The 55,459-nt window shown below is 56.8% G+C and carries 61 protein-coding genes, 1 tRNA gene and 2 pseudogenes (1 of these 64 cut by a window edge); 39 read left to right on the top strand and 25 right to left on the bottom strand.

From position 1 onward, the window contains the following. The 14 genes and pseudogenes from cls to DWV16_RS13890 all read right to left on the bottom strand — a co-directional run. A protein-coding gene (cls, locus tag DWV16_RS13955; RefSeq protein ID WP_118479819.1) for a cardiolipin synthase crosses the window boundary here: on the bottom strand, positions 1–49 show its 5' portion. 1,499 nt of this gene lie to the left of the window's left edge; the window shows 49 of its 1,548 coding nt (coding positions 1–49); its start codon is at positions 47–49; the stop codon falls past the left edge of the window. 169 nt (positions 50–218) lie between these two features. Further along, entirely contained in the window at positions 219–1,226 is a 1,008-nt protein-coding gene (galE, locus tag DWV16_RS13950) for a UDP-glucose 4-epimerase GalE (protein ID WP_066453873.1), read from the bottom strand. A gap of 160 nt (positions 1,227–1,386) precedes the next feature. Continuing rightward, positions 1,387–2,319, bottom strand: coding sequence for a ComEC/Rec2 family competence protein (locus tag DWV16_RS13945; RefSeq protein ID WP_158572897.1), 933 nt, complete (start codon positions 2,317–2,319; stop codon positions 1,387–1,389). Continuing rightward, on the bottom strand, positions 2,319–2,537 hold the full coding sequence (locus DWV16_RS13940; protein ID WP_066453878.1) for a helix-turn-helix transcriptional regulator: 219 nt from the start codon (positions 2,535–2,537) through the stop codon (positions 2,319–2,321). The genes DWV16_RS13945 and DWV16_RS13940 overlap by 1 nt, the downstream gene beginning before the upstream one ends. A gap of 24 nt (positions 2,538–2,561) precedes the next feature. Next, positions 2,562–2,780: a helix-turn-helix transcriptional regulator gene (locus DWV16_RS13935; RefSeq protein WP_066453881.1), complete on the bottom strand. Its 219-nt coding sequence runs from the start codon at positions 2,778–2,780 to the stop codon at positions 2,562–2,564. Between the two features lie 199 nt (positions 2,781–2,979). After that, positions 2,980–3,183: a helix-turn-helix transcriptional regulator gene (locus DWV16_RS13930; RefSeq protein ID WP_118479815.1), complete on the bottom strand. Its 204-nt coding sequence runs from the start codon at positions 3,181–3,183 to the stop codon at positions 2,980–2,982. A gap of 15 nt (positions 3,184–3,198) precedes the next feature. Then, on the bottom strand, positions 3,199–5,154 hold the full coding sequence (locus DWV16_RS13925; protein ID WP_118479813.1) for a YgiQ family radical SAM protein: 1,956 nt from the start codon (positions 5,152–5,154) through the stop codon (positions 3,199–3,201). 844 nt (positions 5,155–5,998) lie between these two features. Continuing rightward, a pseudogene (locus DWV16_RS19880) lies at positions 5,999–7,414 on the bottom strand (DNA translocase FtsK); the annotation flags it as partial. Positions 7,415–8,155: 741 nt separating this feature from the next. Then, a pseudogene (locus DWV16_RS19875) lies at positions 8,156–8,605 on the bottom strand (DNA translocase FtsK 4TM domain-containing protein); the annotation flags it as partial. Between the two features lie 135 nt (positions 8,606–8,740). After that, complete coding sequence (locus DWV16_RS13910; RefSeq protein ID WP_118479807.1) at positions 8,741–9,616, bottom strand: undecaprenyl-diphosphate phosphatase; 876 nt, start codon at positions 9,614–9,616, stop codon at positions 8,741–8,743. A gap of 23 nt (positions 9,617–9,639) precedes the next feature. Further along, positions 9,640–9,837 (bottom strand): YlzJ-like family protein, encoded by a 198-nt coding sequence (locus tag DWV16_RS13905; RefSeq protein ID WP_066453891.1) that lies wholly within the window; start codon positions 9,835–9,837, stop codon positions 9,640–9,642. Position 9,838: 1 nt separating this feature from the next. Beyond that, the gene (locus DWV16_RS13900) at positions 9,839–10,573 is read right to left on the bottom strand and encodes a ClpP family protease (RefSeq protein ID WP_079988087.1); all 735 of its coding nucleotides are present in this window, start codon (positions 10,571–10,573) and stop codon (positions 9,839–9,841) included. 205 nt (positions 10,574–10,778) lie between these two features. Next, the gene (locus DWV16_RS13895) at positions 10,779–11,834 is read right to left on the bottom strand and encodes an FAD-binding protein (RefSeq protein ID WP_278276512.1); all 1,056 of its coding nucleotides are present in this window, start codon (positions 11,832–11,834) and stop codon (positions 10,779–10,781) included. Positions 11,835–11,862: 28 nt separating this feature from the next. Then, the gene (locus DWV16_RS13890) at positions 11,863–12,354 is read right to left on the bottom strand and encodes a dCMP deaminase family protein (protein ID WP_066453902.1); all 492 of its coding nucleotides are present in this window, start codon (positions 12,352–12,354) and stop codon (positions 11,863–11,865) included. 131 nt (positions 12,355–12,485) lie between these two features. Between DWV16_RS13890 and rsmA the strand changes: the two genes are divergently transcribed. Continuing rightward, on the top strand, positions 12,486–13,349 hold the full coding sequence (rsmA, locus tag DWV16_RS13885) for a 16S rRNA (adenine(1518)-N(6)/adenine(1519)-N(6))-dimethyltransferase RsmA (protein ID WP_118479828.1): 864 nt from the start codon (positions 12,486–12,488) through the stop codon (positions 13,347–13,349). Further along, the gene (locus DWV16_RS13880) at positions 13,346–14,044 is read left to right on the top strand and encodes a hypothetical protein (protein ID WP_118479805.1); all 699 of its coding nucleotides are present in this window, start codon (positions 13,346–13,348) and stop codon (positions 14,042–14,044) included. The genes rsmA and DWV16_RS13880 overlap by 4 nt, the downstream gene beginning before the upstream one ends. 45 nt (positions 14,045–14,089) lie before the next feature. Here the strand turns inward: DWV16_RS13880 and DWV16_RS13875 are convergent, their stop codons facing one another. From DWV16_RS13875 to DWV16_RS13845, 7 genes are all read right to left on the bottom strand, one after another. Further along, positions 14,090–14,740, bottom strand: a complete 651-nt coding sequence (locus tag DWV16_RS13875; protein WP_066453912.1) for a redox-sensing transcriptional repressor Rex — start codon at positions 14,738–14,740, stop codon at positions 14,090–14,092. 47 nt (positions 14,741–14,787) lie between these two features. Beyond that, a complete protein-coding gene (locus DWV16_RS13870; RefSeq protein WP_118479803.1) occupies positions 14,788–15,948 on the bottom strand; it encodes an isocitrate/isopropylmalate family dehydrogenase in 1,161 nt (386 codons plus the stop codon). A 138-nt stretch (positions 15,949–16,086) separates the two neighbouring features. Continuing rightward, positions 16,087–16,371: an RNA polymerase sigma factor gene (locus tag DWV16_RS19775; RefSeq protein ID WP_207734321.1), complete on the bottom strand. Its 285-nt coding sequence runs from the start codon at positions 16,369–16,371 to the stop codon at positions 16,087–16,089. Positions 16,372–16,423: 52 nt separating this feature from the next. Beyond that, complete coding sequence (locus DWV16_RS13860) at positions 16,424–16,621, bottom strand: hypothetical protein (protein ID WP_118479799.1); 198 nt, start codon at positions 16,619–16,621, stop codon at positions 16,424–16,426. A 340-nt stretch (positions 16,622–16,961) separates the two neighbouring features. After that, the gene (locus tag DWV16_RS13855) at positions 16,962–17,504 is read right to left on the bottom strand and encodes a hypothetical protein (protein WP_118479797.1); all 543 of its coding nucleotides are present in this window, start codon (positions 17,502–17,504) and stop codon (positions 16,962–16,964) included. Continuing rightward, positions 17,504–18,601 carry a redox-regulated ATPase YchF gene (gene ychF, locus DWV16_RS13850; RefSeq protein WP_066453930.1) on the bottom strand — a complete coding sequence of 366 codons (1,098 nt, stop codon included), beginning with the start codon at positions 18,599–18,601 and terminating at the stop codon, positions 17,504–17,506. The genes DWV16_RS13855 and ychF overlap by 1 nt, the downstream gene beginning before the upstream one ends. 89 nt (positions 18,602–18,690) lie before the next feature. Continuing rightward, on the bottom strand, positions 18,691–18,948 hold the full coding sequence (locus tag DWV16_RS13845; RefSeq protein WP_066453935.1) for a helix-turn-helix domain-containing protein: 258 nt from the start codon (positions 18,946–18,948) through the stop codon (positions 18,691–18,693). Between the two features lie 111 nt (positions 18,949–19,059). Here DWV16_RS13845 and DWV16_RS13840 point away from each other — a divergent pair, with 111 nt between their 5' ends. The 7 genes from DWV16_RS13840 to DWV16_RS13810 all read left to right on the top strand — a co-directional run bounded on the left by DWV16_RS13840 (position 19,060) and on the right by DWV16_RS13810 (position 25,818). Beyond that, on the top strand, positions 19,060–19,281 hold the full coding sequence (locus DWV16_RS13840; protein ID WP_066453939.1) for a hypothetical protein: 222 nt from the start codon (positions 19,060–19,062) through the stop codon (positions 19,279–19,281). Positions 19,282–19,426: 145 nt separating this feature from the next. Further along, positions 19,427–20,122, top strand: coding sequence for a response regulator transcription factor (locus DWV16_RS13835; RefSeq protein WP_066453942.1), 696 nt, complete (start codon positions 19,427–19,429; stop codon positions 20,120–20,122). A gap of 81 nt (positions 20,123–20,203) precedes the next feature. Next, the gene (locus tag DWV16_RS13830; protein ID WP_066453945.1) at positions 20,204–21,658 is read left to right on the top strand and encodes a HAMP domain-containing sensor histidine kinase; all 1,455 of its coding nucleotides are present in this window, start codon (positions 20,204–20,206) and stop codon (positions 21,656–21,658) included. 144 nt (positions 21,659–21,802) lie between these two features. Further along, positions 21,803–23,452: a S1C family serine protease gene (locus DWV16_RS13825; RefSeq protein WP_066453948.1), complete on the top strand. Its 1,650-nt coding sequence runs from the start codon at positions 21,803–21,805 to the stop codon at positions 23,450–23,452. Positions 23,453–23,680: 228 nt separating this feature from the next. Further along, positions 23,681–24,139 (top strand): hypothetical protein, encoded by a 459-nt coding sequence (locus DWV16_RS13820; protein WP_066453950.1) that lies wholly within the window; start codon positions 23,681–23,683, stop codon positions 24,137–24,139. Between the two features lie 44 nt (positions 24,140–24,183). Further along, the gene (locus DWV16_RS13815) at positions 24,184–25,167 is read left to right on the top strand and encodes an alpha/beta fold hydrolase (RefSeq protein ID WP_066453954.1); all 984 of its coding nucleotides are present in this window, start codon (positions 24,184–24,186) and stop codon (positions 25,165–25,167) included. A 24-nt stretch (positions 25,168–25,191) separates the two neighbouring features. Then, positions 25,192–25,818, top strand: a complete 627-nt coding sequence (locus DWV16_RS13810) for a hypothetical protein (protein ID WP_118479795.1) — start codon at positions 25,192–25,194, stop codon at positions 25,816–25,818. 54 nt (positions 25,819–25,872) lie between these two features. Here the strand turns inward: DWV16_RS13810 and cysK are convergent, their stop codons facing one another. Further along, complete coding sequence (cysK, locus tag DWV16_RS13805; RefSeq protein WP_118479826.1) at positions 25,873–26,799, bottom strand: cysteine synthase A; 927 nt, start codon at positions 26,797–26,799, stop codon at positions 25,873–25,875. A gap of 206 nt (positions 26,800–27,005) precedes the next feature. Here cysK and ylxM point away from each other — a divergent pair, with 206 nt between their 5' ends. From ylxM to DWV16_RS13765, 8 genes are all read left to right on the top strand, one after another. Then, positions 27,006–27,368, top strand: a complete 363-nt coding sequence (gene ylxM, locus DWV16_RS13800) for a YlxM family DNA-binding protein (protein WP_079988038.1) — start codon at positions 27,006–27,008, stop codon at positions 27,366–27,368. Positions 27,369–27,417: 49 nt separating this feature from the next. Beyond that, positions 27,418–28,809 carry a signal recognition particle protein gene (gene ffh, locus DWV16_RS13795; protein ID WP_118479793.1) on the top strand — a complete coding sequence of 464 codons (1,392 nt, stop codon included), beginning with the start codon at positions 27,418–27,420 and terminating at the stop codon, positions 28,807–28,809. Positions 28,810–28,883: 74 nt separating this feature from the next. Continuing rightward, entirely contained in the window at positions 28,884–29,126 is a 243-nt protein-coding gene (gene rpsP, locus DWV16_RS13790) for a 30S ribosomal protein S16 (protein ID WP_066453967.1), read from the top strand. A 22-nt stretch (positions 29,127–29,148) separates the two neighbouring features. Next, positions 29,149–29,382, top strand: a complete 234-nt coding sequence (locus DWV16_RS13785) for a KH domain-containing protein (protein ID WP_066453972.1) — start codon at positions 29,149–29,151, stop codon at positions 29,380–29,382. A gap of 76 nt (positions 29,383–29,458) precedes the next feature. After that, complete coding sequence (rimM, locus tag DWV16_RS13780; protein ID WP_118479791.1) at positions 29,459–29,968, top strand: ribosome maturation factor RimM; 510 nt, start codon at positions 29,459–29,461, stop codon at positions 29,966–29,968. Beyond that, positions 29,961–30,716, top strand: coding sequence for a tRNA (guanosine(37)-N1)-methyltransferase TrmD (trmD, locus tag DWV16_RS13775; RefSeq protein WP_079988039.1), 756 nt, complete (start codon positions 29,961–29,963; stop codon positions 30,714–30,716). Before rimM ends, trmD begins: the two co-directional genes overlap by 8 nt. Positions 30,717–30,724: 8 nt before the next feature. After that, positions 30,725–31,468, top strand: coding sequence for a DUF554 domain-containing protein (locus tag DWV16_RS13770; protein ID WP_066453981.1), 744 nt, complete (start codon positions 30,725–30,727; stop codon positions 31,466–31,468). Positions 31,469–31,697: 229 nt separating this feature from the next. Continuing rightward, complete coding sequence (locus DWV16_RS13765) at positions 31,698–31,961, top strand: HPr family phosphocarrier protein (RefSeq protein WP_066453989.1); 264 nt, start codon at positions 31,698–31,700, stop codon at positions 31,959–31,961. A 52-nt stretch (positions 31,962–32,013) separates the two neighbouring features. On the opposite strand, the gene DWV16_RS13760 is transcribed toward DWV16_RS13765, so the two are convergent. Together DWV16_RS13760 and DWV16_RS13755 are read right to left on the bottom strand one after the other, a co-directional pair. Next, positions 32,014–32,304 carry a hypothetical protein gene (locus tag DWV16_RS13760; RefSeq protein ID WP_066453992.1) on the bottom strand — a complete coding sequence of 97 codons (291 nt, stop codon included), beginning with the start codon at positions 32,302–32,304 and terminating at the stop codon, positions 32,014–32,016. A 145-nt stretch (positions 32,305–32,449) separates the two neighbouring features. After that, positions 32,450–32,629: a hypothetical protein gene (locus DWV16_RS13755; RefSeq protein WP_118479789.1), complete on the bottom strand. Its 180-nt coding sequence runs from the start codon at positions 32,627–32,629 to the stop codon at positions 32,450–32,452. An 815-nt stretch (positions 32,630–33,444) separates the two neighbouring features. Here DWV16_RS13755 and uvrC point away from each other — a divergent pair. The 11 genes from uvrC to cysS all read left to right on the top strand — a co-directional run bounded on the left by uvrC (position 33,445) and on the right by cysS (position 44,265). After that, on the top strand, positions 33,445–35,289 hold the full coding sequence (gene uvrC / locus DWV16_RS13745) for an excinuclease ABC subunit UvrC (RefSeq protein ID WP_066454000.1): 1,845 nt from the start codon (positions 33,445–33,447) through the stop codon (positions 35,287–35,289). Positions 35,290–35,338: 49 nt separating this feature from the next. Further along, positions 35,339–35,971, top strand: coding sequence for a 16S rRNA (guanine(966)-N(2))-methyltransferase RsmD (gene rsmD, locus DWV16_RS13740; protein WP_279323650.1), 633 nt, complete (start codon positions 35,339–35,341; stop codon positions 35,969–35,971). A gap of 6 nt (positions 35,972–35,977) precedes the next feature. Next, entirely contained in the window at positions 35,978–36,496 is a 519-nt protein-coding gene (gene coaD, locus DWV16_RS13735; RefSeq protein WP_066454006.1) for a pantetheine-phosphate adenylyltransferase, read from the top strand. Between the two features lie 6 nt (positions 36,497–36,502). Next, positions 36,503–36,958, top strand: a complete 456-nt coding sequence (locus DWV16_RS13730; protein WP_066454009.1) for an ATPase — start codon at positions 36,503–36,505, stop codon at positions 36,956–36,958. Between the two features lie 154 nt (positions 36,959–37,112). Continuing rightward, a complete protein-coding gene (gene recA, locus DWV16_RS13725; protein WP_079988041.1) occupies positions 37,113–38,276 on the top strand; it encodes a recombinase RecA in 1,164 nt (387 codons plus the stop codon). Between the two features lie 20 nt (positions 38,277–38,296). Continuing rightward, on the top strand, positions 38,297–38,884 hold the full coding sequence (locus DWV16_RS13720) for a regulatory protein RecX (protein ID WP_158572895.1): 588 nt from the start codon (positions 38,297–38,299) through the stop codon (positions 38,882–38,884). A 13-nt stretch (positions 38,885–38,897) separates the two neighbouring features. Beyond that, positions 38,898–39,068: a hypothetical protein gene (locus DWV16_RS19110; protein WP_154018813.1), complete on the top strand. Its 171-nt coding sequence runs from the start codon at positions 38,898–38,900 to the stop codon at positions 39,066–39,068. A gap of 10 nt (positions 39,069–39,078) precedes the next feature. Continuing rightward, complete coding sequence (gene rimO, locus DWV16_RS13715) at positions 39,079–40,401, top strand: 30S ribosomal protein S12 methylthiotransferase RimO (RefSeq protein WP_066454013.1); 1,323 nt, start codon at positions 39,079–39,081, stop codon at positions 40,399–40,401. A gap of 2 nt (positions 40,402–40,403) precedes the next feature. Continuing rightward, entirely contained in the window at positions 40,404–40,982 is a 579-nt protein-coding gene (gene pgsA, locus DWV16_RS13710; protein WP_118479783.1) for a CDP-diacylglycerol--glycerol-3-phosphate 3-phosphatidyltransferase, read from the top strand. Positions 40,983–42,089: 1,107 nt separating this feature from the next. Then, on the top strand, positions 42,090–42,776 hold the full coding sequence (gene epsC / locus DWV16_RS13705; RefSeq protein WP_118479781.1) for a serine O-acetyltransferase EpsC: 687 nt from the start codon (positions 42,090–42,092) through the stop codon (positions 42,774–42,776). Between the two features lie 94 nt (positions 42,777–42,870). Then, the gene (cysS, locus tag DWV16_RS13700) at positions 42,871–44,265 is read left to right on the top strand and encodes a cysteine--tRNA ligase (RefSeq protein WP_118479779.1); all 1,395 of its coding nucleotides are present in this window, start codon (positions 42,871–42,873) and stop codon (positions 44,263–44,265) included. A 90-nt stretch (positions 44,266–44,355) separates the two neighbouring features. Here cysS and uraA read toward each other — a convergent pair whose 3' ends face one another. After that, positions 44,356–45,636, bottom strand: coding sequence for a uracil permease (uraA, locus tag DWV16_RS13695; protein WP_066454025.1), 1,281 nt, complete (start codon positions 45,634–45,636; stop codon positions 44,356–44,358). A 268-nt stretch (positions 45,637–45,904) separates the two neighbouring features. On the opposite strand from uraA, the gene malQ reads away from it, so the two are divergent. The 11 genes from malQ to DWV16_RS13645 all read left to right on the top strand — a co-directional run bounded on the left by malQ (position 45,905) and on the right by DWV16_RS13645 (position 55,322). Continuing rightward, the gene (gene malQ / locus DWV16_RS13690; RefSeq protein ID WP_118479777.1) at positions 45,905–47,389 is read left to right on the top strand and encodes a 4-alpha-glucanotransferase; all 1,485 of its coding nucleotides are present in this window, start codon (positions 45,905–45,907) and stop codon (positions 47,387–47,389) included. 117 nt (positions 47,390–47,506) lie between these two features. Further along, the gene (locus DWV16_RS19365) at positions 47,507–47,680 is read left to right on the top strand and encodes a hypothetical protein (protein ID WP_187116816.1); all 174 of its coding nucleotides are present in this window, start codon (positions 47,507–47,509) and stop codon (positions 47,678–47,680) included. After that, complete coding sequence (locus DWV16_RS13685) at positions 47,677–49,713, top strand: ComEC/Rec2 family competence protein (RefSeq protein WP_066454032.1); 2,037 nt, start codon at positions 47,677–47,679, stop codon at positions 49,711–49,713. Before DWV16_RS19365 ends, DWV16_RS13685 begins: the two co-directional genes overlap by 4 nt. Before the next feature lie 4 nt (positions 49,714–49,717). Continuing rightward, positions 49,718–50,752: a DNA polymerase III subunit delta gene (gene holA, locus DWV16_RS13680; RefSeq protein ID WP_066454036.1), complete on the top strand. Its 1,035-nt coding sequence runs from the start codon at positions 49,718–49,720 to the stop codon at positions 50,750–50,752. Further along, the gene (locus DWV16_RS13675) at positions 50,752–51,339 is read left to right on the top strand and encodes a toprim domain-containing protein (protein ID WP_066454040.1); all 588 of its coding nucleotides are present in this window, start codon (positions 50,752–50,754) and stop codon (positions 51,337–51,339) included. The genes holA and DWV16_RS13675 overlap by 1 nt, the downstream gene beginning before the upstream one ends. A 21-nt stretch (positions 51,340–51,360) precedes the next feature. Then, positions 51,361–52,692 carry an MBOAT family O-acyltransferase gene (locus DWV16_RS13670; RefSeq protein ID WP_118479775.1) on the top strand — a complete coding sequence of 444 codons (1,332 nt, stop codon included), beginning with the start codon at positions 51,361–51,363 and terminating at the stop codon, positions 52,690–52,692. Positions 52,693–52,743: 51 nt separating this feature from the next. Then, entirely contained in the window at positions 52,744–53,871 is a 1,128-nt protein-coding gene (locus DWV16_RS13665) for a DHHW family protein (protein ID WP_066454054.1), read from the top strand. A gap of 59 nt (positions 53,872–53,930) precedes the next feature. Next, a tRNA-Leu gene (locus tag DWV16_RS13660) sits at positions 53,931–54,017 on the top strand. 128 nt (positions 54,018–54,145) lie between these two features. Beyond that, positions 54,146–54,328, top strand: a complete 183-nt coding sequence (locus DWV16_RS13655; RefSeq protein ID WP_118479773.1) for a hypothetical protein — start codon at positions 54,146–54,148, stop codon at positions 54,326–54,328. 172 nt (positions 54,329–54,500) lie between these two features. Then, a complete protein-coding gene (locus DWV16_RS13650; protein WP_199719792.1) occupies positions 54,501–54,737 on the top strand; it encodes a helix-turn-helix transcriptional regulator in 237 nt (78 codons plus the stop codon). A 228-nt stretch (positions 54,738–54,965) separates the two neighbouring features. Continuing rightward, positions 54,966–55,322 carry a helix-turn-helix domain-containing protein gene (locus tag DWV16_RS13645; RefSeq protein ID WP_066454060.1) on the top strand — a complete coding sequence of 119 codons (357 nt, stop codon included), beginning with the start codon at positions 54,966–54,968 and terminating at the stop codon, positions 55,320–55,322. Positions 55,323–55,459 lie beyond the last annotated feature (137 nt).

Here is a 55,459-nt window from a genome sequence, read left to right as displayed (position 1 = left end):
ATAGAAAGCTGAACACCGATTTAATATGCAGCTTTTTTTTATTCTTCATGGGAAGTACCCCCCTTTTTTTACCTGGATGCAACCCCTTTATTTTATCTATTATAACAGCTTTCTATCAAGATTCAAGGACGTATAAAAAGGATGGACCGGCCGCAAACCGGCGGCCGGTCCATGGACAATATTGGGAGATGTGGAGGGCGGTTGAAAAAGGCGGCCGGTTAGAGCCCGTTGGGGTTCTGCTTCGAGAAGCGCCAGCTGTCGGCGCACATGTCGTCGATGGTGCGCTGGGCCGTCCATCCGAGCAGCTCCTTGGCACGGGTGCAGTCGGCATAGGAGGTGGCGATGTCGCCGGGCCGGCGCGGGGCGATGTGATGTTTAATGGGGAAGCCGCAGGCCTTTTCAAAGGCGTGTACGACATCGAGAACCGAATAGCCGTGGCCGGTGCCGAGATTGATCGCTTCAACGACGTTTTTGTCCGCGATGTAGTCGAGCGCTTTCAGATGCCCAACCGCGAGGTCGACAACGTGGATATAGTCACGCACGCCGGTGCCGTCCGGGGTGTCGTAATCGTTGCCGTAAACAGCCAGATCATCGAGCTTTCCGGTCGCGACCTGGGAGATGTATGGCAGAAGGTTATTGGGGATGCCGTTCGGGTCTTCACCCAAAAGGCCGCTCTCATGCGCGCCAATGGGATTGAAGTACCGCAGCAGCGCCACGCTCCAGGTGGGATCGGCTTCGTGCAGGTCGGTGAGGATCTTTTCAATGAACAGTTTGGTGGTGCCGTACGGATTGGTGGTTGAAAGAGGCATATCCTCCTTGAACGGGACGGGATTGTGCATGCCGTAGACGGTGGCGGAGGAGGAAAAGACGAATTTTTTGCAGCCGAATTTCTCCATCACCTGGCAGAGCACCAGCGTGCCGGTCAGATTGTTGTGATAATATTTGAGCGGAATCTTGCAGCTTTCGCCCACCGCCTTGAGGCCCGCGAAATGAATGACCGCGTCAATCTGATTCTGCGCAAAAACGCGTTCGACGCCTTCGCGGTCGAGCAGGTCGACTTCATAGGATTTGAAGCTCTTGCCGGTGATCTTTTCGATGCGGCGCAGCGCCTCCGGTTTCGAGTTTGAGAAATTGTCGAGCACGACGATGTCGCGCCCCGCCTTAAGCAGCTCCACACAGGTGTGGGAACCGATATATCCGGCTCCGCCGGTGACTAAAATAGACATAGGAAAGCCTCCTTATCATAAACGGGTGAAACACTTTGCTTTCTGTGATTTCAGTATAGTTTCCGCCTTTGCCAATGTCAATGGATTCGAGCAATCATGCAACAAATGTCCATAAACACGCAACATTTGCGCGGAAACCGCAATCGGGTTTTTCACAGCCTTATTTTTCAGTCAGGACTTCAAGGCTTACGCCGTCCGAACAGAAAACCACCGTACCGTCCCGGTCAGTGCGGTAAAGCATGATCCCAAACGAATCGAGCCGCCGCAGAATTTCGGCATGCGGGTGCCCGTAGGAATTTTCATAGCCGCAGCTCGCGACGGCGGCGGAAGGGTTGACAGCCCGCAGAAATTTTGCCTGGCTGGAGGTACTGGACCCGTGATGACCCAGCTTGAGCACGTCGGCCCGCAGTTCCCCGGCATCGTAGGCTTCCAGCAGGCTGTTTTCGCTCTCCTTTTCCGCGTCGCCGGTGAACAGGAAGGTCGTTTCGCCATAGTCGAGCCGGAAAACCAGAGACGTGTCGTTGAGCTCCTCCTGATCGTGCTCCACAGGGCCCAGCAGAGTGAGCACCGCGCCGTCCCCAAGAGCATACTGCATCCCGGTTTTTGCGCGGGTGATCCGCAGGCCTTTGTCAGCGATCGTGTCGAGCAGGATTTCATAAGTCCTGGTTGTCGGCAGGATCTCCCCGGGCACCTCCGAAAAAAGCACCTTGTCCACAGGAAATTCGCGCAGCACATCGGCCATACCGCCGATGTGATCGGCGTGCGGGTGGGTTGCGGCCAGCAGATCAATCCGCTTTACGCCCTGGCTGAAAAGATAATCGACGACTGTTTCGGCGTGGTCGGGGTCGCCTGCGTCGATCAGGACGTTCTGCCCGGCGGTCTGGATCAGGATGCTGTCCCCCTGGCCGACATCGATGAAATGCACCGACAGCCGCGCGTCGATCGGGGCGGGCGTGCCGGAAAGCCCGACAGCCTGATAGAGCCGGTCGATGGCAGACCCGGCGTCCGGGCCGTAGGACAGGACAATCCCCATGCTGATGAGCACGAGCGTCAAAATTATAAGCAGGGTGATGGTTGACTGCTTGCGGCGCATCAGTCGTGCTCCGGCTGGTCGGGCTCGATGACGAACAGATCGTTCGGGGTGCATTCGAGAATCTGACAGAGCGCCTCGATGGTTGAATAACGGATCGAACGGGTCTCGTTATAAAGCAGGCGGTTTGCGTTCTGGCCGCTGATGCCCAGCTGTTTATAAAGCCAGTATTTACTCTTTCCCTTTTTCTTTAAAATTTCCAAAGCGTTCATGTGAATCATAAAGAATCCTCCATTTACAGTGCATCAGGCATGTTCCTGTTGGTCGGGTTCGATAACGAAAAGATCGTTCGGGGTGCATTCGAGGATCTGACAGAGCGCCTCGATGGTCGAATAACGGATCGAACGGGTTTCGTTATAAAGGATCTTATTGAGATTTTGACCACTGGTGCCAAGATGTTTTGCGAGCCAATATTTCGTCTTTCCCTTTTTCTGAAGGATTTCCAACGCATTCAATCGGATCATATAAAATCTCCCCATAGCATATTTATCAATATGATATTAATAAATACACCATTTAAACATGTAGTCCGAAAAAATATAGTAATCAATAGATTGCATAATGTTTAAATTCATGTTATACTGTAGTCGATCCACGTCGTCTCCCTAAAACGGCTGGAGCAAACGAAGGGGGCCCCACACGCCGCGCGCGTGGGGCCCCCTTCTATTCGTCGTCGATGCAAAACAGATCATTCGGCGTGCATTCAAGCACCTGGCACAGTGCTTCGATGGTCTCGAAATGGATACCTTTTGTTTTTCCATAGAGGATTTTGTTCAGGTTCTGACCGCCCATCCCCAACTGCTTGCCCAGCCAGGATTTGCTTTTTCCCTTTTGTGCAAGCAATTCCAGAATGTTAATACGTACCATATCGAAACCTTCCCATTACCGCCCGCCGCGGTTGACCTTCGCGTAGCGGCTGTTCTTTCCGGTTTTCGCCTTTCCGACCGAGCGGTCGTTGCGTTCGCGGCTGCGCCCGCGGACACGTCCGTCCTGCCGCTGCTTGAGGGCTTTTTCCGTTTCGCGGCGGCGCTCGGCGTTTTTCTGCCGTTCAAGCGTTTCGCGGTCCGGCGCGATGAGGCAGTTCGGCCCGGTCCCGATGAGATCCTCACGGCCGGCCTTTTTGAGCGCCGTCATCACCGCGCGGCGGTTTTCCGGCTTGAAGTATTGGAGCAGCGAACGCTGCAGCCATTTGTCCTCCTGCGAGGAAGGGACATAGACCGGCCGCAGGGTGTACGGGTCAAGGCCGGTATAGAACATGCAGGTCGAAACGGTGCCGGGCGTGGGATAGAAGTCCTGCACCTGCTCCGGGCGGATGCGGTTGCGTTTGAGGAACAGCGCGAGGTTGACCGCGTCCTTCAAAGTTGAACCGGGGTGGGAGGAAATCAGGTAGGGGACAAGGTACTGCTCCTTTCCAACCTGTTTGGTGAGCTTATAAAAACGCTCGGCAAACCGTTCGTACACCTCAATGTGGGGCTTTCCCATACAGTCGAGCACATTCGGGCTGCAATGCTCCGGCGCGACCTTGAGCTGGCCGCTCACATGGTGCGCGAGCAGCTCACGCATAAAGCGGTCGTCGCGTTCGAGCATCATGTAGTCGTAGCGAAGCCCGGATCGGACAAATACATGCTTGACGCCGGGCAGTTCCCGCAAATCGCGCAGGATGTCGAGATATTCGCTGTGGTCGACCTCCAGCGCCGGGCATGGCGTGGGCGCCAGACATTTGCGTTCGGCACACAGGCCTTTGGAGAGCTGCTTTTTGCAGGAGGGGTGCCGAAAGTTGGCCGACGGGCCGCCCACGTCGCTGATAATCCCCTTGAAACGGGGGTTGCGGGTGAAACTTTCGGCCTCGGCAAGGATGGATTGTTTGCTGCGGCAGGTCACGGAACGCCCTTGATGGAACGCAATTGAGCAGAAGTTGCAGTTGCCGAAGCAGCCGCGGTTGTGCATGATCGAGAATTCCACCTCTTTGATCGCGTCGACGCCGCCCTGCGCTTCATAGGAGGGATGGTACATCCGCTCGAACGGGAGCGCAAACACCGCGTCGAGTTCTTCTGTCGAGAGCGGCGGCATCGGCTCGGTCTGTATCAGAAAGAGGTTGTCGCCCTGCTTCTGGATGATCTTGCGCCCGCGCACCGCGTCCTGTTCCTCGATCTCGGTATGGGTGGCTTTCGCATAGGAAAGCTTGTTTTCCTTCACCTTTTGGAAGGAGGCGACCGAAACCGCGTCGGTGGGCAGGCCGAGCTGGTCGGTGAGGTAGCAAATCCCGCGGCAGCGGATTTCCTTTGCGGGCGTGCCGGCCGCAAGTTCCCGCGCAATGATTTCGGTCTGCTTTTCGCCCATCCCGAAGATGAGCAGGTCAGCTTTGCTGTCCAACAGGATCGAAGGCAGGACCGTGTCAGCCCAGTAGTCGTAATGGGCGAACCGGCGCATCGACGCCTCCAGCCCGCCGATCACAATCTGAGAATCGGGATAGAGTTCCCGGATTTTATTGCAATAGACGGTGGTGGCCCGGTCCGGACGGCGGCCCGCCTTGCCGCCGGGGGTATAGGCGTCGTCCGAACGTTTGCGCCTGGCAGCGGTGTAGTGCGCGACCATCGAGTCGATGTTGCCGCCAGTCACCCAGAAGCCGTATTTCGGCGCGCCGAAGCGGGTGTAATCGCTGTCGGAGACCGGCTGGGAGATCATTGCGACCCGGTAGCCAAGGCTTTCGAGCAGGCGGGATACGATCGCAATGCCGAAGCTCGGGTGGTCGACGTAGGCGTCGCCGGTGACGCAGATGAAATCGGCTTCGTCCCAGCCGCGGGCTTTCATTTCTTTTTGGGTGAGCGGCAAAAACATGGTATGTTCCTTTCTTTCAGTGCAGAATGAAGAGTTCCGCGGACGGCACGTGGAAGATTTGCATCAGACGAAATATGACATCCACGCCCATTTGCTGCAAATCCTTTGTATTTTCGATCATTCAAATCACCTCAATCGTTATCTTACCATAAAACATATAGCGAATTCCCAATTTTAGCCATATGTGGTGAAAATATTGAGGCGACGCTTTAATTTGCGCCCTTCGCGCGCCCGGAGTTCCTTTCTTGCTTGTCCAAGAAAGGAACCAAAGAAGGACACGCGGGGACACCCCGCGGCCCCATGCGCGCGATTTCGTTGCCTGCGGCAAAGATCGCGCGCAATCTGCTTAGGCAAAACGTGGTGTGCCGCGTGATAAAAAGCACGCGGGACGGGTTTTCGCAACCGTTGCGAAAACCGGCTGCGCCGAATAAGGACAAACGGATTTTGAATGCGCGGCCCTGCGGGCCGCGCATTACGCTGTGTCCACATGGGCTTTCAACCGGTCCACGGCCGAGGAGCGTAAAACGCCGCCATCCGCCAGATTTCCCCTGGCCCGCGACCGGGGAGCGCGAAACGCTGCCGTCCGACAGATTTTCCCTGCCCCATGACCGGGGAGCGTAAAACGCCGCCATCCGCCAGATTTCCCCTGGCCCATGACCGGGGAGCGCGAAACGTCACCATCAGTCTTGAGCTGACCGTTTCATTGGGATCGCTTGCGGCGCAGGTCTCGAAGCCTAAGAGCACGGCCGCCGCTTTGTTTTGCGGCGGTGGGGTTCCAAGGGGTTCCCCCTTGGCGTGTTCTTTGGTGACTTTCTTGCACGAGCAAGAAAGTCACCCTGCGGAGCTACTCCTGCTGAGAGAGCTTCATCTCGGCCCAGCGTTCGGGCGAGATGAGCACCTGACGGGGTTTGCTGCCTTCAAACGGGCCGACGATACCGCGCGCTTCCATCTCGTCCACGATGCGCGCAGCCCGTGCATAGCCGAGCTTCAAGCGGCGCTGAAGCAGGGAAGTGGAAGCCATGCCAGCCTCCACGACGCATTCGATCGCGGGCATGAGCATTTCGTCCTCGTCGCTGTCCCCACCGTTTGAACTGGAATCGGATGAGGAGCCTTTGCTGCCTTTGCCCGCTACGACATGGTTGTCGATCTCCCGCACGATACTGTCATCGTAGTCGGCGGTGGCGTCGTTTTTGATAAATGCGATGACGTTTTCAATCTCCTCGTCGGTGACAAAGCAGCCCTGCACGCGCACCGGTTTGGGCGCGCCCACCGGGTTAAAGAGCATGTCGCCGCGTCCGAGCAGCTTCTCCGCGCCGCCCATATCAAGGATGGTGCGGCTGTCAACCTGCGACGAAACCGCGAAGGCGATACGTGAAGGAATATTCGCTTTGATGACGCCGGTGATGACATCGACCGAAGGTCGCTGGGTCGCGATGATCAGGTGCATGCCCGCGGCGCGGGCCATCTGCGCGAGGCGGCAGATGTAATCCTCAATCTCATTGGGCGCGGCCATCATGAGGTCGGCCAGCTCGTCGATGATGATGACCACCTGCGGGAGTTTCTGCATGCCTTCGGTCTTTTCGGCCAGGTGGTTATAGGAGCTGAGATCGCGCACAGAGTTGTCCGCGAAGAGTTTGTATCGCTTGAGCATTTCAGTGACCGCCCAGGAGAGCGCGCCCGCCGCTTTTTTTGGATCGGTGACGACCGGCACAAGCAACTGTGGAATACCGTTGTAGACGCCAAGCTCAACCACCTTTGGGTCGATCATGAGGAACCGCACCTCGTCGGGCGTGGATTTATAGAGCAGGGAAATGATGATCGAGTTGATGCAGACCGATTTGCCCGAGCCGGTCGAACCCGCGATCAGCAGATGCGGCATCTTACCGATGTCCGCCACAGCGGTGTTGCCCGCAATGTCCCGGCCAAGCGCTACGGTGAGCTTGCTTTTCGCGTCCATGAATTCGGAAGAATCGATGATTTCACGAATCGAAACCGCGCTGATGACCTTGTTTGGCACCTCGATGCCAACCGCGGCCTTGTTGGGGATCGGCGCTTCAATACGCACGCCCGCCGCCGCAAGATTCAGGGCAATGTCGTCCGCAAGGCCTGTGATCCGGCTGATTTTTACACCGGCGGACGGCTGAAGCTCATAACGGGTGACGGCCGGGCCGCGGGAGATATCCACAATGCGGGTCTGCACGCCGAAGGAAGCGAGTGTATCGACCAGCCGCTGGGCGTTCTGCTTCATTTCGTCGGTCACATTCGAACCGGCCTTCTGGCGCGGTTCGCGCAAAAGTCCGAGCGATGGTTTTATGTAGATTGGCTGGACAGGGATCGAAGCTTCCTGTGCCAGCTCAAGCTGGATGCCCTCATCCGGTTTGCCTTTATCGGCAGGCGGCTCGGAAGGGGCGGCCTGACCGGGCTCGGGATGTTCAAGCGGGACCGGGTCGTCGTCGAGCAACGGCGGCAGGTTCAGGCTGCTTGAGAAGGTCTCCTCCGACGCTTTTTCCAAAACGGATTCCGGCACGGAAACCACTTCGGGCTGTATGGGCTCGTCCGCCTTGAAGGCGAATTTGCCAGTTTCGGTTGCTGCCTTATGTACCAGCTCATCAATCGAAGGTTCGGGAGACGGCACGAACTGCATCGGCTCGTCCGAAACCGAAAGGGAGAAGCCGCCGACCGCGTCCGGCTCAAAGTTGTCGTCGAGCGGAATGTCAATGTCAAATTTGGGCGCATGCTGTGCGGGAGCGTCCGCCAAAGCAACCTGCGGAGCCGCAGCGGCAGGGATGCCTTCGGCCGCCGCAGGTTGCGCAGGCTCATCGGAAGCCGGCTGATTTTTACCGCGCCGGGGAGGCTCGTCGAGCGGGATGTCGATTGTGCGTTTTTTCTGCGCGGGTGCGGCTGCGCGCTGCGCACGGCGCTCCTCCTGACGCTGCATCTGTTCGGCATAGGACTCGCCGATCTTCTGAACCGGCTTATGCGCGGCGCGCGCAAGCCCGATAAGCGTGCCGCCGGTCATCAGCATGATAAGCACAAAGAGTGCGAGGACGATGATGATGCCCGCACCGAGCTTGTCAAAAAATGTAAGGAGCGGAAGCCCGACCACCGCGCCGACAAAACCGCCGCTTTCGCCCTTGATGCCCATGAGGATCGATTCGATGAGCATGTCCATCACATGCGCGTCCTCGGTGACCGGCGCGCCCATCTTGAAGATCTGCCACGCGCCGCAGAAAAAGACAACAAGCAGGCCTCCTTCCCAGGCGCGGGCGGCGACCGGCTTGTCCTGCGTATCAAGGACGGCTATGTAGATGAGCAGTGCTGCCACCGCAATGGCGCCGCATCCAAAGATGCCAAACAGGGTGTTATGCAGCCATTGCCAGACACTGGCCCCTTCGATCAAAGTGAGCGCCCCCACCAGGATACCGACGGCGAAGAGCACCAGCGCGCGCATCTGTTTGCGGGCGCGCTGCTGGGCCGCGTTGCGTTTGCGGGTCGCGGCGCTTTTCGAGCGGGAGCGCGTGGATGATTTTGTAGCCATGAACAGTCCTCCGATGCAAAAGAGAGTTTCAAAAAAGCAAAAAAGGCATTATGCCCCTAGGAAGAAGCCCCGGACGGCATAGCCGGTGAAATGGTCAATGGCGCCGACCGTCAGGACAACCATGCCGAGCACAAGGGTGTAGTATCCAAAATATTTGAGTTTATTGCCCCTGACGACCCACTGCACCAGCTTGATCGACAGGATGCCGAAGATGACCGAGCTTAAAAGCCCCATAATAATGACCGGCGCGGAGAGGGAAGACCCCTCCCGGACCGCGTCGCCCACCTCGAGGACGATCGCGCCGAGCACCGCCGGGATACCCAGGATGAACGAATAGGCCACCGCATAGGAACGCTCCAGTCCGCAGAGCAGTCCGGCCGAGATGGTCGAGCCGGAGCGGGAGATTCCCGGCATGGTGGCAATCACCTGCGCGGCGCCAATGAAGAGCGCGTCCTTGGGGCCCATCGTAAGCGCGTCTTTGCGGCCGGGGCGCTCCTTTGCCGCGAAGAGCAGCATTGCTCCGGTGAGCAGGAAACAGAAACCTTCCACCGTGATGTCGGTGTCGGTCGAGAATCCGGAAATGAAATCTTTAAAGAGCAGCATCAGCCCAAGCGGCACCAGCGACAGGAATAAGAACAGCAGCATCCGCCGGGCTGAGGACATGTTTTTTGCGGAGAACTTTCCGGTGAGAAGATCGCGTACAAGGGTCACAAGCGCGATCAGCAGCTTCCAGAGCGTCCCCCAGAAGCAGATGATCACCGCGATGAGGGTGCCCGCGTGCAGTAAAATCGAGAACAGAAAGCCGCTCTCGTTGTTGTTGCCGGTGAAATACTGGAACAGGGAAAGGTGTCCCGAGCTGGACACCGGAAGAAATTCGGTCAGCCCCTGCAGAAGCCCCTGCAGGAACGCTTCCAAAATTGTCATAAGCCTTTTAGCTCCTTATTTTGTCAGTTTAGGATCTGCCCAGGGGAATAACGGGGATCAAGATAGTCGCGCGGATTGGTCGAGATGAGACGCGAGACGGTGAATTTTCCGTTTTGTGAAACGCCCTCAATATAAGCGTTATGCACCGGGCGGTAGGAGTATTCCACCGCGTCCTGTCCGCCCAGGATCATCTCGGCCGGAACAATCGTATAGAGGAACATCTCAGTCCCTCCCTTCAATCATGGCATAGAGTGCTTCGATCACGTCAGAAACGCCGCCGAGCGAATCGATGAGCCCTTCGTCCACGGCGGACTGCCCGTCGAGCACGGTGCCCACGTCCATCACGAGCTCGTCCTTGTTCATCATGAGCTGGCGGAACCGTTCGCCGGTGATGTTCGAGTTGTCGGTGACGAATTTGACGATTCGTTCCTGCATCTTGTCAAAATACGAGAGGGTCTGCGGCACGCCAAGCACCAACCCGTTCATCCGCACCGGATGCACCGTCATGGTCGCGGATGGGACGATGAAGCTCTTGCGGGCGCTCACCGCGAGCGGCACGCCAATCGAATGGCCGCCGCCGAGCACGAGCGAGACGGTCGGCTTCTTCATGCCGGAGAGCAGTTCCGCGATTGCGAGCCCCGCTTCGACGTCGCCGCCGACCGTATTGAGGATGATGACGAGCCCTTCGATCTCCGGGTCCTGCTCGACCGCGAGCAGCTGCGGGATCACATGCTCGTACTTTGTGGTTTTGTTTTGCGCGGGCAGGATATAATGCCCCTCGATCTGCCCGATGATGGTCAGGCAGTGTATGACGTGCTTGCCCTTTTTGCTGGTCACGCCGCCTGTCTCAATGATCTGCTGGGTCTGCTCGGACAGGTTTGGGTTATTTTCCTGACCCTCCTGGGTCCCCGGGGCCTCCTGGCCTTCGCCTTCGGGCGCATTGTCGTTGTCCTGCATAAATTTTTGCTGTTTGCTGGCTTTCAAATCGATAACCTCCTTCAAATTGGTAACGAGGTTATCTTTGCCGGTTCTTCACCGGTCTATGCCTGCCAAAACAGCGGACCGTGCAACAAAACATACAATATCATTATAACATTCATGGATAGATTGTCAAACGAACAAGCGCGAAAAAAGGGACCGCATACGCGGTCCCACGGGCGGCTCAGCCGTCCATGACCTCGATCGAATTGAGGCCGCTTTTCATCACGAGCCTGCGCAGCGGCGGGGAATACATAAACGGGCATTTGAGCAGTTTTAGAGAGAGCTTTGCCCGCAGACGCAGGGTGGCGGCGCGGTAACGTCCGTTGGGGTCGCCCTGCGGTGCCGCGAGCACCCGCGCGAGCATGACAGCGCTCAAAATCGCGCTGCTGATGCCTTCGAGCGAGCTTGGGCTGATGAATCCGGCCGCCTCCCCGATGAGGAAGGCGTTGTCGCGTCCACAGCAGAACTGCCCGGGCGAAGCGGGACGCAGCACCCGGCAGGCTTCGGTTCGCTTCGGTTCGCCCAGATGAATTCCAACACTTTCCAGTTTGCGCTTCTGACGCTCAAACCGTTCGCGGCAGCCTTTGGCGGGATACGCCCCGCCGAATATGAGGCTGCCGTCCTTTGAAAGCGCCCAGGAGTAGCAGTCGGTGTTTTCGGAATCAAACACGCAGGAATAAAACGGCGTGGTGTGGGTGTCCGCAAACCACTGCTGGATCGAGACGTAGCTGCGCAGTTTTTTATGCGGGTAGAGAACCTCCCGCACCAGCGAATTGGCGCCGTCCGCGCCGACAAGGCGGGCGGCTTCGATGGTTTGCTCCCGGCCATCCCGCCAAAAACGCACCCGCCAGCCTCCGGGGATTTTTTCCACCGCGCGGCAGGCAGCATTCGTAAACAGGTCGACCTGCGGCGGGATGAGCCCGCGCAGCCAAAGGTCAAACCGATGGCGGTCGAGATTTACATAAAAACGCTGGTAATAGCGGGTGACACCGGTATCGAGATCGATCGTGCGCACCGAAAAGATCTGCGGGTCGACGATCAGCTCGCGCGGCAGAGTGAGGCCGAGACAGGCAAGCGCCTTCTGCGCGTCCGGCGCGAGCAGGCCGCCGCACGGCTTGCGAAAGCCGTTCTCCGGCGAATCCTTGCGGTCGATCGCCGCGACGCGCATCCGGGGCCCGAGCAGGCGCGCCAGTGTGGAGCCCGCAGGGCCGAGCCCTACGATGGCCAGATCATACATATGCATCTGCTCCCGATGATGTATTTTTTCAATAGTTGGAAAGCCCCTTGAGGGATTCGTCATGCACGACCCACTCGTCCGCCACGTTGATGACGCGGAATTCCTCCTTGTCGTCGCGGATGATCACGGTGGAGATGCCAGCGTTGATGATGAGGCGGGTGCACATTGAGCAGGGACAGGCATTGCGGACATATTCACCGGTGTCATATTCCTTGCCGACCAGGTAAAGCGTCGCGCCGAGCATCTGCTCGCGAGAGGCGTGGATGATCGCGTTCATTTCGGCGTGTACCGAGCGGCAGAGTTCATATCGTTCGCCGCGCGGGACGTTGAGCTTGGAGCGGGTGCAGTAGCCCAAATCGGAACAGTTTTCCCGCCCGCGCGGCGCGCCGACATAGCCGGTCGAAACGATCTGGTCGTTTTTCACGATGATCGCGCCGAAGTTGCGCCGCAGGCAGGTGCCGCGCGAGGCGACCGTCTCGGCAATATCCAAATAATAGTTTATTTTATCGCGTCTTGCCATCTATCTTCACTTCCTTTATAATGATGAAAGGTATGGAGCTGGTCATTGATTTTATTCTACTATACCGCGGCGGCCTGTGCAAGCTCCTTTTTTATTTCCTGCAAAACCAAATCCAGTTCCTGGAGGATTTTATGGACAACCTTTCCAATATTGGCGTGATACGAGACGTATTGTCGCGCCACGGTTTTACATTCAGTAAAGCGCTCGGGCAGAATTTCCTTGTCAACCCGACCGTCTGCCCGCGCATGGCCGAGCTTGGCGGCGCGAAAGCAGGCGTCGGAGTCATTGAAATCGGAGCGGGCGTCGGTGTGCTGACCGCCGAGCTTGCCATACGCGCGGACAAAGTCGTCTGTATCGAAATTGATGCCCGGCTGCTGCCGGTGCTCGCGGAAACGCTCGCGGGCTACCAAAACGTCGAGATCGTGAATGCGGATGTGATGCGGGTCGACCTGCACGCGCTCATCGCGGAAAAGTTTTCCGGCATGGAGGTGGTTGTCTGCGCGAATCTGCCGTACTACATCACCTCGCCGATCATTATGAGCCTGCTCGAGCAGCGCCTGCCGGTCAAATCGATCACCGTGATGGTGCAGAAGGAGGCCGCGCAGCGGCTCTGCGCCGAACCCGCCACCCGCGAGGTTGGCGCGGTCACAATCGCTGTGCGGTACTACAGCGTCCCGAAGGTGCTCTTTCAGGTGTCACGCGGGTCGTTTATGCCGTCGCCCGACGTGGACAGTACGGTCATCCGGCTGGATATCCGGGAGCGGCCGCAATACGACGTGGGGGATGAAAAGGCTTTCTTCGCGGTGGTGAAGGCGGCTTTTTCCCAACGCCGAAAAACGATCCTGAACTGTCTGGCAAGCGGGCTTTCGCTTGCGAAGCCGGACACCGCCGCGCTGCTCGAAACAGCGGGGGTGCCGGGCACGGCACGCGCCGAGCAGCTCACGATGGAACAGTTCGCGGCGCTTTCCCGCGCCGCAAAGGAGATGAAACGATGAAACTGACAAAACGCAGGATCCTGTCCATTGTGATCGCGGCTGTTACCCTCATCGCGACCGGGGCGTATTACACAATGGTTTACCACTATACGGCGAAACCGGAATCGCTGACCGAGGCGCTCACGGAATATACCGGCATGCCGGTGGAGATAGCCGGGACCGAGGAGGCCGGCAACCGGCTGTTCGTGCTCTTCAAGGACCCGGGCGGCGGCCCGATGATGGGCTACGCGCTTTTCGACCGGGGGATGAACACCCTTTACCGGCCGGTCAGCGCCGGCTACGGCAATTCGATCGGCGTGGAGGTCTATCCCTTCACCGCTTCGGGCAAACGGAAGGTCGCGGTCTGCGGCGCGAACGCCGACCCGCGCGCGGTGGCCTACGAGGTCATTACGGTGGACGAGGAACCGCCGCAGGTGGTGTTTTCCGGAGAGATTGCCGAACGGGATTTCGTCGATATTTATGAGCACCCGAAAACGGAGGGGCTCTGGCGCGGCCTACGGCTTCTTGACGCGGATGGGAACGACCTCGCTCCCGAACTGTACGCGTCAGGGGTGGCGGACGGGCCGGGCACCGGGATTGGGACAGCCGAGCTTTTCATGACAGATATTTTTTGCATCCTCATCCTGTTGGTTGGATTCGTTGTGGCAAAATATTTCTGGGACGAAAAACAATTGCCGGAGGACAAAAAGGAATAGAGAAACGGCCCCGCTTCTCAGAAGCGGGGCCGTTTGGGTTTGAAATCAGGATTTCTCGTCGGCATAAAACTGGTTCATCCGGTAGCAAAGGGTCATAAGGCTGTCCCCAAGATGCACGTTTTCGACCACGACGTTCTCGAAATTAAGCAGCAGATCGTAGTGGGAGAAGTTCCAGAAGCAGTTGATGCCGAGGTTTTTGAGCCGCTCGGCCGTTTCATAAGCCACCTCGCGCGGGATGCAGAGGATCGCGGCGCGGGGATGATTTTCCCGGCAGAAGTCTTCGAGTTCGGTGGTGTCCCGCACGGTATGTTCCCGGATCTTCTGCCCGATGACCGTGGGGGAGTTGTCGAAAATCCCCACGAGCTTAAAACCGCTGGTGTCGAAGTTCATATGCTTTGCAAGCGTGCGGCCGAGATTTCCCGCGCCGATCAGGATGATGTCGGCCTGTTTATTGAGGCCGAGGATGTTTCCGATTTCCTTATAAAGCGCGGCGACGTTGTAACCGTAACCCTGCTGGCCGAATCCGCCGAAGCAGTTGAGATCCTGTCGGATCTGGGAGGCGGTGAGCTGCATGAGCTGTGCAAGCTCCCGCGAAGAGATACGGGTGACATCCTTTTTCAGAAGGTCGCCCAAAAAGCGATAGTAGCGCGGCAGACGCCGGATAACCGACAGTGAAACGCCCTCATGCTTTGGCATAGACACAAACACCCTTCCTGTGTAGATTTCCTTGTGTGCCGGGCGGATCAGAGGCTCGCTACGGTATCCATGACATAATTGCCGAATTCCTCGCAGGTGCAGCCGGTGTCGCGGCCGGTGATGGTGAGCTTTTTCTCCTCGTACATGCAGACGTCCAGCGCACGGTCGAGCTTATCCGCCTGCGCCTGGAAGCCGATGTGGCTCAGCAGCAGCACCGCTGCGCGCAGCATCGAGCAGGGATCGGCATATTTGCCGCGGCCTTCCTTGATCATACGCGGCGCGGAGCCGTGGATCGCCTCAAACATCGCGTAGCGTTTGCCGATGTTGGCGCTGCCCGCGGTACCGACGCCGCCCTGGAACTCGGCGGCTTCATCGGTGATGATGTCGCCGTAGAGGTTCGGAAGTACAAATACCTTGAAATCACGGCGGCGCTTCTGGTCAATCAGTTTTGCGGTCATGATGTCAATATACCAGTCGTCGGTGGAGATGTCCGGATACTCCTTGGCGATGTTCTGGCAGAGTTTGAGGAACTTGCCGTCGGTCGTCTTGACGATGTTGGCCTTGGTGACGATTGAAACGCGGTCTTTGTGGTTTTTCTTGGCATAGTCGAAAGCGAGCCGCGCGATGCGTTCGGTGCCTTCGGTGGTGGTGACGACAAAGTCGAACGCGACTTCGTCGTCGACATTCACGCCGCAGGAGCCGAGCGTGTATGCGCCTTCGGTATTCTCACGGAAGAAGGTCCAGTCGATGCCTTCGCTCGGGACTTTGACCGGGCGGACGTTCGCGAACAGGTCAAGCTCCTTGCGCATCGCAACGTTGGCCGATTCGATATTTGGCCAGGGATCGCCCGCTCGCGGGGTGGTGGTGGGGCCTTTGAGGATGACGTGGCATTTTTTGAGTTCCGCGAGCACGTCGTCCGGGATAGCTTTGCCGACGGTGGCGCGGTTTTCGATGGTGAGGCCGTCGATCTGCTTAAATTCCACACGGCCGGCGGCCACTTCATCCGCCAGCAGGTGCTTTAATACGCGGGCGGCTTCATTGGTGATAATGGGGCCGATGCCGTCGCCGCCGCAGACACCGATGACGATCTTATCGAGATGTTCGTAATCCACGAAGTCCTTAGTTGCTTTAATGCGCTCATTGCGCGCAAGCTGGGCCTCTACCAGCGCGGCAAAATGTTCGACAGCCGCTTGTACTTTCTGATCCAATGCAAGTCCTCCTATGATTCATTTCATGATACAGTTACATCACAGTAATAATTATACATTATTTTATATCATTGCGCAGGTCTTGTCAATCTGAAAGCCAGCTGCCCAAAGATGCAGTTTGGAGAAAAAACGGAAGGTTCAGGGCGGCAGGAAACCAGAGTCGGTGCAAAAACGGGCGAGCTCCCGCAGGGTTTTGCGCGCGGCGGCCAGCCTGCGGCTGACCGTGGAGCGGCTGACGCCGAGAATTTTGGCGGCCTCAGGCATCTTGATCCCCTCCAGGTAATAGAGCCGGACGGCTTCCTGCTGGCCTGGCGGCAGAAAGCGGATGGCGTTGGCGGCAAACCGCCGGTAGCGTTCACGCGCGGGCGTGTTGTCACCGTTGCCGCCGTAGGTTTCGGACGCGACCTTGTCCGGGTCGGACAGGTGCGCGTTCCAGGCCCGCTGGGGGAAAAGCGGTTTATCCTGCCGGTATTTACTATGCGTAGTAGTCCTTGAGATAGGCCGTCACCACCTTTAAATCACTCAATTCGGTATAGAGCGCGTCCATCCGGCGCCGCAGAAGGAGTGCTTCCTCACCGTCTGCCGTGCGCAGACGCTTGCGCAGCTCGCATAGGCGCTTCTGCAGCGCTTCGGCAGCAGCGCGGTATTCTGCTGAAAGTGCGGTCAGATCCATGCAATTCCCCTTTCGATTCGCTTGTTTTTCCCCTCTAACCCCAACGTAGCATGGGAAAAAAACGAAGTCAAACGGGGGAATGGTCCTTTCTTGCTTGTCCAAGAAAGGACCCAAAGAAGGACACGCGGGGACACCCCGCGGCCCCGTGCGCGCAATTTTGTTGCCGCTTCCCGGCAAAGATTACGCGCAATCTGCCGCAGGCAAGACGATGTGTGCCGCGTGATAAAAAGCACGCGGGACATATTTTCGCACCCAGTGCGAAAATGCGCTGCGCGCAACAGGGACAAGCCGATCAAAAAAGCCCGCCGGCATTGCCGGCGGGCTTTGGTTCGTATGGGGGTCAGTTTGCTGAAATGGTAAAATCGGCCGTGATTTCGGTGCAGGCGAGCGCTTCGCCGTGCGGATCGATGAAGCAGGCAAGTTGAGACACGCGGTAGATGCCCGGCGAAAGCGGCTCGTCGAAAATATCGATGGGGATCGGGATGGTTGCCGTTTCGCCCGGTGCGAGTGGGAAGGAGGCGGAAACGCTGTCCGGGTTTACCATCGCGCCGTCGCGCGGGGTGAGCGGCAAAACTTCGCCGCCGTCCACTTTGCGGAAATCGAACCATGAGGTGTAGAGCAGCGTGTCGGAAGCGTTATTTAAAACAACGAGGCTGATACTTTCGGTCCCGACGGGGTAGGAATCCTGTTCAGGACGCGCTGTAACGCTCGCCACAGGGGCTTCGGAGCTGCCGAACCCGATCACCGAAAAGACCTTGTCATTCTGCGCTTCGGGAAGGAAGAACGCCTTCTCCCGTGGCACGGGCCGCACCGCGGAGTACAAAAGCCCGATACCGATCCCGGCGGCGAACAGCGCGAGCGGAATGATCCAAAAGCGTTTCATCAGACGTTAAACCTAAACAGCACCACATCGCCGTCCTGAAAGACATATTCCTTGCCTTCCGAACGGATGAGCCCCTTCTCCTTGGCGGCTGCCATTGAACCGCAGGCGATGAGGTCGTCATAAGCGACAACTTCGGCGCGGATGAACCCTTTCTCAAAATCGGTGTGAATCTTTCCGGCGGCCTGCGGGGCTTTGGTGCCCTTCTTGATCGTCCAGGCGCGAACCTCCTGTTTGCCGGCGGTCAGGAAGGAGATGAGCCCCAGCAGGGAATAGCTTTTTTTGATGAGCCGGTCAAGTCCGGACTCGTGCAGGCCCATTTCCTCAAGGAACATCAGTTTGTCCTCCGGGGTCATGTCCGCGATTTCCTCCTCAATCCGTGCGCAGATGGGCAGCACTTCGGATTGTTCCCCGGCGGCGATTTCCTGAACTTCTTTGTAGAAGCGGTTTTCTTCGATACCATTTATAAAGTCATTTTCACTCATGTTTGCGGCGTAGATGACCGGCTTATCGGAAAGCAGCGGCATGTCCGCGAGCGCTTCGCGTTCATCCGGGTCGCAGATAAAAGAACGGGCGGATTTGCCCTCTTCCAGATGTTCCTTGAGACGTTTTAAGATGTCGGCCTGCGCGGCGAGCGTCTTGTCGCCGCCTTTTGCCGCCTTGAGCGAGCGGTCGATCTTGCGCTCGACGATGTCGATGTCTGAAAAGATCAGTTCGAGGTTGATCGTTTCGATGTCGCGCCTGGGGCCGATTTCGCCGTCGACGTGAACAATTTCCCCATCTTCGAAGCAGCGCACAACATGCACGATCGCGTCGACCTCCCGGATGTGGGAAAGGAATTTGTTGCCGAGCCCTTCGCCCTTCGACGCGCCGCGCACCAGCCCCGCGATATCGACGAATTCGATGACGGCAGGGGTGTATTTGTCCGGATCATACATCTTTGCGAGCACGTCGAGCCGCTCGTCCGGCACGGCAACCATGCCGACGTTCGGCTCGATGGTGCAGAACGGGTAGTTCGCGGACTGCGCGCCCGCGTTGGTGATGGCGTTAAAAAGGGTCGATTTGCCGACGTTCGGCAGCCCGACAATACCTAGCTTCATATCGATAACTCCTTCAAGCGTTTTACAAATTACTCCAGTTTTTCATGATACCACAGCGGCCGATATTTGGCAAGCCGGATCGGCAGTCCTTACAAAGTATCCGTATTCTCCAATTCGAGTCCTTCAAAAAACGCATCATAACTACAACCATAGATCATGTGTAAGGCGACGAGGAGACGCACCGGAATATTAAGTTCCCCTGTTTCGTAGCGGGAATACAAACTGCGCGTAGTGGATACGCCGAAAATACCCAAGCGGGCAACAAGGCGGTCCTGTGTATACTTGTGCTTTTTCCGAAGGAGGCGCAGGTTACTTCCCATGTTCATGTCGGCGGTTAGTCTGTCCATTAGCAACTCCTTTTGCTCAATATAACGTGCATTTTTGCTTTAGTATATGTTATACTGGACGCAAAAAGGCTCAATATACTGAGCAAAATAAGGAGATGTGGAGATGTTAAGATGAATCACGAAACAATCGAATGGATCGCCCAAAACAAAGACACCTGGTTTGCCATCTGCCGGGCGCGCGGGAAGGCCTTCGCAGGCGATGAGGTTATGGAGGCGTTCGAAATGCTGCTCCAAAAGGCCAAACAGAATCCGGACTTCAGCACAGTCTTTACCGTATTCCTGACAGTATATGAAAATGAACTGCCGTTCTTTGCCCCCGCAAAAAGGCTGTGAACAGGACGCGCGGCATAATTTGGAATTCGGACAAGGGATATTCAAAAAATATTCACCATTCCGCATGACTTTATTGTATAATTGTGATACTATATATGATAGAATCTGTCCATATGTATTTGAGAAGATAACGGGGGTTATGAATATGTCCATGGGAAAGATCCTGATCTGCGATGACGACCGCAACATCTGTGAGCTGCTGCGTCTGTACCTCGAAAAGGAGGGCTACGCGCTGGCGATTGCCAATGACGGCGAGGAAGCGCTTGCGAAGTTCTCGTCGGAAGCCCCCGACCTGATTCTGCTCGATATCATGATGCCCAAGCTCGACGGGTGGCAGGTCTGCCGTGAAATCCGCAAAAAATCAAACGTGCCGATCATCATGATCACCGCAAAGGGCGAAACTTTTGATAAGGTGCTCGGTTTGGAGCTTGGCTCGGACGATTATGTGGTCAAGCCCTTCGACCCGAAGGAGATCGTCGCGCGCATCAAGGCGATCATGCGGCGCACCGGGAAGTCGGCCTCCGAGGCGGACGTCAAGGAAGTCAGCTATGATAAACTGGTGGTCAATATGACCAAGTATGAGCTCAAGGTGGACGGCAAGGTGGTCGATACGCCGCCCAAGGAGCTGGAGCTCCTTTACCACCTGGCGAGCAACCCGAACCGCGTCTACACCCGCGACCAGCTGCTCGACGAGGTGTGGGGCTTTGAATATTACGGCGACAGCCGCACGGTTGACGTGCACATCAAGCGCCTGCGCGAAAAGCTGGAGGGCGTGTCCGATCAGTGGACGCTCAAAACCGTCTGGGGCGTGGGCTACAAGTTTGAAGTCAAGGAATCCTGAGGAAATTTAGGCCGCGGGCCGGGTTCTGCCCGGCCCGTTTTTCCGTGTGGCCGTTATTGATAGGAAAGGGGCCGGTGCGCCTTGCAAAAAACGCTTTTCAGCAAACACTTCATCACCATCGCGGCGATCATCCTGCTTTCGCTCACCATCCTGGGGGCGGTGCTGCTGGCGTTCGCGTCGCAGTATTTTAAGCAGGACCGCTATAAACTGCTCGAGCACAACGCCGGCCAGGCCGCGTCGCTCACCTACAACAATTTCCGCAACAACAATTACCAGGCGGTCAGCCCGCAGATCGTGCTGCCGATGTACACCATTTTAGCGGGCGCCATCGAAGCGGACATCTACCTTTCCAATACCGAGGGGGAGATCCTGCTCTATGCGGAAGGTTCGGGCACCGAGCGCTCGAATGGGCGCATCCCGCCGGAAATCATCAATCAAACCTTTGAAAACGGCGGCTATAAGGAGCTCGGAAAGATGGAAGGGCTCTATGCCGAAGGGCACTACACGGTGGGCGTCCCGGTCAAAACCGGCGACGGCATCCCGGCCGCGGTGATTTTTGTTTCGGCCTCCGCCAGCGCGCTGCACGTCTTTCTGACTGAAATCCTCAAAATGTTCATCATCTCGTCGCTCGCGGTGCTGATCCTGGCGTTCGCGGCGGTCTATTTCATCACGGCCGACCTGGTGCGTCCGCTGCGCAAGATGGTTACAGCCACGCAGGCTTTCTCCAAAGGGGATTTCACCATGCGGGTGCCGGTGGAAAGTTACGACGAGATCGGGCAGCTGGCTATCTCCTTCAACAACATGGCCTCCTCGCTTGCCACCACTGAGGTGGCGCGCCGCTCCTTCACCGCGAACGTCTCGCATGAGCTGCGCACCCCGATGACCACCATCGGAGGGTTCATCGACGGCATCCTCGACGGAACCATCCCGGAGGAAAAACGGGATCATTACCTCAAGATCGTCTCGGATGAAATCAAGCGGCTTTCACGGTTGGTGCGTTCGATGCTCAACATCGCGCGCATCGAAGCGGGGGAACTCGAGATCAATCCGGATCTTTTCGACGTCAACGATACAGTCATCAAGACGGTCTTTACCTTCGAGCAGCCGCTCGAAGCGAAGAATATTGAGGTGCGCGGGCTGGACGGCGGCAAGGTCATGGTCGAAGCCGACCCGGACCTCATCCACCAAGTGGTTTATAACCTTATTGAAAACGCCGTGAAGTTTGCAAACGAGGGCGGATATATCGAGGTGAACTATACGGAGGACGACACCTATACCTATGTCGGCATCCGTAATTCGGGCGAAGGTATCTCGAAGGATGAGATCCCACACGTTTTCGACCGCTTCTATAAAACCGACAAATCCCGCAGCCGCGATAAGGGCGGCGCCGGGCTTGGGCTGCACATCGTGCGTTCGATCATCAACCTGCACGGCGGCGACATTGTTGTGCGGTCGGTCGAAGGAGAGTACTGTGAATTTGTCTTTTCCATCCCCAAGCCGCATGAGAAGGGAAAAAAGTCCGCGCAGAAAAATTGACATAAACCGTTCAAATAATCACGAAAGAATTTCATATTTTCTTTCAAATATCATCTATTTTATTGTAACATTTATTCGATATACTAAGATCACAGAAACAAGAAAAGGCATGTCACAGTAAAACTTGGAAAAGGATGACGATATATGAGTGACTATAACCCGAACGAACCGCAAAACTTTGAAAACAACCAACATACGGACGCGCCGGACGGCGCGCAGCATTCCGAAGGCGCTTCCCCAAATGTCTGGAACGTGCCGCCGCAGTCAAACAACAATGGTGACGCCTACCGACCGCCCTATTACGCGCAGCAGGCGCACCACCAGGAGCCGCCGCGCCAGGAAGAAAAGGCTCCGCAGCAGTATTCCGCGTCGGGCGGCTGGCAGCAGCCGAATACGAACGGCTCGCGCAAGGAACCCTACCAGTGGAACATGGCGGACTATGACAAGGCCCACGCCGCCAAACCCAAGCGCAAAAACAAGGGCCTGATGGTCTTTTCGGTCATCATGTGCTCGGTGCTGGTCGTATCGCTCGTGTCCTTTGCGGGCGTGGGCATCTACAGCACCTTCGCGCGGGCGCCGCAAGAGACCGAACCCTCCGCGAGCGAACCGACTGTGAACGTTCCGGCAAGCAACCTGCCCGGCATCACCCTGCAGGACAAACCAGCTGTGAACGACGCCCCTTCCGCGGATGGCAAACTTTCGACCGAACAGATTGTCGAGAAGGTCGCGCCGTCGATCGTGGCGATCACCACCTATGCGAATACCGGCTACAGCGGTTATCAGGCCGAAGGCATGGGCAGCGGGATCATCATGCGCGAGGACGGCTACATCGTGACCAACGCGCACGTCGTGGAAGGCGCGCAGGGTATCACTGTGACGCTGCATGACGGCGAAACCAAATATGAAGGCCGTGTGGTTGGTATTGATACCAAAACCGACCTTGCGGTTGTGAAGGTTGACGCGACCGGCCTGAGCGCGGCGGATTTCGGCAATTCCGACCAGATCAAAGTCGGTGAGACGGTCATTGCGATCGGCAACCCCCAGTCGATGGAATTCGCGGGCAGCGTCACCCAGGGCATTGTTTCCGGTCTGAACCGCTCGCTGACCGCTTCGGGCGGCAACGGCACCGCGACCACCTATCAGAGCCTTATCCAGACCGACGCTGCCATCAATCCCGGCAACTCCGGCGGCGCGCTGGTCAATGAATATGGCCAGATCATCGGCATCAACTCTGCCAAAGTCATTGCAACCGGCGCGGAAGGCATGGGCTTTGCCATCCCGTCTGCGGTTGCGAAACCGATCGTGGACGACCTGATCAACTACGGGCGCGTCACCGGGCGCGTGCGTCTCGGCATCACCGCAAGCGCGGTCGATGAGGTGCTTGGGCGCCTCAACGGCTGGCCGACCGGCCTGCTGGTGCAGTCCACCGAGGCGGACTCCGATATCTCGAAGAAGGGCGTCATCCCGGGCGACATCATCACCAAGGCGGATGGCAATGATCTGGACGGCTTCCAGGCGCTGACCGATGCGCTGGAAGGCAAAAAACCCGGCGACACGGTGGATCTGGAGGTTTACCGTCCGTCCACACGCAGGAACGAATCGGGCCGTTTCTTCAACATCACCGTCACGCTGATGGAGGATATGGGGGACGCCGTTTCGACCCAGAATCCGCAGGACAACACCCAGCAGAATCCGGGATACGGACAGTACCCGGGCAATGACGGAAACTCCGGCTACGGGCAGAATCCGAACACCGATGAATTTGAGGATTTCTTCCGGGATTTCTTCGGCTGATAACAGATGAACGGTGCGCGGGAAGGGCGAATACGCCTTTTCCGCGCATTTTTTATGAAAGGCCGGACCGGGAATAAGGAGGCGCCGCGATGCGGGCGTTTTTTCTTTTGGGAAAACTGAAAAAAAGATGGGGTTTATCATAATTTGTTTACAAATTTGTAGTATACTGATAACGTAAATATTGGACGAATACAATCTGTTTCCAGATAGATACTAAAGGAGTATGCCATGAGCCGCAGTACACAGTCCGTCTACACAACCGTTGTGCTGGTCACCGACCAGTTCGAGTGCGAACGAATCATCAAAGCGGCCCGCGTGATCGCGGATCTTTCCCAGACCGCGCTGACCGTCCTGAGCGTGATGAAAACCGGCGCGCAGACCAATCCCGCCGCCTTGGAGCACCTGTTCGGGGTTGCGAAGGAATACGGCGCGCAGATGACGGTGGAATTTTCCGACAACCCGCAGAGCGCGATCGTGCATTTCATTCGGGAAAACCATGTGGTGAATGCCATCACAGGTATGCCGCAGAACGAGGATTCCATCCTGGTGCGGATGTGGAAAACCCTGCAGAATGTCAAATTTTTTACTGTGACAAAAAAAGGGGAGCTGCATGAGGTGGCCGACCGGGATTATCACAACGCGCTGATGGAAGCCCGTTCCCTTTTTGCAAACGCGCAAAATCAGTGACCGGCGCACGGTTTGCCCGCGCCGGGAAGTAAGGATAGATACGCATGAATATCACAGTCAGACAGATCGAGTTTAAAAGCGCCGACGGCGCTTCCAGCCTGTTCGGATGGCTTTATATCCCGGCGGAGGAACCGCGCGGCATTGTCCAGATCGTGCATGGCATGGCCGAACATATGGGCCGTTACCATGAATTTATGCGCTTTCTGGCGCAGCACGGCTATGCCGCGGCGGGCATCGACCAGCTCGGCCATGGCCGCTCAAACAATGGCCGGTACGGCTACTTTGCCGAACGCGACGGATGGCGCGCGCTGGTTGAGGATCAATATAAATTTCACAAGATCCTTCATGCCGAAATCCCCGGCCCGGAGCACACGGTGCTTTTGGGGCACAGCATGGGCTCGTTTGTCGCGCGCCTTTACGCCTCCCGATACCCGCAGACGATCGCCGGGCTGGTGCTCAGCGGCACCGCGCGCGGAGGGCTCAAGGTCGACGCCGCAGTACAGATGGCAACCGTTTCGGCGCGGCGCGAAGGTCTGCTTGCCGACCATGACCTTGATAAATTGGCGTTCGGGCTTTTTAACGAACGCTTCAAACCGGCCAAAACCAAGTTTGACTGGCTTTCCCGCGACGAGGCGATGGTCCGGCGGTTTGTCGATGATCCGGAATGCGGTTTCGTATTTACAGCCTCGGGTTTCCGAGACCTGTTTACACTCATTTCCGGCGCGAATCAGAAACGCACGTTCAGCGCGGTGAACAAGCGGATGCCGGTTCTCATTTTTTCAGGCGCCCAGGACCCGGTGGGGGAATACGGGAAAGGCCCCACTCAGGTTTACAAACGCTATCTGAAGGCGGGCCTTTCGGATGTGGAGCTGATCCTCTATGACGGCGGACGGCATGAGATGCTCAATGAGCAGAACCGGGCAGAGGTATTCGGCGAGGTGCTGTCCTGGCTGGACGATCATCTTGTCCCGCAGGAGCAGGCGCCGCAGGAGCAGCTGCCGGAGGATTACGACCGGCAGGAGCCCTGATCATTCGAACGGAGGATTTCGCCTATGGATCAAGCGGCATGGAGCTTTTTACCATTGCTTATCAACCTGATTATTTTTGGCGGGATGGCGGTCGGGATGCTGGCGGGCTACCTGCTCAGCAGCTTCGGCCTTTATGGGATCGCAAAGTCGCTGGGTACGCCGAACGGCTGGCTTGCCTTCATCCCGTACGCGCGCAGCTATCTGCACGGTTCGCTTGCAGGGGAGATCCCAGTCGGGCGGCGCGTCATCCGCAGCCCTGGGCTTTGGATGGTGATTGTTCCGCTGGTGGAAAGCGCGGCGGTCGTTATTGGTTACGTGATCTTTTTTGTGGTGATGTTCCTGCAGATGATCCCGGCCTTTGAGCGGGATACCCCGCCGGCCGGCCTGTTTATCACGATTCTTTTGTTCTGGGGGGCTTTTGTTCTGTTCCTGATCGCCGCCGGCGCGGTGAAAGGCGCGCTGACCGCCCTTGTAAATTTCAGCCTTTATGAGAAATACATGGACCGCAACCGCGCGGTGTTACATATGGCGCTGGGGCTTCTCGTGCCGCTTTACCAGCCGGTATTCTTGTTTTTGCTGGGCGGGAAAGAACCACTGGGCGTGCGGCCGCGGATTTCCGGCCCTCCACCCGCGTACGGCCCGGCGCAGTGAGAAAAATGAACAGCCCCGGAAAAGGCGCTGCCTTTTCCGGGGCTGTTTTTCTGCTTATTCGTAGAGGCCGGAGGAGAGGTAGCGTTCCCCCGTGTCGGGTAGCAGGGCGGTGATCAGCTTGCCGGCATTTTCCGGGCGCCGCGCGAGGACGGCGGCGGCCTGAATGGCCGCGCCTGAGCTGATCCCGACCAGCAGGCCGTCCTGTTTTCCGACGGCGCGGCAGGCGGCGTAGGCATCCCTGGTTGTGACGGTGAGCACCTCGTCGATCACATCAAGATCGAGGTTTTCCGGCACGAAATTGGCGCCGATGCCCTGGATGCCGTGTGGACCGCAGCGGCCCTCGGTGACAAGCGGAGACTCGGCCGGTTCGACCGCAACGACCCTGACAGCGGGATTGGCCTGCTTGAGCGCGCGTCCCACGCCGGAGACGGTTCCGCCGGTGCCGAAGGTGGCGACAAACAGCCCGATCTGTCCGTCGGTGTCCATGAGGATTTCCTTGGCGGTGGTGGCGGTGTGGATTGCCGGATTGGCGGGATTTTTAAACTGCTGCGGGATGAAGGAATTGGGGGTTTGGGCGGCGATTTCATGCGCTTTGTCAATCGCGCCCTGCATACCTTTTGTGCCATCGGTCAGGATGAGATCGGCGCCCAGGGCCGCCAGCAGGGTGCGGCGCTCTTTGCTCATGGTTTCGGGCATGGTGAGCACCAGATGGTAACCGCGTGCCGCGCAGACAAAGGCAAGGCCGATTCCGGTGTTACCGGAGGTGGGTTCGACGATCAGGGTATCCTTATTCACAAGCCCGCGTTTTTCAGCGTCCGCGATCATGGCAAAGGCGGCGCGGTCCTTGACTGAACCGAGAGGGTTAAAATATTCAAGCTTTGCGGCAATCTTGACGGGCAGCCCAAGGCTGGCGCTGTAATTGGTCAGATATATCATCGGCGTGCCGCCGATGAGCTGTGTGAGGTCGTTTTTGATGTTCAGGGGAATCACTCCTTCCGGTTGTCGGTTAAAATAAGCTGACAAGCTTTCCGGTTTTATTATACAACACTTTTTCCGGCGAAAAAAGCGGGATCCAAAAAGATTTTGTCTTGTAAAGAAAAAGGCCTTGACATAGGCCTGTACATCCGGTATAATACCACAAGAGGGAACGTGTAAAGAAAATTGCTTTACACTAAGGAGGCGGGATCATGGCCAAAAATCTTGAAATTTCCGTGCTGCTGGATTTTTATGGCGAAATGCTCACCGAGAAACAGCGCGATGTCGTGGAGCTCTATTACAACGAGGACCTCTCGCTTGCTGAAATCGCCGCGCACAGCAGAATCACCCGCCAGGGCGTGCGGGATTCGATCAAGCGCGCCGAAGGCATCCTGCTCGACCTCGAAGCGCGGCTCGGCCTTGCCAAGAAGTTCCGGCTGATCCAGGACGGGCTTGACCGCATCGCGGAGGACGCACGGTTTATCGGTGAACATAACAGCCGTTTCGGCACCTATAAGGAGATTGCCGAGCGCACCGACGAGATCATCCGGATCGCAAACAGCATCAACGATTAATCTCCGATTTATACATAAAGTATTATTTTCGATGAAAGGTGGTGACCGTATGGCGTTTGAAGGACTTTCCGACAAGCTTTCCGCCGTTTTTAAAAAGATGCGCTCGAAAGGCAAGCTGAAAGAGAGCGACATCAAGGACGCGATGCGCGAAGTGCGCCTTGCCCTGCTCGAAGCGGACGTCAACTACAAGGTCGCCAAAGAGTTCGTCGCGAACGTCACCGCCAAGGCGGTGGGCGACGAAGTGCTCGAGAGCCTCACTCCGGCGCAGATGGTCATCAAGATCGTCAATGACGAGCTGACCGCTCTCATGGGGGAAACCAACGCGCGGATCGCTTTCCAGAGCCACCCGCCGACCATCGTCATGATGTGCGGCTTGCAGGGTTCCGGTAAAACCACCCATTCGGCCAAGCTGGCCCTCCATTTCAAAGGGCAGGGCAAACGTCCGTTGCTCGTCGCCTGCGACGTCTACCGTCCGGCCGCGATCGACCAGCTGAAGGTCGTCGGGGAGAAGGCCGGCGTGCCGGTCTTTGAGATGGGGCAGGGAGACCCGGTGCAGATTGCCAAAAAGGCGGTTGCACACGCGAAGGACCATGGCAATGACCTGGTCATCCTCGATACCGCCGGACGGCTGCACATCGACGAGGCGCTCATGGGCGAACTCAAAGCGATCAAATCCGAGGTCGGCCCGCATGAGATCCTGCTGGTCATCGACGCGATGGTCGGACAGGACGCGGTCAATGTGGCGTCGAAGTTTGACGAGGCGCTGGGCATTGACGGCGTGATCCTCACCAAGCTCGACGGCGATACCCGCGGCGGCGCGGCGCTTTCGGTGCGCGCGGTCACCGGAAAGCCGATCAAGTTTGTCGGCATGGGCGAAAAGCTCGTGGATCTGGAGCCATTCTATCCGGACCGCATGGCGTCGCGGATTTTGGGCATGGGAGATGTGCTCACCCTGATCGAGAAGGCGCAGACTGACTTTGACGCGAAACAGGCCGCCCAGATGGCCGAGAAGCTCAAGCAGAACAGTTTCGATTTAAACGACATGCTCGAACAGATGCAGCAGCTCAAAAAGATGGGGCCGCTGTCATCCGTGATGAATATGCTCCCGGGCGTGGCCGGGAAAATTAAGGACGAGGACGCCGAACAGGGCGAAAAGGAACTCGCACGGGTTGAAGCGATCATCCATTCGATGACTTTGGCCGAGCGCACCAAGCCTGCCATCCTCAATCCCTCACGCAAACGGCGTATCGCGGCCGGCAGCGGCACTGATGTGTCCGATGTCAACCGGGTCATCAAGCAGTACGAGCAGATGCAGAAGCTCTACAAGGCGGTGTCTGGCGGCGGGAAGGGCACCAAAAAGGGCAAACGCCGCCGCAACCCGTTCGCGGGCATGGGCGGTATGGGCGGCATGGGGATGCCGCCGGGCGGGTTCCCGTTTTAAAAACTGGTCAATCCCGGCATAGCCGGAGGACATAAATTTTGCTTACCCTTACATTTTATTAGGAGGTGACATACATGGCTGTTAAAATCAGACTGAGAAGAATGGGTGCGAAGAAGGCTCCGTTCTACCGTATCGTTGTTGCGGATTCCCGTTATCCGAGAGATGGCAGATTCATTGAGGAGATCGGAACTTATGATCCGACCAAGGACCCTTCGGTGATCAAAGTTGACGCGGAAAAGGCGAAGAAATGGATTCAGAACGGCGCCCAGCCGACCGATACCGTGAAAGCGCTGCTCAAAATCGAAGGCGTGCTCTGATTGAGCGTGGAGGTAAATCGTTTTGGATAAGCTGATCGTCACAATCGCACGCGGCCTTGTGGAAGACAAGGATGCGGTCAATGTCACAGTGGACGAGCCCAACGAGGAGGGGATCATCATCTATCACCTCCACGTGGCGCCGGATGACATGGGCCGTGTCATTGGAAAGCAGGGCAGAATTGCCAAGGCAATCCGAACCGTGGTCCGCGCGGCGGCGAACAAAGCCGAAATGAAGGTTGCCGTCGAAATCGACTAAGACAAAGGGGAGCGTGAAGCTCCCTTTTTCTTACCCGCGGCCCGGTTTCAGGGAGCCGCAGAAGAGGAAACAAACGATGAAAAAACAGTTTTTGGAATGTGGGAAAATCGTGACCACCCATGGGATCAAGGGGGAAGTCCGGGTGCAGCCCTGGTGCGACGGGCCGGATTTCCTCACGGATTTCGAAACCCTCTATTTCGACCGGGGCGAAAAACCGTTCACCGTGGAACGCGCGCGGGCCCATAAAAACGTGGTGGTTCTCAAAATAGCGGGCGTGGACACGGTGGAGGACGCTGTGAAGCTGCGCAACCGCACGGTTTATGTCAACCGGGACGATGTGGAGCTTGCGGAAGGGGAATCCTTCGTGCAGGATCTCATCGGGTGCGTGGTGACGGATATCGACACCGGCGCGGCGTATGGGGAAATTTACGACGTGATGCAGACCGGCGCAAACGACGTTTACTGCCTGAAGGATGAAAAGGGGACCGAACGGCTGGTGCCGGCGATCCCGAGCGTGGTGCTCGAACGCGACCTGGACGCGGGCATCGTCAAAATCCGTCCGCTGGAGGGGCTGTTCGATGATTAAGATCGATATCGCGACCCTGTTCCCGCAGATGTGTGAAACGGTCGTGGGCGAAAGCATCATTGGGCGCGCGTGCAAGGCGGGGTATCTGGACATCCGCTGCTGGCACATCCGGGACTACACGGTGGATAAGCACCGCAACGTCGACGACACGCCCTACGGCCCCGGCAAAGGGATGCTCATGCAGGCCGACCCGATGTACCGCACCTGGCAGGCCGCCTGCGAAGCGCGCGGCAGCAAACCGCATGTGATCTATCTTTCGCCGCAGGGCAGGACCCTCACCCAGCAGCGGGCGCTCGAGCTTTCGAAAATGGAGCACCTCTACCTGATGTGCGGGCATTATGAAGGGGTCGACCAGCGGGTGCTCGACGAGATTGTTGACGAGGAAATCTCGATTGGGGATTATGTGCTCACCGGCGGCGAACTGGCCGCCTTGGTGCTCTGCGACTGCGTGGGGCGGCTCTGTCCGGGCGTGCTGGCCGATGAGAGCTGCTTTATGGAGGAGAGCCACTGGAGCGGGCTGCTCGAATATCCGCAGTATACGAAACCGGCCGTTTGGCACGGGGTAGCGGTGCCGGAGATCATCACGAACGGCAACCACGCGGCGATCGCGCGCTGGCGGCGGGAAATGTCGCTCAAAAATACCTATGAGAAACGTCCGGAGCTGTTGAAAACCGCCCAGCTCAACGAAAAAGATAAATGGTATCTGCGCACGCTTGGCTGGGAAGATGGCTCCATTGACGACGGGTGAGGAATCGTATGGGAACAATCGTAAATTCGATCGCAATCATCATCGGCGGGATGGCGGGGCTGCTTTTGCGGCGCGGAATCTCCGAAAAGGTGGAGCAGACCGCCATGAAGCTGTTGGGCCTGGCGGTTTTTATCGTGGGGATCGAGGGGGTTATCACCTCGATGGTCACGGTGCAGACGGACGGAAGCCTTTCCGCGGATGGGTCGCTGCTGCTCATCGCAAGCATGGTCGTCGGCGGGGTGCTCGGGGAAATCTGGGACATCGATGGCGCTTTGGTGCGCGGCGGCAAGCGGATTGAGGAGAAGCTCGGCCGTGAGGGCTTTGCGAAGGGATTCATCAACGCGTCGCTCGTGTTCTGCATCGGCGCCATGGCCATTGTGGGCGCGCTCAACGACGGACTTTACGGCGACAGCCAGACCCTTTATATCAAGGCGATGCTCGACTGCATCTGCGCGGTCATCCTGGCCTCGACGCTGGGCTTCGGCGTGGTGTTCTCGTTTATCCCGGTGCTGGTTTATCAAGGGGGAATCACGCTGTTCGCAGGGTTTCTCAAGCCGCTGCTCACGCCGGACGTGCGCACAAGCATCTGCATGGTGGGGTATACGATCGTGATGTGTATCGGGATCAACTTTTTGGAATTTACCAATATCCGTACCGCCAACCTGCTGCCAGCGCTGCTCGTGCCGATCCTGTACCATATGGTGCATCCGTGGTTTTTGCAGTTTACCAACCAAATTCCATTTTTTTCGTGATTTTCCGTCCGGCTTTACAGGTATGTTGCTATAATTGTTGAAAACTTTATGGTGAACTTGCACAATCCACTCTGTTCTGTCTGTGACCCATATGGGAAACAAGCAGAAAAAGCCTGTAAATTTTAAAACACCTGTAAAAAACGTTGACGCTTTTTTAAAATGCGCCTATAATAGTAGCATCACCTTTAATACCGTTTACATCTATACTTAGAAATAGGAGAGTATTGAAATGTTTGTGAAAGAAGTAACCGTTCAGAATCAGGTAGGCTTGCACGCCCGCCCGGCAACATTCTTTATTCAGAAAGCGAATGAGTACAAGTCGTCCATCTGGGTTGAGAAAGAGGAGCGCCGCGTCAATGCGAAGAGCCTTCTTGGCGTTCTGTCGCTTGGGATCGTCGGCGGCACCAACATCCGCATCATCGCTGACGGTTCGGATGAGCAGGTTGCTGTCGAAGGACTGGTAAAATTGGTCGAGTCCGGTTTCACAGAGTAAGTTCGTACGAAAAAAGCCCCGTTACAATTTGTAACGGGGCTTTTTGCATAGACTAAAGCGCGCCGATCCAGCGCAGGAGATAAACGCAGTCCTGAAAGCCCTGCCGGTAAATCAGCGGTTCGCGCAGGCCGCCGGCGGCATTTTTGGCCGCGTCGAAGCGGTTGATGAGCAGGCGTTCCTCCCCGAGCTTTTCCGCAATCAGCCGGTAAAGCGTATCGCATTCCGCGCGGGCCTCGCGAAAGTCGTCGTCATCCTGGTGGTCCGGCAGGCTGCGGGCGCTGGAGATGGTGCAGCACTGGTTGAAATTTTCCGCAAAGCTGTTGGCGTTTATGTCGATTGGCATGAGAAAAATCCTTTCTGTCAGAAATTTCACGTCCAGCTTGAAAAAACGCAGCGCACAGTGTATAATATTTATGCGAGCGGTTCTTCGGAACCGGGCGTGGGGGAGAAGCGGCGTGCATTTAGGGATGTTGGCTGCTTCTCTTTTTTTAGTCTGTTTCGTCCTCATAAAGCCGTTTGATCCCGTCCCGGATGGTTTCGGAGTAGGTTTTTTGCTTGCGCGCGCAGTATTCGTCGAGCATGCGCGCCGTCTCCGCGTCCACACGGGCTCTGATGACCCGGGTTTTGGGGCTGTCAGTCGGACGACCCATCTTTTTCTTTTCGGGCAATCATTCACCTCCTTCTGTAGCTACATGATATCATAATATAGCTACAAAAGTCAAGGGCTTTTATATTTTTTTGCGTTTTGCTGTGCACAACGGGAATCAAGCGGCCTCGCCGCTTGAGAATCACTGGCGCGTTTCGCCGCGCCCCACGAGGCCATTTCTTGCTCGCCCCAGAAATGGACGAAAGAAGGCGCTCAAGGGGCTAGGGGCTCGCTTCCCGGCCTATGGGCCGGAGCGGACTTCGTCCGACGCTCGCGCAAAGGGGGCGACGCGCCCCCTTTGGATTCCCCGTGAGGAGTCGTCTGCGACGACCCGCCGCCAAAGGAGGCGGATTTGTTGCAATGAGTGCCTACGGCACAATAGCCCCTTGAGAAACCCCGCGGACGCCTTGCCAAAACTTGCTCCGCAAGTGCTCCCAACACACGGTCAGCTCAGGGCTGAAGCCGGCGTTTCACGCTCCCAGCGCGCTTGCGCGCATTTAAAATCCATTTGTCCGCTTTCGGCGCAGCCGGTTTTCGCAATGGTTGCGAAAACTCGTCCCGCGCGTCATTGCGAAGCGCGCGCGGCGCACTTCGTCTCGTCTGAGCAGATTGCGCGCGATCTTTGCCGCAGGCAATGAAATCGCGCGCATGGGGCCGCGGGGTATCCCCGCGTGTCCTTCTTTGGTTCCTTTCTTGGACAAGCAAGAAAGGAACTCCGGGCGCGCGAAGGGCGCAATCCCCCGCGTGACCTTCTTTGAGGACTTTCTTGGACAAATAAGAAAGTTAAAGCCCTCCTTGGGGCATCATAAATTCTGAGGAAAGGAGCCCAGGCTTTCCGTGGAAAACTTAAGAATCCCATTCCTTGCCGAGAAGGCGCACAAGCTGCCGCTCCTGCCCGGTGTTTATATCATGAAGAACAAAGCCGGGGAAATCATCTATATTGGCAAGGCCAAGGCGCTCAAGAACCGCGTCAGCAGTTACTTCCGCGCGATCGAAAAACACCATCCGAAGGTTTATCAGATGGTGATGCATGTCGAAGATTTCGATTATATCGTCACCGACAGCGAATTCGAAGCGCTCGTGCTCGAATGCAGCATGATCAAGCTGCATTCCCCAAAATATAACATCCTTTTAAAGGACGACAAGGGCTACAGCTATATCAAGATCGCGCCGAAGCAATTTTCCCGCATTCGCCAGACCTTCCAGCAGGACGACCCGGACGCGCAGTATATCGGGCCGTACATGTCCTCGTTTGTGGTGAACGAGACGGTCGACGAAGCGAACCGCGCTTTCCGCCTGCCGACCTGCAACCGCAAATTCCCGCAGGAATTCGGCAAGGGCAGGCCTTGCCTCAATTTCCACATCAAGCAGTGTATGGGCGTCTGCCGCGGGAAGGTTTCGCTCGCGGAATACAATGAGATTTTGGAGCAGGCGATCGACTACATCAAGGGCGGCAGCACCCAGAGCATCGAGAAGCTGACCGAGCGGATGAACGAGTGCGCCGAGAATATGCAGTTCGAAAAGGCTGCGCAGCTGCGCGACCGCATCCGCGCGATCGGCCGGATCACCGAATCCCAGAAGGTGGTTTTCGTCAAAACCGCCAATCAGGACGTGATTGCTTTGCAGCGCAGCGACAACGACACCTGCGCCGTTGTGCTCAAATTTCGCAACGAGCGGCTGGTGGACAAGGAGGATTTCCTGCTCGGCCCGGTCGATGACCTCGATGCGGCGCGGCTGGAATTTCTGCTGCGTTATTATACCACCCGGCAGGAGATCCCCTCAAAAATCCAGCTCGACGGCGGGATTGAGGACATCGAGATTGCGTCGCGGCTCTTTTCCGAACAGGCCGGCCACAAGGTGGAAATCCGTGTGCCCAAGCGCGGCGAACAGCTCAAAATCGTCGAGATGGCCCGCACCAATGCGGCCGAGCGGCTTTCCCAGAAGGTGCAGCGCACCGGCAAGGAGGTCGCCGCGCTCGACGAGCTGGCCCGGCTGTTGGGATTGGAGAAACCGCCCGCGTATATCGAAGCTTATGACATCTCGAACATCGGTTCCGACACGGTGGTCGGCGGCATGGTCGTCTTTGAAAACGGGCGGCCAAATCGCAAATGCTACCGCAAATTCACGATCAAGACGGTCGTGGGCACCGACGACTACGCGAGCATGTCGGAGGTGCTGCAGAGGCGGTTCGAACGGTATCTTGATCCGGACAAACAGGACGAGGCGTTCGACCGGCTGCCCGATCTGATCCTGCTCGATGGCGGCAAGGGACATGTCGGAACGATCGTCCCGATGCTCAGTCAGATGGGCGTTGGCGTGCCGGTGTTCGGCATGGTGAAGGACGACAAGCACCGCACCCGGGCCATCGCGGAAACCGGCGGCGAAATTGCGATTTCCTCACATCGCAGCGCGTTTACCCTGGTTTCGACCATCCAGGATGAGGTGCACCGCTATTCGGTCACATTCTCCCGCGCGCGGCATCAAAAGAATTCGTTTGAACTGACCCTCACCCAGTGCGAAGGGATCGGACCGTCCCGCGCGGCGGAAATTTATAAGCACTTCAAGACGATTAAGGCGATCAAGGCTGCGGACGCGGATGCGCTCGCGGCGGTGAAGGGGATGACCAGGCCCGCCGCCGAACGGCTGTACGCCTTTCTGCACGCGGAAAGCGAAGCGGAGTGACAGCCGCTTTCCCGACCTTTTCGTCAGGCTGCGCAGGCGTGCCCCATGTTTGGGGACGCATTCCCAGCAAGTTGACAAAATCCACAAAAAAAGCCATAATAGATGCAACAATCGGCAAAAGGAGAACCAGATGAGAGTAATTACCGGTACCGCACGCGGGACGCGGCTGCAGGCCCCGGAGGGGCTCACCACCCGTCCCACTTCCGATATGGCCAAGGAAGCGATTTTCAGCATCCTGCATTTTGAAGTTGAGCAGGCGATGGTGCTCGACCTGTTCGCGGGCAGCGGACAGCTTGGGATCGAGGCGCTTTCGCGCGGCGCGAAGAGCTGTATTTTTGTAGACACCTCCCGCGCGGCGCAGGAGGTCATCCGCCGCAACCTTGCCGCGGCAAAACTCGCCGCGCAGGCACGTGTTGCAGCGATGGATGTGAACGCTTTTTTGCAGTCGGCAGCCGAACGCTTTGATATCGCATTTCTCGACCCGCCCTACGGGCAGAAGCTGATCGACGCGGTTTTGCCGAGGCTCGCAGAGAAGATGAACGAAACCGGTATTATTGTCTGCGAAACCGAACGCAATGAGGAATTGCCCGAATCAGCGGGCGAATTTCTGGTTTACAAAACCTACCGCTACGGGAAAGCGAAGATCACGACCTACCGGCATCAGAACTTTGGGAAGGACTGACAGCTTATGCAGCGTACCGCAATCTGCCCGGGCAGTTTTGACCCGATCACCAAGGGCCATGAGGATATCATCCGCCGCGCCAGCATCCTGTTTGACCAGGTCATTGTGGTGGTCAGCGCGAACCCCGACAAAAATCCGGTTTTCACGCTGGATGAACGGGTGGGGATGATCAAGAAAACGATTGAAGGCATTCCAAACGTGGAAGTTGACAAATTCAGCGGTTTGCTGGTAGACTATGTACGGGAACGGTCGGCAGTCGCAATCGTCAAGGGCCTGCGGGCAGTTTCCGACTTTGACTATGAATTCCAGATGGCGCTCACCAACAAAAAGCTGATGCCTTATGCCGAAACGGTGTTTTTGACCCCAAACAGCGACAATATGTATCTTTCGTCGAGTATTGTGCGGCAGATTGCGCGCTTCGGCGGAGACATCAGCGATTTTGTTCCACGCTGTGTCCTGAGGCAGATCCGGGAACGCCTGTGCCCGATGGATGAATCCAAAACCGACAAACATGCGAAAGGATGAGTTCCAATGAATATTGATGAAATTCTTGATGTGATTGACGAATTGCTCGACCGTTCGTGGAGCCTGCCGCTGTCCGGCGGGCGGTGCGTCGTGGACGCTGACAAGGTGCGCGATCTGATCGATGATATCCGCCTGAATATCCCAGCTGAGATCAAACAGGCCAAGGCGATCGTTTCCGACCGCACCGAGATCATCGAAAGCGCCAAAAAGGAAGCGGACCAGATCGTCCGCAAGGCGGAGGACCGCGCGCGCCAGCTCATCGCGCAGGAGGAGGTCACCAAGGCCGCGCAGGCCAAGGCATCCGAAATCCTTTCGCAGGCGCAGCTCAAGTCCCGCGAAATCCGCCAGGCCGCGCAGGAATTTTCTGATAACTGCCTGCTCAAAACGGAGGAAGTGCTCGTCAAGTCGCTGACCGAAATCAAAGCGACCCGGCAGGCGTTCCGCAACGCCACCGCGAAATAAAGAGAGCAGATTTATCATGCAGGGACGCCGCGTGCAAAGCGGCGTTCTTTTTTGCAGAAAAGAAGAACAAACGTTCGAATTCGCTTGCTTTTTATCCGCCGGGCATGTATAATAGAGTCTAGGTTTAGGACATGAACAATGGAGGATGAGTGCAATGGCAGAGAAGAAATCGGCGCCGATTGGGGCCAGAAAATCCAATGTGTCCGCTGAGGAACGGCAGAAAGCGCTGGAGACGGCGCTCGGCCAGATCGAGCGGCAGTTCGGCAAGGGCGCCGTGATGAAGCTCGGCCAGGACAGCACCCTCAATGTGGAGGCGGTTTCAACCGGTTCGCTTTCCCTGGATATCGCGCTCGGCATCGGCGGCGTCCCGCGCGGACGCATCGTCGAGATCTATGGGCCGGAGAGCTCCGGTAAGACCACCGTCGCGCTGCATGTCGCTGCGGAAGCGCAGAAGGCTGGCGGCGCGGCCGTCTTTATCGATGTCGAACACGCGCTCGATCCGGTCTATGCTCAGGCGCTCGGCGTGGATATCGATTCACTGCTCGTTTCGCAGCCGGACACCGGCGAACAGGCGCTCGAAATCTGCGAGGCGCTTGTGCGTTCGGGCGCGGTTGACGTGGTGGTGGTCGACTCGGTTGCGGCGATGGTCACCAAGGCAGAAATCGAAGGCGAGATGGGCGACAGCCATGTGGGCCTGCAGGCCCGCCTGATGAGCCAGGCGCTGCGGAAATTGACCGGTGCGATCGGAAAATCGAATTGCGTGGTCATCTTTATTAACCAGCTGCGTGAGAAAATCGGCGTCATGTATGGCAATCCGGAAACCACACCGGGCGGACGGGCGCTGAAATTCTATGCGTCGGTGCGGCTCGATGTGCGCCGGATTGAAACGCTCAAAACCGGCACCGAGATGATCGGAAACCGGGTGCGCGTCAAGGTGGTCAAAAACAAGGTCGCCCCGCCGTTTAAAGAGGCGGAATTTGATATCATGTACGGCACCGGCATCTCGAAGGTCGGAGAAATCCTGGATCTTGCCGTAAAGCTCGATATCGTCCAGAAGAGCGGCTCGTGGTTCAATTACGGCGAAACCCGGCTCGGACAGGGACGCGACAATGCGAAGGAATACCTCAAGGCGAATCCGGAGCTTGCCGCTGAGATCGAAGCGAAGGTGCGGGATAACGCCGACAAACTGCTCAAGAATGCAAAGACCGCTTCCGGAGGCAAGAAGCCGGTGAAGGTTGGCGCGGCGGTGGAACCGGCGCCGGCGGCTGGAACGGATGCGCCGAAGGTGAATATTGATGTGGAGACCGATGACGAGTGATGACTGTCACGGCGGTTAGAATGACAAAACGCGGAAATATCGCCCTCTATGTGGACGGCGAATTTTGTATGAGCATGCACCCCGACGTCTTTGCGGCGTCGGGGCTTTCGGTCGGAATGCAGATTGATCCCGAAAGGCTTGCGGAACTGGTTGGCGAAGCGCAGCTCAAAAAAGCGAAGGAGAAGGCGTTGCACTATCTTTCGTACAAGGAATATACCGCGAGCCAGCTCAAGGAGCGGCTCCTGCGGGATGTGGACGAGGAGAGCGCCGCGCTGGCGGTCGGCCGGATGGAGGAGCTGGGACTGGTGGACGACGACGATTACGCCGAGCGGTTCGCGCGCGACCTTTACGAGCGCAAACGGTACGGGCTTATCCGTATCCGGCAGGAGATGCGGCAGCGGGGACTGGCGGACGAGCAGATCGAATTTGCCGTTTCGCTGCTGCCGGACGCGCCGCTTGTGCGCATCCGGGAACTGATCGAAAAGAAGTACCCGCTTGCCTGGGAGGACGAAAAGGTGAAGCGGCGCGCCTTTGCGGCGATGCTGCGGATGGGATACTGCGCCGCCGACGTGCGCAAAGCGCTCGGCGGGCGGGAAGATTACGACTGAAGGAGGAAGGCTTATGCAAATCCCGTTTTCGGTGATTTTGATTCCGGCAGCCTTCATCATCCTGGTGGCGAAGATCACCTACAGCCTGCTCAAAGAGCATATTGATGAACGTTTTGACCGGCTGGAGGCCCTTGTGAAGCGGGAGCAGGCAAATGAAGAAATGCCGGATAAAATGCAGGGTTAGGAGAAAAAATATGGCTGTAAAAGTGGGGATGGTATCCCTGGGCTGCTCGAAAAACCAGGTCGACGCGGAGCTGCTGCTTGCGATGATCGTGAAAGGCGGTTATGAAATCTGCGCCGATGCGGCATGCTGCGACGTGGTCATCGTCAACACCTGCGGCTTCATCGAGGCCGCGAAACAGGAGAGCATCGAAACGATTCTGGAGTTCTGCCAGATGAAGGATGCGGGGAAGGTGAAGGCGGTCGTCGTGACCGGATGCCTGGCCGAGCGATACCGCGAGCAGGTTGCTGAGGAGATCCCGGAGGCTGACGTGGTGCTGGGAATCGGACGCAACGCGGATATCATAACCGCGATCGAGGACGCGCTCGCAGGCAAAAAGACAGTTGCGTTCGGGGAGAAGGACGACCTGCCGCTCGAAGGCGAGCGGGTGCTCGCGAACGAGCCGTTCTTTGCCTATCTCAAAGTGGCGGATGGCTGCGACAACCGCTGCGCCTACTGCGCCATCCCGCTCATCCGGGGGCATTTCCGCTCGCGGCCGATTGAGAAGGTTGTGGAGGAGGCCAAGCGGCTGGTTTCGCGCGGCGTAACCGAGCTTGACGTGGTCGCGCAGGACACCACCCGGTACGGTGAGGATCTCTATGGAAAGCTGATGCTGCCGGAGCTTCTGCGGCGGCTTTGCGGGATTGACGGGGTCAAATGGGTGCGGGTGCTTTACTGCTACCCCGACCGGGTCACCGACGAACTGCTCGAAACGATGGCTGCGGAGGAGAAGATCGTCAAATATATGGATATCCCGATCCAGCATGTGAGCGGGCGGATTTTGAATCTGATGAACCGGCGCGGCGACGCGGGAAGCCTCGCGGCGCTGATGCAAAAGATCCGGGAGAAGGTGCCTGGCGTCGTGCTGCGCACCACGCTGATCACTGGCTTTCCGACCGAAACGGAAGAAGAGTTTACAGAGTTGTGCGAATTTATCCGGAAGGTGAAATTCGAGCGGCTCGGGTGCTTTGCCTATTCGCAGGAGGAGGATACCCCCGCGGGCGAGATGGAGGATCAGATCGACCCGGAGGTGAAGGAACGCCGTGCGCAGATCGTGATGGAGGAGCAGTACGGTATCATGGAAGCGTTCAACCTTTCCCAGGTGGGCAGGACGCTCACAGTGGCGGTTGAAGGCCGCGAGAAAAAATTCTGGTATGGGCGCAGCTATATGGACGCGCCGGACATTGACACCAAAGTTTACTTTAGCGGGCGCAAAAAATATGCGCCCGGAGAATATGTGCGGGTCGCAATCGATGGGGTTGTCGGCTATGACCTGCGTGGAAAGGCGATCGACTGATTATGAACCTGCCAAATAAGCTCACCGTGCTGCGCATGGCGCTGATTCCGGTGTTTCTGATCTTTATGTTTGCGGACGCGATCCCGTGGCGCTATCTCTGGGCCGCGGCAGTCTTTGGGGCGGCGTCGTTTACCGACTACCTTGACGGAAACATCGCCCGCCGTGATGGGCTGGTCACAAATTTCGGCAAGCTGATGGACCCGCTCGCGGATAAGCTGCTGGTCTTTTCGGCGCTCATCTGCTTCATCCCGCTCGGGCGTGCCTCGGCGTTGGGCGTCTTTGTCATCCTGGCGCGGGAATTGCTGGTCACTTCGGTGCGGCTGATTGCTGCAGAGCATGGCGCGGTCATTGCCGCCGACAAGCTTGGCAAGCTTAAGACTGTGTTCCAGATCATCTGGGTGCTCTATACGCTGCTTGCAATGTGGGTCACCTGGGATATTCTTCCGCCGTCTCCGCATTCCTATTCGGTGCAGTTCTTCATCGGCGACGTGGTGCTGCAATTGGTCGTGGTGGTGCTGACCCTGCTTTCGGGCTGGAATTACATCTGGAAGAACCGGGGACTGTTTGACGACATCCGCTGACTGCGCCGTGCAGGGGTATTTTTGCGCGTTTCGCCGCGCCCGGAGATTGTTCCGCAGGGTAACTTTCTTGCTTGTCCAAGAAAGTCACCAAAGAAGGACACGCGGGGACACCCCGCGGCCCCATGCGCGCCGTGAAAGCTGCCTGCGGCAGAAACGGCGCGCAATCTGCTTAGATTCCACGAAGTGAGCCGCGCGCGCTTCGCAATGACGCGCGGGACGAGTTTTCGCAACCGTTGCGAAAACCGGCTGCGCCGAATAAGGACAAATGGATTTTGAATGCGCGGCCCTGCGGGCCGCGCATTACGCTGTGTCCACACGGTTTTTCAACCGGCCCATGACCTGGGAGCGCGAAGCTTTACCATCAGTCTTGAGCTGACCGTTTCATTGGGAGCGCTTGCGGCGCAGGTCTTGGCAAGGCGTCTGCGGGCTTTCTTGAGGGGCTATTGTGCCGCAGGCACTCCTTGCAACAAATCCGCCGCCAAAGGCGGCGCGTCGCCCCCTTTGAGCGAGCGTCCGAAGTCCGCTCCGGCCCATAGGCCGGGAAGCGAGCCCCTAGTCCCTTGAGCGCATTCTTTGGTACCTTTCTTGTGCGCACAAGAAAGGCACTCGTGGGGCGCGGCGAAACGCGTTAGTGATTCTCAAGCGGCGAGGCCGCTTGATTCCCGTGCACGCGGCGAAACGTGCAAAAACCCGGGCGACTGGAAGGCGCAAAAGATCCCCAGGCGCACGCAGGAAAATACAGCGTGGGATTTCGGGAAAAACACTTGCATCAAGTGGACGATTATGGTATCCTTTGCATATACTGTTGTGGGCCCCTATGGGGTCCCGTATGAATATCGATGCGATGAGCGGGAGAAGTACCCGCGCAATCCTGCGACAGAGAGGACGCGCCGTCGGCTGAAAACGCGTCCAGCAGAAAGCGTGTGGGAAGTGCACCCGTCAGCACTGCACCCGAACGGATTTTTCTCAGTAGGGGAATGCGTGTCGCCCGCGTTAAGGGCTTTCGAGTAAAAAATCGAAGTGGAACCGCGGATTTATCCCGCCTTCGTTTGTCCTGTGGGCTGACGAAGGCGGGTTTTTCATCATCTGCAAGGAGGAATTGCCTTTATGCTTGAAACTTTCAAAAAGGATATACAGGCGGTCAAAGACCGGGACCCGGCGGCGCGGAGCACATTGGAAACCGTGCTGGTTTCATCCGGCCTGCATGCGATTATGCTGCACCGCCCGGCCCATTGGCTTTATAAACACGAACACTTTCTCTCCGCCCGTGTGGTCAGCCAGGCGGCCAGGTTTCTGACCGGCGTCGAAATCCATCCCGGAGCAAAGATTGGCACCGGCGTGCTGATCGATCATGGCATGGGGGTCGTTATCGGAGAGACCGCGGAGGTTGGGGACGGCTGCACCATTTATCAGGGAGTGACCCTGGGCGGTACCGGCAAGGACAAGGGCAAGCGCCATCCGACGCTTGGCAAAAATGTCACGGTTGGCGCGGGCGCGAAGGTGCTCGGCCCGTTCTCGGTTGGGGACGGCGCGAAGGTCGCCGCCAACGCCGTGCTGCTCGAATCGGTCCCCGCCGAATCGACTGCGGTGGGGGTCCCGGCACGTGTGGGGCGGGTGGCGGGGCGCAAGCCGGTCGGGCTTGACCATGTGCACATCCCCGACCCGGTCGCGCAGGAGCTCTGCAAGCTGCAGTTTAAAATTGACAAACTGGAAAAGCGTATCCGGGAACTGGAAAAGGACGGGGACGCGGGAGAGCAGACGGAAAAAAAGATGGCCGCCGTTTTGGACGAATAACCGGCGCGGCGGATGGAATCCTTTGGAAAGAAGGATTCCATCCGGCCGGCCGGATTTTGACGAGACTTTTTGAAAACGTAAGGAGACGAAACCGATGAAAATTTTCAACACACTCACCCGTCAGAAAGAGGAATTTATCCCAATTGAGCCAGGCAAGGTCAAAATGTATGCCTGCGGCCCGACCGTCTATAACTTCATCCACATCGGCAACGCGCGCCCGATCTGCGTGTTCGACACGCTGCGCCGCTACTTGGAATACCGCGGCTATGACGTTACCTTTGTCCAGAATTTCACCGACATCGACGACAAGCTTATCAACAAGGCGAATGAGGAAGGAATCACCGTTAAGGAAGTCGCGGAGCGTTACATCAAAGAATATCTGACCGATACCGAAGGCCTCGGAATCCGCCCGGCGAATATCCATCCGCGCGCGACCGAAAATATTGACACGATCATCGATATGGTCAAGTCGCTGGAGGAGAAGGGCTACGCCTATGCGCACGAAGGCAGTGTGTATTTCCGCTCCCGCAAGTTTCCCGAATATGGGAAGCTCTCGCATCAGCCGCTTGAGGACCTTGAAAGCGGCGCCCGCATTGATGTGAGCGAGGCCAAGGAGGACCCGCTCGATTTCGTCCTCTGGAAGGCTGCCAAGCCTGGCGAGCCAAGCTGGACTTCCCCATGGGGAGAGGGCCGTCCCGGCTGGCATATCGAATGCAGCGCGATGATCCGCCGCCATCTGGGCGAAACGATCGACATCCACTGCGGCGGGCAGGATCTCATCTTCCCGCACCATGAAAATGAGATTGCGCAGAGCGAATGCTGCACAGGCGTGGAATATGTACGTTATTGGATGCACAACGGCTACATCAACGTTGACAACCGCAAGATGAGCAAGTCGCTCGGCAACTTCTTTACCGTGCGCGAGGTTGCGGAGAAGTTTGGCTACGAGCCGATTAAATTTATGATGCTGCAGGCGCATTACCGCAGCCCCATCAACTATAACCTTGAGGTGATTGAGCAGTGCAAGGCTGCGCTCGAACGGCTCCACAACTGCCGTGACAATCTCGACTTTGCGCTGGAAAACGCGTGCGGCGCGCCCACCGAAGGGGAGGAAACCTTCAAAAAAGCAGCTGACAACCGCATTGCACAGTTTGTCGAAGCGATGGATGACGACCTTAACACCGCTGATGGCATCGCCGCGCTGTTTGAGCTGGCGCGTGACATCAACAGCTTTTTCACTGAGACGCGCTCGAAGGAAGCGGTTTCCTACGCGATCGCGAAGTTTGATGAGCTGACCGGCGTGCTTGGCCTGCTTTATAACCGAAAGGCCGATTCACTCGACAGTGAGGTTGAAGCGCTGATCGCCGACCGGCAGGCCGCCCGCAAGGCAAAGGATTTTGCCAGAGCGGACGCCATCCGCGACAAGCTGAGCGAAATGGGCATTGTCCTCAAGGACACCCCGCAGGGTGTCCAGTGGTCGCGCAAATAAGTGAAAAAAGCCGCCGGCATCAGCCGGCGGCTTTCCTTATCGGATCGGTGCCCATGGGGAAGGATATCGGCCTTCCCTGTGATGCACGAATCAGTTTTCCTCTTTGTCGTTGGTGAGGTTGTATTTATCGAAGATATAGAAGATCAGGCTCATAAACATGCCGACGATGCAAGCCAGCGCCATGCCCTTGAGCTGGATGTTGCCCATATCGATCGCGATGCCGGAAAGACCGGTGACGAAGATAACCGAAGTGAGCGCCAGGTTGCGGGATTTGCCGTAATCGACCCGCTGGTCGACCAGGATGCGCAGGCCAGAGGTGCCGATCATGCCGTAGAGCAGGAAGGAGATGCCGCCGATGACTGCGCCGGGGATGGTGTTGATGAGCGCGGCGATCGGACCGACGAACGAGAGGATGATCGAGCAAATCGCGGCGCCGCCGATGACCCAGACGCTGTATACTTTGGTGACCGCCATGACGCCGATGTTTTCGCCGTAGGTGGTGGTTGGGACCGAACCGAGCATACCGGAAACCGCGGTGGAGAAGTTGTCGCCAAAGATCGAGCGATGCAGGCCCGGGTCCTTGATCAGGTTGCGGTCGACGATCTGGCTGGTGACCACCTGATGCCCGATATGCTCGGACAGGATGACCAGAAGGGCAGGCATCATCACCATGATGGCGCCGCCGTCAAAAACCGGCATCTGGAAATTCGGGATAACGAAGAAATCCGACTGCAGGACCGCTTCAAAGCTGACCATCCCCGCAAAATAGGACGCGGCATAGCCGGCGATGATTGCGATGAGGATCGGGATGACCGAGAGAAAGCCGCGGAAGAGCACCTGCCCGAAAACCGCGACGCCCAGCGTGATCAGAAATACGACAACCGCGCGCGGATCGATCGCAGGATTCGACTCGTTGACGATCATACCGGCGGTCTTGGCAGCTTCCGCGGAAAGCTCCAGGCCGATGAGCGCGACGACCGGGCCCATAGCCGCGGGCGGCAGCACCACGTCGATCCAGTTGGTTCCGCATTTATAGATGATGAAGGCCACGATACAGCCCGCGATACCGACCGCCACATATCCGCCCTGCGCCGCGCGAAAGCCCGCCGGGTGATTGGCGATCAGGTAGAGGGTAGGCGCGATGAATGCAAACGAAGATCCGAGATAGGCCGGCGCACGGCCCTTGGTGACCGCGATGAAGAGCAGCGTCCCCAGACCGTTCATGAACAGGACGATTGAAGAGTTGATGCCAAACAGGATCGGAACCAGGACCGATGCGCCGAACATTGCAAACATATGCTGCAGGCTCAGCGGGATAAATTGCCCCAGAGGCGGACGCTCGTCGATACCGATGATTCTTTTTGTACTCATACACATTCTCCTCTTATTTTAATCAAAACACAAACCGCCGCAAACAGGAGGATCTGCCTTTTACGACAACCCCCGGATACACTATCGTTTATTATAACAAACCATCGATTTCGCGGAAAGAGTCAAAATTACACAAAGATTGTCGGACATCCGGAGGGACGATGCCGGATTTGTAGGAATTCATCCCGGACGGGAATTTCCTGTTGCATTCGCGGAATATATATGTTAATGTTAATATGAGTTTTTCTGAAACTGATGAGGTGTTTTCATGAGAGCCAGTGGAATCCTCCTGCATATTTCCTCGCTGCCGTCCGATTACGGGATTGGAACGATCGGGCAGGCAGCGTTTGATTTTGTGGACTTTTTGCATACGGCGGGCCAGCGTTTCTGGCAGGTTCTGCCGCTCGGGCCGACCAGCTACGGCGACAGTCCGTATCAGTCCCTTTCCACCTTTGCGGGCAACCCGTATTTCATCGATCTTGACCTGCTCACACAGGACGGGCTGCTCGAAAAGCAGGAGTATGAAGGCATTGACTGGGGGGACGATCCTGCCTGTACCGACTATGAGAAGCTTTATAAAAACCGGTTCTCCGTCCTGCGCCGGGCGTTTGAACGCGGTTTTGCCCGTGACGAAAAAGCGGTTGCGGAATTTCGGCGCAGGCAGGGGGGCTGGCTTGAGGATTACGCGCTGTTCATGGCGCTCAAGGACCGGTTCGGCGGCCGCGCATGGAGCGAATGGGACGACGGGCTGCGCCTGCGCGAACCGGGCGCGCTCGAACGCGCCCGGCTGGAATGCGCGGAGGATCTCGACTTCTGGGTTTATGTGCAGTATCTGTTTTTCACCCAGTGGTTTGCGCTGAAAACCTATGCAAACAAAAACGGCGTCGAGTTGATCGGAGACCTGCCGATCTACGTGGCGGCGGACAGCGCGGACGTCTGGGCACATCCGGAGCTTTTCTGGCTGGATGAGGACCGCAAACCGGTCTTTATCGCCGGCGTGCCGCCCGATTATTTCTCGCCGGACGGCCAGCTCTGGGGCAACCCGCTTTACGACTGGAAGGTGCATGAAGAAACGGGTTACCATTGGTGGATCGAACGTATCCGGATGGTCACATCGGTGTGCGACATGGTGCGGATCGACCATTTTCGGGGCTTTGCGGGCTTTTATGCGGTGCCGTTCGGGGATGCGGACGCAAAGGGCGGTCATTGGGAAAAAGGTCCGGGCCGCGCGGTGTTCGCGGCGGCGGAGAAGGAACTCGGAAAGAGCCGGATCATTGCGGAGGACCTGGGCATTCTGACCGATGATGTTTACGAGCTGCTCCGGCAAACCGGTTTCCCGGGTATGAAGATTTTACAGTTCGCGTTCGATTCGAACTGGGATAATGTCTACCTGCCGCACAACCATGTGCGCCACAGCGTTATCTATACCGGCACGCACGATAACGACACGCTGATGCACTGGTGGGAAACGGCGCTCGCGCCGCAGGACCGGCAGCACGCGGCGGATTACATGCGGCTGAATGAATCCGAAGGGGTCAACTGGGGGATTCTTCATACCGTATGGGCGAGTGTGGCCGAGCTTGCGGTCGCGCCGATCCAGGACTTTTTGGCGCTGGGCGGCGAGGCGCGGATGAACACGCCGTCGACACTGGGCGGCAATTGGCAGTTCCGGCTGCAAAAGGGAATGCTGACCAGACAGCTCGCGGAAAAGATCGAACGGATGAGCGGCCTTTACCAGCGTTCGACGCTGTGATGCCTCACATTCTGATACTTTAAAAATCAAAACAGGCCCATAATGGGCCTGTTTTGATTTTTGACTGCATAATGAAATTAAAATGGGCTCATATGAATGCTGTTATGAGGTGTTTTCATGGGAAAGGAAAAGAGTTTTTCCCTGCGCATTGACGAGGAACTGCTGCGGGAGTTTCGCTATGTCTGCGGCTATTACGGCCGCAGCGCCAACGGCCAGCTCATCTTTATGATCCGCAAGCTGGTCGAACAATTTAAAAAGCAAAACGGCGAAATCGAACTTCCGGACGAATGAACCGGGCGTTCCATATCGGCGGGCTCATTTGGTTTTTCAGCGTGTTTCTTGTGCTGTCCACAGGCAGCGACCCGCTGATCCCAGCCATTGCCGGAGCCGCTTTGCTCGTCCTCTGCATCTTCATCGGGAAGCTGCCGCTGTGGGCTTATGCCGCATCGACGGCTTTTTGTGCGTGTATGTGTGGCGTGATGCTCCACCATGCCGCGGCTGTCGCTCCGCAGGAACGGTATGACGGGACGGCACAGACGCTGCGCGGGACGGTGGTTGAATGCGAGGATTATGCCGCATCCGCTTCGGTGACCCTGCTGACCGCGCCGGACCTGCCGAAAGGGCTGTGCAATCTGCGGGTGCGGTTCTCGGTGCCGGGCGCACTTGATGTCAGGGTGGGCGATGTGGTAAAATGTACAGGAAACCTTTCCAGGACTTCTGACCGGCCCATGGCGTTGCTGGCGCAAAATCTGGCCTTTACAGGGTATCTTTCCGGAGGTTTTGAACGCCTGCCGGAATCCGACACGCGGTTTTGGGTATTGCTTTCCCGTTACCGGCAAAGGGTTTTTGAAAATCTTACCGGTCTTTTGCCCGGCATGGAGGGAAGCGTGCTCGGCGGGATGGTCGTCGGCAAAACCGAGCAGATCTCCCCGGAAATCCGCTACAGCTATTCCCGCACCGGCATTTCGCACCTGCTGGCGGTTTCCGGCCTGCACCTTGCGATCCTCGCGGGTCTGCTCGAAGCATTCCTGGCGGCGTTCGGCTGTTCGCGGCGGGCCCGCGGCCTGACGGTTCTGTTCTGTGTTCTGGCGTTCATGGGGCTCGCGGGATTTTCCCCGTCGGTCATGCGGGCGGGAATCATGGTACTGCTTTGCAGGTGCGCCGGATTCTTCGGGCGCGATCCGGATTCGCTCAATTCCCTTGGGCTGGCCGTGATCCTGCTTCTGATCTGGAACCCGTACGCTGTATTCAGCCTGAGTTTACAGCTCTCCTATTTCGCGACGATGGGTATCGCGGCATTTTTGCATCCGCTGACCGACTGGTGCTGCGGAAAAATGTTCCGCTGTCCGGCTTATCAGCTGGCGGAAGAAAGCCGCGTGAAGTTCGCCCTTTTGCAGGCGGTATGCACCACCCTCTCCGCCAGCCTGCTCACGCTGCCCATCCTCTGTTGGAATTTCGGACAGGTTTCGATCGTATCCCCGGTTGTGAACCTTTTGATCCTCCCGCTTGCGCCGTTCGCGCTCGGATGTGGGCTCATCGCAGGATTTCTTGCGTCCTTTCCGCCGCTTTATCCACTTGCGCGGCTGCTTGGCCTGCCTGCCGGAATTGCGGTGCGGTGGATCAATCGCATTTCCGATACCTGGGCAGCCCTGCCGTTTTCCGCGGTCCCGGTGCGGGACGGATACCTTGTCCTGTGGATGGCGGGCGCGCTGCTCTTAGGCATTCTGCTCTGGGCCGCCCGTTCCCCGAAGACGCTCAAACGATATGCCGCCGCGCTGATGGGCGTGGCGCTGCTTGCGGGCGCATGTTCGCACGCGGTGCTTTGGGGCGACGCGCTTGAAATCGCCGTGGATAAAAACGGAGATAGCATTGCGCTGGCCTACGGAAAACAGGCCGCTGTCATCGGCGCGCCGAAGAGCGTCTGGGCCGCGCGCAATTTGAAAACCTTCCTGCTGGATAGGGGCGTCAAACAGATCAGCCTCTTTGTCCTGCAAAAAGACGACGACCTCTATGGCAATCCGGCCAATCTGCTGATCGAGGCGTTCCCGGTTGAGACGGCCTGCGGGCTGGATGCCGTCTATGGTTTTGATGCAACGCTGTTTGGAGCGGTGCGGGTGCAAGCGGACGGGCAAAGCGCGCGGCATCTTTCGTTTGAAGCCGGTGGGCTGCGGTTTGTAAAAGCCTTTGAGCAGCAGCCGTTCGCGGCGGACGTGCTCATCAACGCGCGCAATGAAATCATCTTGGCGCCTGGCGTGGAGCTTGCGGAGAACAGCCGGTATTTTAACAGCACAGTGATTACGGTCAAACGGACCGAAAGGAAATAAAACCATGAAATATACGGTGGAAAACGACTTTTCAAAGCATGTCAAGAGTGAAGAACTGCATCGGGTCTATCTGCTTTACGGCACCCAGCCGTACCTGATCTCGATGTATGAAAAGCTGCTGATCAAAAAAACGCTCAGCGGTGATTTTAACGATTTCAATTTTCATAAATTCGAAGGCGCAAACCTTGACCTGCAGGAATTTTATGACGCGGTCGAGTCACTGCCGTTCTTTTCCGGCAACCGCTGCGTCACCCTCGACGCGGATCCGGACAAGCTCGACGCGGGCCAGATGAAGGAGCTGTGTTCGGTGCTTGCCGATCCGCCGATGACCACCACAGTGATCGTGACGGTGAAAACGCCGCCCGCGAAAAAGGAAAAGCTCTCCGCGCTCATCAAAGCCTGCGACAAGGCGGGTGCGGTCATTGAACTGCAGGCGCGCCGTTTGGGCGACAACCTGCGCTTTTTGCGCGACCGCGCCCAGAAAAACGGCTGCGAGCTTTCAGGCGACTGCGCCTCTTACATGATTGAGCGCTGTGGGGACGACATGCAGCTGCTCCACACCGAGATGGAAAAGCTCTGCGCCTACACCGGTCCCCGCCCCATCACCAAAGCGGACATTGACGCAGTGGTCACCACTGTGATGACCGCGCGGGTCTATGACCTTTCAAAGGCGATTTTCCGCGGGAATTTTAATGCCGCGATGGAATTGTGCGACCAGCTGATCTACCTGCGTGAACCGGTTACAAAGGTGCTCGCGGCACTTTCGGGAGCGTTCGTCGATCTCTACCGCGGCTTTGCGGCGCGGCAGGCGGCTGTCCCGGCGGCGCGCGCCGCGGCTGAGCTCGGTTATGCAAAAAACCGGGAATTCGTCCTCAAGAACGCGATGAGTGACAGCGCGGACTACTCCGCGCCGCAGATCGGCAAAATGCTGGAAACGCTTGCCGACGCTGATTTTGCGCTCAAAAGCACCGGAACCGACGAACGGGTCGCACTTGAAGAAACGATCACCAAACTCTTCCTTCTGACGGGGAAACGCTGATGCTGAAGATAAAACAGGTGATTGTTGTGGAAGGCCGCTACGACAAAGCGAAGCTTTCCTCGCTTGTGGACGCCGAGATCCTTACCACCGGCGGTTTCGACATCTTCCGCGATAAAGAAAAACTTGGCCTGCTGCGCAGGCTCGCTGAGAAACACGGACTTATCATCCTGACCGATTCGGATGCGGCGGGGTTTCGCATCCGTGCGCATATCGCGGGTGCGGTTGATCCCGATAAGATTACCCACGTCTACATCCCCGACCTTTTCGGCAAGGAGAGCCGCAAACGCCGTCCGGGCGCGGAAGGCAAGCTGGGGGTCGAAGGAATCCCGGCCGAAACGCTGCTTGCGGCCTTCCGGCGCGCGGGTGTTGCGGTGGAGGCCTCGGAAAATCCGGGGAGCGGCCGCAAAATTACCACGGCCGACTTTGCTGCGTGGGGGCTTTCGGGCGGCGACGGGAGCGCTGAACGCCGCAGGGAGCTTCTGGGAAAGCTGGGACTTCCATCCCGCATGAGTTCCAAAGCGATGCTTGGTGTGGTCAATTCTCTTTATACGTATGAGGAATTTGCGGCCCTTTTGGAAGCAAAATAAACCGGGAAAGGAGGGGAGCGCATGGAGATCACCAGCCTGACGTTTCTCTATCTGTTTCTCCCGCTGTCGATCCTCCTGTGCGGGCTGATCCCCGCGCGTTTTCGCACGGTGTTCCTGTTGCTGCTTTCCGGGTTTTTGTATTACTGGCATGAAGGCGGCTTGATCCTTCTTCCGTTTTCGGTTGTCCTGTTCGATTACCTGATGGTGCGGCTCATCGAGCGCAGCGCGGGTTTTCCCGGGCTGCGCAAGGCGTTTATGATCTGTGCGGTGCTCAAAAGCGTGGGGCTGATCGCTTTCTACGGAGTGCGTTTTTCGGTTTATGGCATGGCCGCTCCGCTGGGGCTCGGCGTATTCTGCCTGACCAGTGCCGGATATGTGATCGACTGCTATCACGGTTACGCGCCGGCAGAGCATAACCCGATCCATTTTGCAATGATGACAGTCTTTTTCCCGAAGCTTTACGCCGGTCCGCTCACTTATTTTAACCGGATGCATTTCCAGCTGCGCAATCCACAGATGACTCTGCAGAAGGTTGGGGAAGGCGGACGGATCCTCATCCAGGGGCTTGCGAAAAAAGTGCTGCTTGGGGACGCGGCATTCCGGCTGTTTGGGCAGGTGCGGGAAATTCCGCTTTCGGAAGCGACGGTGCTCGTCGCCTGGACGATGGTGATCACGATGGCGTTTGCCGTTTATTTTATTCTTTCGGGTTACTGCGATATGGCAAGGGGGATTGCGCTCCTTTTCGGCATCGAGCTGCCGGACAATTTTCTCTATCCCTACCGGGCTACCAGTATCAACGATTTCTTTTCCCGTTTCAATGTGACGGTTAACCGGTTCATTCGCCGGTATATCTACATTAATCTCGGCGCCGCGCAGGGAAGCATGGCGTCGGGCGTGTTCAATATCCTGCTGGTTACCATTCTGATGGGGCTGTGGTTTGGCATCAACCTCAATATGATGATGTGGGGGATCTATTTTGCGGCGTTCGTCATTTTTGAACGGTATTTCCTGCGTAAATATATGGAGGCCATTCCCACCCTGTTCTGTTGGGTTTACAGTATGGCGGTGATTCTGGTTTCTTTTACATTTTTTATGTGTGGTTCACTTGGCGAGTCGTTCACCTGCCTGAAGCTGCTTTTTGGAATCGGCGCGCCGGTTGCCGGGGAAAATACCCGTGTACTTTACCTGCTGGCCTCAAACTGGCTGGTGCTGGTGCTATGCGTCATCTGTTCACTGGGACTTGTCGGGATGGTAAAAAAGATGGTTGACCGGGTGCTTCCGCGCACAAGCGCAGTATTATCAGCAGTGTTCAGCGCGGCGCTCCTGTTGGCGGCAACCGCGTTTTTGCTGTAAATCCGGATAGATTTTGAATTTGGCGCCGCCGCGCGGAAAGGGGAATGCCCAATGGGAAAACGGTTCGCGGGAATTTTGTTCCTGGCGGTTTTGTTTGCCATCCCGGTGCTGCTGATTGCGGCTGGCGGGCTGCGCGGTTTTTCGCTGGATGAAAAAACGCCCGGCCGCCCGCCGCTTGAGAAGCTGGAGCAGACGGTTGCGCAGAATTTCCCGGCTGCGGATTTTTTCCGCAGGCTGCAGGTGTCGCTCAGTTATATGGGCGGCAACAAAGAGCAGAACGGGGTGTTCATTTCGCAGGATTCGCTGATGCTTGATGTGCAGCCAAAGGACGAACAGGCGGAGAATGCCAATACGCTGATGATGCTTGATTTCGCAGAGGATTACCAGCGGGCGAGTTATGTCATGCTGATCCCGACCGCCTGCGCTGTCCAGCAGAGTAAGGTCCCATATCCCGAGGTTGCGCAGCTTTATGACCAGAAGGCGCTGATTGACGATGTCTATCGCAGGGTATCCGGACATGTCAACGCGATCGGCGTCTATCCGATCCTTTTCAGCCATCAGGATGAATACATCTACTACCGTACCGACAACACCCTGACCGGGCTGGGCGGCTATTATCTTTACACCGTTGCGGCGCGCACACTTGGCCTCAAGGTACGAGAAATCGACCAATTTGACGTAAAGCACATCGATTATAACTATTATGGCGATCTGTACCGCCTTTCCCCGTATCGGGAAGTGAAAGCCGACCGTGTATCCGAGTATGTCTTTTCAAAGTTTCAGAGAAACTATACGGTTACGCATTATGATCAGAACGGCGTGCGCCGGTATTTCACACTGTATCCGGAATTCCGCAGGGAGCTCGGCGGCACGATGGACGTCCTGCTCGGGGGGATGTCCCCGGTGATGGATATCACCATCAACTCAAAGAATGTGCAGTATAACCAGCTTTTGATTTTTACCGACCGTTCGGTACAAAGCTATCTGCCGTTCCTGCTCATCCATTACGGGCGGGTCACGGTGGTGGATACTTCCCAAGTCACGCCGGCGATGCTCAGCACAATCGATGTCTCCCAGTATACACAGGTGCTGTTTTCCTATATGGTGGATACATTTATTGGTTCGGATGAGCTGACAAAGCTGTATAAACTGCCCGCGCTGACCAAAGAAGATGGCTGAATACTTGACGAATCGCCCCGAATGGGGTATGATAATATCTGCGCTTTTGCGCAGAAGATGCCGCTATGGCGGAACTGGCAGACGCAAGGGACTTAAAATCCCTCGGTAGCAATACCGTACCGGTTCGATCCCGGTTAGCGGCACCAAAAAAGAACCACTGGGAATGGCTTTCCCGGTGGTTCTTTTTTGCAGAAAAACTCCGAAAGAACTCCTTGAAGTAAGATAAAAGTGCGGCCTGACAACCGCGCTAAAATATCCAAAAGAGGACATTCAGATGGCAAATGACAAAAACAGCTTAGCACACATGACCAGAAACTGCAAATGCCATATCGCTTTTGCCTCGAAATACCGGCGAGATGAACGGCTGCCGCTCCCTATTAACGACTTGTTGCAAGATCCGGAGCAACTGATTGAAAGGGTAAAATATGAAGATGGTAAGCAGGACAAAATAAGATAATAAGATTAATATGAAAAAAGATACCCTTGGGAATTTTCAGAACTGGTTGAGGAGAAAAATGCTTGCAAAGATTCTAAAAGCAACAATTTAAAACTTGAAAACGAATAAAAAAACCGCTCTGCAGGGCGGTTTTTTCGTATATGCATAGTGCTGGCGGGAGGTTTGCGATAAAATGTTAATCAGGCGGCCCGCAGAAAGGAATAAAATTATGCTGTCCATGACAATAGGAGTGAACGTCAAAAAGTACCGAGAGCAAAAAGGATTGTCCCAGGAAAAACTGGCGTATAAATCGAATCTATCCGTAGCCACAATCAGTAAGATCGAGCGGGGGTTGACAAATCCAACAGCAGATGTGATTGAAAGTATAGCGCGGGCCTTAGATGTACCTGTATTATGGCTTGTTGCATAGTTTTATGAGTTGTAAGCGCGGAGTAAACCACGATTGCGGGCCGCCTAATTCGGCCTTTTGACGGGACATATCGTAAATGTGAAGCTGAGAACATAATTCCGTTTTAATATGTGACGGAGCTTTTAACCTTTCGTTCATGTACCATAGTACGAGTAGTAAGAGACTTGTACATATGTACATGGTCTGTCAAAAAGAATTGGTATATTATGGGGGAAAAGGAGGGGGAATATGCCAGATAGGAACATTGTTGGACGAAATATCAAATATTATCGGGACAAAATAAATATGGTTCAAGAAGAGCTGGCATATCAAGCGGATATAACCACGTCTTATCTGAGTAGAGTTGAAAACGGAAAACAAAAATTGTCGTTTGATATCGCCTGCCGGATCGCACAAGCTTTATGTATTTCTACAGACCAGCTCTATGAGGAGAAGCATGATCAAGCCCACAAGGAAAATTCTCCGCTCGGAATTAGAATGCAGCAGATTGAAAAACAGCTTGAACAAATGCCAGTCAGAAAGCAAATGAAGGCGCTGGGATTGATCTCCTATATTGCATCATCAAGATTTGACGATGAGGGATAGCTGTTTTATGGGCGGAACAAATACGTCTCCTGATACCGCCTATAAATCATAAACCGTCAACCTTTACCGGTTGGCGGTTTTTCATTGTAGAGAAACCACCGGCTGTGCCGGTGGTAGAGAAAAAGCTTTAGCGAGGG

Origin of the sequence: Anaerotruncus sp. AF02-27, from assembly GCF_003465835.1 — a bacterium.
GTDB classification, from domain to species: domain Bacteria; phylum Bacillota; class Clostridia; order Oscillospirales; family Ruminococcaceae; genus Anaerotruncus; species Anaerotruncus rubiinfantis.
The sequence above is the reverse complement of the archived record's forward strand: the minus strand, read 5'-3'. Positions and strand labels throughout refer to the sequence as shown.

Excerpts from the sequence above, each read along its gene's own strand:
- galE (WP_066453873.1), bottom strand. The coding sequence starts at position 1,226 with ATGTCTATTTTAGTCACCGGCGGAGCCGGATATATCGGTTCCCACACC.
- DWV16_RS13945 (WP_158572897.1), bottom strand. The coding sequence starts at position 2,319 with ATGCGCCGCAAGCAGTCAACCATCACCCTGCTTATAATTTTGACGCTC.
- DWV16_RS13940 (WP_066453878.1), bottom strand. The coding sequence starts at position 2,537 with ATGATTCACATGAACGCTTTGGAAATTTTAAAGAAAAAGGGAAAGAGT.
- DWV16_RS13935 (WP_066453881.1), bottom strand. The coding sequence starts at position 2,780 with ATGATCCGATTGAATGCGTTGGAAATCCTTCAGAAAAAGGGAAAGACG.
- DWV16_RS13930 (WP_118479815.1), bottom strand. The coding sequence starts at position 3,183 with ATGGTACGTATTAACATTCTGGAATTGCTTGCACAAAAGGGAAAAAGC.
- DWV16_RS13925 (WP_118479813.1), bottom strand. The coding sequence starts at position 5,154 with ATGTTTTTGCCGCTCACCCAAAAAGAAATGAAAGCCCGCGGCTGGGAC.
- DWV16_RS13910 (WP_118479807.1), bottom strand. The coding sequence starts at position 9,616 with ATGACAATTTTGGAAGCGTTCCTGCAGGGGCTTCTGCAGGGGCTGACC.
- DWV16_RS13905 (WP_066453891.1), bottom strand. The coding sequence starts at position 9,837 with ATGTTCCTCTATACGATTGTTCCGGCCGAGATGATCCTGGGCGGACAG.
- DWV16_RS13900 (WP_079988087.1), bottom strand. The coding sequence starts at position 10,573 with ATGCAGGACAACGACAATGCGCCCGAAGGCGAAGGCCAGGAGGCCCCG.
- DWV16_RS13895 (WP_278276512.1), bottom strand. The coding sequence starts at position 11,834 with ATGTATGATCTGGCCATCGTAGGGCTCGGCCCTGCGGGCTCCACACTG.
- DWV16_RS13890 (WP_066453902.1), bottom strand. The coding sequence starts at position 12,354 with ATGGCAAGACGCGATAAAATAAACTATTATTTGGATATTGCCGAGACG.
- rsmA (WP_118479828.1), top strand. The coding sequence starts at position 12,486 with ATGGACAACCTTTCCAATATTGGCGTGATACGAGACGTATTGTCGCGC.
- DWV16_RS13880 (WP_118479805.1), top strand. The coding sequence starts at position 13,346 with ATGAAACTGACAAAACGCAGGATCCTGTCCATTGTGATCGCGGCTGTT.
- DWV16_RS13875 (WP_066453912.1), bottom strand. The coding sequence starts at position 14,740 with ATGCCAAAGCATGAGGGCGTTTCACTGTCGGTTATCCGGCGTCTGCCG.
- DWV16_RS13860 (WP_118479799.1), bottom strand. The coding sequence starts at position 16,621 with ATGGATCTGACCGCACTTTCAGCAGAATACCGCGCTGCTGCCGAAGCG.
- DWV16_RS13855 (WP_118479797.1), bottom strand. The coding sequence starts at position 17,504 with ATGAAACGCTTTTGGATCATTCCGCTCGCGCTGTTCGCCGCCGGGATC.
- ychF (WP_066453930.1), bottom strand. The coding sequence starts at position 18,601 with ATGAAGCTAGGTATTGTCGGGCTGCCGAACGTCGGCAAATCGACCCTT.
- DWV16_RS13845 (WP_066453935.1), bottom strand. The coding sequence starts at position 18,948 with ATGGACAGACTAACCGCCGACATGAACATGGGAAGTAACCTGCGCCTC.
- DWV16_RS13840 (WP_066453939.1), top strand. The coding sequence starts at position 19,060 with ATGAATCACGAAACAATCGAATGGATCGCCCAAAACAAAGACACCTGG.
- DWV16_RS13835 (WP_066453942.1), top strand. The coding sequence starts at position 19,427 with ATGTCCATGGGAAAGATCCTGATCTGCGATGACGACCGCAACATCTGT.
- DWV16_RS13825 (WP_066453948.1), top strand. The coding sequence starts at position 21,803 with ATGAGTGACTATAACCCGAACGAACCGCAAAACTTTGAAAACAACCAA.
- DWV16_RS13820 (WP_066453950.1), top strand. The coding sequence starts at position 23,681 with ATGAGCCGCAGTACACAGTCCGTCTACACAACCGTTGTGCTGGTCACC.
- DWV16_RS13815 (WP_066453954.1), top strand. The coding sequence starts at position 24,184 with ATGAATATCACAGTCAGACAGATCGAGTTTAAAAGCGCCGACGGCGCT.
- DWV16_RS13810 (WP_118479795.1), top strand. The coding sequence starts at position 25,192 with ATGGATCAAGCGGCATGGAGCTTTTTACCATTGCTTATCAACCTGATT.
- ylxM (WP_079988038.1), top strand. The coding sequence starts at position 27,006 with ATGGCCAAAAATCTTGAAATTTCCGTGCTGCTGGATTTTTATGGCGAA.
- ffh (WP_118479793.1), top strand. The coding sequence starts at position 27,418 with ATGGCGTTTGAAGGACTTTCCGACAAGCTTTCCGCCGTTTTTAAAAAG.
- rpsP (WP_066453967.1), top strand. The coding sequence starts at position 28,884 with ATGGCTGTTAAAATCAGACTGAGAAGAATGGGTGCGAAGAAGGCTCCG.
- rimM (WP_118479791.1), top strand. The coding sequence starts at position 29,459 with ATGAAAAAACAGTTTTTGGAATGTGGGAAAATCGTGACCACCCATGGG.
- trmD (WP_079988039.1), top strand. The coding sequence starts at position 29,961 with ATGATTAAGATCGATATCGCGACCCTGTTCCCGCAGATGTGTGAAACG.
- DWV16_RS13770 (WP_066453981.1), top strand. The coding sequence starts at position 30,725 with ATGGGAACAATCGTAAATTCGATCGCAATCATCATCGGCGGGATGGCG.
- DWV16_RS13765 (WP_066453989.1), top strand. The coding sequence starts at position 31,698 with ATGTTTGTGAAAGAAGTAACCGTTCAGAATCAGGTAGGCTTGCACGCC.
- DWV16_RS13760 (WP_066453992.1), bottom strand. The coding sequence starts at position 32,304 with ATGCCAATCGACATAAACGCCAACAGCTTTGCGGAAAATTTCAACCAG.
- coaD (WP_066454006.1), top strand. The coding sequence starts at position 35,978 with ATGCAGCGTACCGCAATCTGCCCGGGCAGTTTTGACCCGATCACCAAG.
- DWV16_RS13730 (WP_066454009.1), top strand. The coding sequence starts at position 36,503 with ATGAATATTGATGAAATTCTTGATGTGATTGACGAATTGCTCGACCGT.
- recA (WP_079988041.1), top strand. The coding sequence starts at position 37,113 with ATGGCAGAGAAGAAATCGGCGCCGATTGGGGCCAGAAAATCCAATGTG.
- DWV16_RS13720 (WP_158572895.1), top strand. The coding sequence starts at position 38,297 with ATGACAAAACGCGGAAATATCGCCCTCTATGTGGACGGCGAATTTTGT.
- DWV16_RS19110 (WP_154018813.1), top strand. The coding sequence starts at position 38,898 with ATGCAAATCCCGTTTTCGGTGATTTTGATTCCGGCAGCCTTCATCATC.
- rimO (WP_066454013.1), top strand. The coding sequence starts at position 39,079 with ATGGCTGTAAAAGTGGGGATGGTATCCCTGGGCTGCTCGAAAAACCAG.
- pgsA (WP_118479783.1), top strand. The coding sequence starts at position 40,404 with ATGAACCTGCCAAATAAGCTCACCGTGCTGCGCATGGCGCTGATTCCG.
- epsC (WP_118479781.1), top strand. The coding sequence starts at position 42,090 with ATGCTTGAAACTTTCAAAAAGGATATACAGGCGGTCAAAGACCGGGAC.
- cysS (WP_118479779.1), top strand. The coding sequence starts at position 42,871 with ATGAAAATTTTCAACACACTCACCCGTCAGAAAGAGGAATTTATCCCA.
- uraA (WP_066454025.1), bottom strand. The coding sequence starts at position 45,636 with ATGAGTACAAAAAGAATCATCGGTATCGACGAGCGTCCGCCTCTGGGG.
- malQ (WP_118479777.1), top strand. The coding sequence starts at position 45,905 with ATGAGAGCCAGTGGAATCCTCCTGCATATTTCCTCGCTGCCGTCCGAT.
- DWV16_RS19365 (WP_187116816.1), top strand. The coding sequence starts at position 47,507 with ATGGGAAAGGAAAAGAGTTTTTCCCTGCGCATTGACGAGGAACTGCTG.
- DWV16_RS13685 (WP_066454032.1), top strand. The coding sequence starts at position 47,677 with ATGAACCGGGCGTTCCATATCGGCGGGCTCATTTGGTTTTTCAGCGTG.
- holA (WP_066454036.1), top strand. The coding sequence starts at position 49,718 with ATGAAATATACGGTGGAAAACGACTTTTCAAAGCATGTCAAGAGTGAA.
- DWV16_RS13675 (WP_066454040.1), top strand. The coding sequence starts at position 50,752 with ATGCTGAAGATAAAACAGGTGATTGTTGTGGAAGGCCGCTACGACAAA.
- DWV16_RS13670 (WP_118479775.1), top strand. The coding sequence starts at position 51,361 with ATGGAGATCACCAGCCTGACGTTTCTCTATCTGTTTCTCCCGCTGTCG.
- DWV16_RS13665 (WP_066454054.1), top strand. The coding sequence starts at position 52,744 with ATGGGAAAACGGTTCGCGGGAATTTTGTTCCTGGCGGTTTTGTTTGCC.
- DWV16_RS13655 (WP_118479773.1), top strand. The coding sequence starts at position 54,146 with ATGGCAAATGACAAAAACAGCTTAGCACACATGACCAGAAACTGCAAA.
- DWV16_RS13650 (WP_199719792.1), top strand. The coding sequence starts at position 54,501 with ATGTTAATCAGGCGGCCCGCAGAAAGGAATAAAATTATGCTGTCCATG.
- DWV16_RS13645 (WP_066454060.1), top strand. The coding sequence starts at position 54,966 with ATGCCAGATAGGAACATTGTTGGACGAAATATCAAATATTATCGGGAC.